The 57671-nt window shown below is 41.8% G+C and carries 54 protein-coding genes and 1 pseudogene (1 of these 55 running past the window's edge); 24 read left to right on the top strand and 31 right to left on the bottom strand.

The annotated features are described in order from the left end of the window. From V7K40_RS16185 to V7K40_RS16175, 3 genes are all read left to right on the top strand, one after another. A protein-coding gene (locus V7K40_RS16185; protein WP_334961291.1) for an ABC transporter ATP-binding protein crosses the window boundary here: on the top strand, nucleotides 1-104 show its 3' end. It extends 916 nt beyond the left edge of the window; only the last 104 of its 1020 coding nucleotides appear in the window; the start codon falls outside the window, past its left edge; the stop codon is at nucleotides 102-104. A gap of 240 nt (nucleotides 105-344) precedes the next feature. Further along, the gene (locus V7K40_RS16180) at nucleotides 345-1232 is read left to right on the top strand and encodes an ABC transporter permease (RefSeq protein WP_334961289.1); all 888 of its coding nucleotides are present in this window, start codon (nucleotides 345-347) and stop codon (nucleotides 1230-1232) included. A 33-nt stretch (nucleotides 1233-1265) separates the two neighbouring features. Then, a complete protein-coding gene (locus V7K40_RS16175) occupies nucleotides 1266-1664 on the top strand; it encodes a hypothetical protein (protein ID WP_334961287.1) in 399 nt (132 codons plus the stop codon). A gap of 78 nt (nucleotides 1665-1742) precedes the next feature. On the opposite strand, the gene V7K40_RS16170 is transcribed toward V7K40_RS16175, so the two are convergent. Next, nucleotides 1743-2180, bottom strand: coding sequence for a peroxiredoxin (locus V7K40_RS16170; protein WP_334961285.1), 438 nt, complete (start codon nucleotides 2178-2180; stop codon nucleotides 1743-1745). Between the two features lie 194 nt (nucleotides 2181-2374). Between V7K40_RS16170 and V7K40_RS16165 the strand changes: the two genes are divergently transcribed. From V7K40_RS16165 to V7K40_RS16140, 6 genes are all read left to right on the top strand, one after another. Then, nucleotides 2375-2779 carry an Npun_F0494 family protein gene (locus V7K40_RS16165; RefSeq protein ID WP_334961283.1) on the top strand — a complete coding sequence of 135 codons (405 nt, stop codon included), beginning with the start codon at nucleotides 2375-2377 and terminating at the stop codon, nucleotides 2777-2779. A 265-nt stretch (nucleotides 2780-3044) separates the two neighbouring features. After that, the gene (gene cobQ / locus V7K40_RS16160; RefSeq protein WP_334961281.1) at nucleotides 3045-4523 is read left to right on the top strand and encodes a cobyric acid synthase CobQ; all 1479 of its coding nucleotides are present in this window, start codon (nucleotides 3045-3047) and stop codon (nucleotides 4521-4523) included. A gap of 130 nt (nucleotides 4524-4653) precedes the next feature. Beyond that, the gene (locus tag V7K40_RS16155) at nucleotides 4654-4890 is read left to right on the top strand and encodes a 2Fe-2S iron-sulfur cluster-binding protein (RefSeq protein ID WP_094346338.1); all 237 of its coding nucleotides are present in this window, start codon (nucleotides 4654-4656) and stop codon (nucleotides 4888-4890) included. A 49-nt stretch (nucleotides 4891-4939) separates the two neighbouring features. Continuing rightward, nucleotides 4940-5158, top strand: a complete 219-nt coding sequence (locus tag V7K40_RS16150) for a type II toxin-antitoxin system HicB family antitoxin (protein WP_334961280.1) — start codon at nucleotides 4940-4942, stop codon at nucleotides 5156-5158. A gap of 194 nt (nucleotides 5159-5352) precedes the next feature. Continuing rightward, on the top strand, nucleotides 5353-5580 hold the full coding sequence (locus V7K40_RS16145) for a hypothetical protein (RefSeq protein WP_334961278.1): 228 nt from the start codon (nucleotides 5353-5355) through the stop codon (nucleotides 5578-5580). 19 nt (nucleotides 5581-5599) lie between these two features. Continuing rightward, nucleotides 5600-5812: a hypothetical protein gene (locus V7K40_RS16140; RefSeq protein ID WP_334961276.1), complete on the top strand. Its 213-nt coding sequence runs from the start codon at nucleotides 5600-5602 to the stop codon at nucleotides 5810-5812. A 133-nt stretch (nucleotides 5813-5945) separates the two neighbouring features. Here V7K40_RS16140 and V7K40_RS16135 read toward each other — a convergent pair whose 3' ends face one another. From V7K40_RS16135 to V7K40_RS16120, 4 genes are all read right to left on the bottom strand, one after another. Next, a complete protein-coding gene (locus V7K40_RS16135; RefSeq protein WP_334961274.1) occupies nucleotides 5946-6389 on the bottom strand; it encodes an SRPBCC family protein in 444 nt (147 codons plus the stop codon). A 33-nt stretch (nucleotides 6390-6422) separates the two neighbouring features. Next, complete coding sequence (gene zds / locus V7K40_RS16130) at nucleotides 6423-7859, bottom strand: 9,9'-di-cis-zeta-carotene desaturase (RefSeq protein ID WP_334961272.1); 1437 nt, start codon at nucleotides 7857-7859, stop codon at nucleotides 6423-6425. Between the two features lie 276 nt (nucleotides 7860-8135). Then, nucleotides 8136-8312 (bottom strand): CopG family transcriptional regulator, encoded by a 177-nt coding sequence (locus V7K40_RS16125; protein WP_334961422.1) that lies wholly within the window; start codon nucleotides 8310-8312, stop codon nucleotides 8136-8138. A 2168-nt stretch (nucleotides 8313-10480) separates the two neighbouring features. Continuing rightward, complete coding sequence (locus tag V7K40_RS16120) at nucleotides 10481-12127, bottom strand: hypothetical protein (protein WP_334961270.1); 1647 nt, start codon at nucleotides 12125-12127, stop codon at nucleotides 10481-10483. Nucleotides 12128-12454: 327 nt separating this feature from the next. Here V7K40_RS16120 and V7K40_RS16115 point away from each other — a divergent pair, with 327 nt between their 5' ends. The 3 genes from V7K40_RS16115 to V7K40_RS16105 all read left to right on the top strand — a co-directional run bounded on the left by V7K40_RS16115 (nucleotide 12455) and on the right by V7K40_RS16105 (nucleotide 13751). Then, nucleotides 12455-12811 carry an iron-sulfur cluster assembly accessory protein gene (locus V7K40_RS16115; RefSeq protein WP_334961268.1) on the top strand — a complete coding sequence of 119 codons (357 nt, stop codon included), beginning with the start codon at nucleotides 12455-12457 and terminating at the stop codon, nucleotides 12809-12811. 129 nt (nucleotides 12812-12940) lie between these two features. Beyond that, on the top strand, nucleotides 12941-13363 hold the full coding sequence (locus V7K40_RS16110; RefSeq protein WP_334961266.1) for a hypothetical protein: 423 nt from the start codon (nucleotides 12941-12943) through the stop codon (nucleotides 13361-13363). 142 nt (nucleotides 13364-13505) lie between these two features. Further along, on the top strand, nucleotides 13506-13751 hold the full coding sequence (locus V7K40_RS16105; protein WP_334961264.1) for a hypothetical protein: 246 nt from the start codon (nucleotides 13506-13508) through the stop codon (nucleotides 13749-13751). Between the two features lie 144 nt (nucleotides 13752-13895). On the opposite strand, the gene V7K40_RS16100 is transcribed toward V7K40_RS16105, so the two are convergent. Further along, nucleotides 13896-14816: a TIGR01777 family oxidoreductase gene (locus V7K40_RS16100; RefSeq protein ID WP_334961262.1), complete on the bottom strand. Its 921-nt coding sequence runs from the start codon at nucleotides 14814-14816 to the stop codon at nucleotides 13896-13898. 202 nt (nucleotides 14817-15018) lie between these two features. Between V7K40_RS16100 and V7K40_RS16095 the strand changes: the two genes are divergently transcribed. After that, nucleotides 15019-15366 (top strand): hypothetical protein, encoded by a 348-nt coding sequence (locus tag V7K40_RS16095; protein ID WP_334961261.1) that lies wholly within the window; start codon nucleotides 15019-15021, stop codon nucleotides 15364-15366. Nucleotides 15367-15684: 318 nt separating this feature from the next. Here the strand turns inward: V7K40_RS16095 and V7K40_RS16090 are convergent, their stop codons facing one another. The 5 genes from V7K40_RS16090 to V7K40_RS16070 all read right to left on the bottom strand — a co-directional run bounded on the left by V7K40_RS16090 (nucleotide 15685) and on the right by V7K40_RS16070 (nucleotide 22303). Continuing rightward, nucleotides 15685-16182, bottom strand: a complete 498-nt coding sequence (locus V7K40_RS16090; protein WP_334961420.1) for an FHA domain-containing protein — start codon at nucleotides 16180-16182, stop codon at nucleotides 15685-15687. 226 nt (nucleotides 16183-16408) lie between these two features. Further along, a complete protein-coding gene (locus V7K40_RS16085) occupies nucleotides 16409-18865 on the bottom strand; it encodes a heavy metal translocating P-type ATPase (protein WP_334961259.1) in 2457 nt (818 codons plus the stop codon). 135 nt (nucleotides 18866-19000) lie between these two features. Beyond that, nucleotides 19001-19180 carry a hypothetical protein gene (locus V7K40_RS16080; protein ID WP_334961257.1) on the bottom strand — a complete coding sequence of 60 codons (180 nt, stop codon included), beginning with the start codon at nucleotides 19178-19180 and terminating at the stop codon, nucleotides 19001-19003. A 647-nt stretch (nucleotides 19181-19827) separates the two neighbouring features. After that, a complete protein-coding gene (locus tag V7K40_RS16075) occupies nucleotides 19828-20103 on the bottom strand; it encodes an NINE protein (RefSeq protein WP_273768245.1) in 276 nt (91 codons plus the stop codon). 625 nt (nucleotides 20104-20728) lie between these two features. Continuing rightward, nucleotides 20729-22303 carry a type II CAAX endopeptidase family protein gene (locus V7K40_RS16070; protein ID WP_334961254.1) on the bottom strand — a complete coding sequence of 525 codons (1575 nt, stop codon included), beginning with the start codon at nucleotides 22301-22303 and terminating at the stop codon, nucleotides 20729-20731. Between the two features lie 113 nt (nucleotides 22304-22416). Here V7K40_RS16070 and V7K40_RS16065 point away from each other — a divergent pair, with 113 nt between their 5' ends. The 3 genes from V7K40_RS16065 to V7K40_RS16055 all read left to right on the top strand — a co-directional run bounded on the left by V7K40_RS16065 (nucleotide 22417) and on the right by V7K40_RS16055 (nucleotide 24308). Beyond that, nucleotides 22417-23115, top strand: coding sequence for a Uma2 family endonuclease (locus tag V7K40_RS16065; RefSeq protein WP_334961418.1), 699 nt, complete (start codon nucleotides 22417-22419; stop codon nucleotides 23113-23115). A gap of 116 nt (nucleotides 23116-23231) precedes the next feature. Further along, nucleotides 23232-23432, top strand: a complete 201-nt coding sequence (locus tag V7K40_RS16060; RefSeq protein WP_334961252.1) for a ParA family protein — start codon at nucleotides 23232-23234, stop codon at nucleotides 23430-23432. 96 nt (nucleotides 23433-23528) lie between these two features. Continuing rightward, a complete protein-coding gene (locus tag V7K40_RS16055; protein WP_334961250.1) occupies nucleotides 23529-24308 on the top strand; it encodes an AAA family ATPase in 780 nt (259 codons plus the stop codon). A 34-nt stretch (nucleotides 24309-24342) separates the two neighbouring features. Here the strand turns inward: V7K40_RS16055 and V7K40_RS16050 are convergent, their stop codons facing one another. From V7K40_RS16050 to sufB, 5 genes are all read right to left on the bottom strand, one after another. Beyond that, nucleotides 24343-24975 (bottom strand): Uma2 family endonuclease, encoded by a 633-nt coding sequence (locus V7K40_RS16050; RefSeq protein ID WP_334961248.1) that lies wholly within the window; start codon nucleotides 24973-24975, stop codon nucleotides 24343-24345. A 143-nt stretch (nucleotides 24976-25118) separates the two neighbouring features. Next, nucleotides 25119-26381 carry a cysteine desulfurase gene (locus V7K40_RS16045; RefSeq protein ID WP_334961246.1) on the bottom strand — a complete coding sequence of 421 codons (1263 nt, stop codon included), beginning with the start codon at nucleotides 26379-26381 and terminating at the stop codon, nucleotides 25119-25121. Nucleotides 26382-26513: 132 nt separating this feature from the next. Continuing rightward, the gene (gene sufD, locus V7K40_RS16040) at nucleotides 26514-27923 is read right to left on the bottom strand and encodes a Fe-S cluster assembly protein SufD (protein ID WP_334961244.1); all 1410 of its coding nucleotides are present in this window, start codon (nucleotides 27921-27923) and stop codon (nucleotides 26514-26516) included. After that, on the bottom strand, nucleotides 27923-28714 hold the full coding sequence (gene sufC / locus V7K40_RS16035) for a Fe-S cluster assembly ATPase SufC (protein ID WP_334961416.1): 792 nt from the start codon (nucleotides 28712-28714) through the stop codon (nucleotides 27923-27925). The genes sufD and sufC overlap by 1 nt, the downstream gene beginning before the upstream one ends. Before the next feature lie 107 nt (nucleotides 28715-28821). After that, complete coding sequence (gene sufB / locus V7K40_RS16030; RefSeq protein WP_334961242.1) at nucleotides 28822-30261, bottom strand: Fe-S cluster assembly protein SufB; 1440 nt, start codon at nucleotides 30259-30261, stop codon at nucleotides 28822-28824. Nucleotides 30262-30499: 238 nt separating this feature from the next. On the opposite strand from sufB, the gene sufR reads away from it, so the two are divergent. From sufR to V7K40_RS16015, 3 genes are all read left to right on the top strand, one after another. Further along, on the top strand, nucleotides 30500-31198 hold the full coding sequence (gene sufR, locus V7K40_RS16025; protein WP_334961240.1) for an iron-sulfur cluster biosynthesis transcriptional regulator SufR: 699 nt from the start codon (nucleotides 30500-30502) through the stop codon (nucleotides 31196-31198). 101 nt (nucleotides 31199-31299) lie between these two features. Further along, entirely contained in the window at nucleotides 31300-31560 is a 261-nt protein-coding gene (locus V7K40_RS16020; RefSeq protein WP_334961238.1) for a hypothetical protein, read from the top strand. A 577-nt stretch (nucleotides 31561-32137) separates the two neighbouring features. Then, a complete protein-coding gene (locus tag V7K40_RS16015) occupies nucleotides 32138-32236 on the top strand; it encodes a hypothetical protein (protein WP_334961236.1) in 99 nt (32 codons plus the stop codon). Between the two features lie 70 nt (nucleotides 32237-32306). Here the strand turns inward: V7K40_RS16015 and V7K40_RS16010 are convergent, their stop codons facing one another. Both V7K40_RS16010 and V7K40_RS16005 read right to left on the bottom strand, forming a co-directional pair. Beyond that, nucleotides 32307-32936: a hypothetical protein gene (locus tag V7K40_RS16010; protein WP_334961234.1), complete on the bottom strand. Its 630-nt coding sequence runs from the start codon at nucleotides 32934-32936 to the stop codon at nucleotides 32307-32309. A gap of 373 nt (nucleotides 32937-33309) precedes the next feature. Beyond that, the gene (locus tag V7K40_RS16005; RefSeq protein ID WP_109009512.1) at nucleotides 33310-33636 is read right to left on the bottom strand and encodes a YbjQ family protein; all 327 of its coding nucleotides are present in this window, start codon (nucleotides 33634-33636) and stop codon (nucleotides 33310-33312) included. A 688-nt stretch (nucleotides 33637-34324) separates the two neighbouring features. Here V7K40_RS16005 and V7K40_RS16000 point away from each other — a divergent pair. Beyond that, entirely contained in the window at nucleotides 34325-35005 is a 681-nt protein-coding gene (locus tag V7K40_RS16000) for a tetratricopeptide repeat protein (protein WP_334961232.1), read from the top strand. Between the two features lie 2 nt (nucleotides 35006-35007). On the opposite strand, the pseudogene V7K40_RS15995 reads toward V7K40_RS16000, so the two are convergent. The 5 genes and pseudogenes from V7K40_RS15995 to V7K40_RS15975 all read right to left on the bottom strand — a co-directional run. Beyond that, nucleotides 35008-35150 (bottom strand): annotated as a pseudogene (locus V7K40_RS15995) (ABC transporter ATP-binding protein); the annotation flags it as partial. 476 nt (nucleotides 35151-35626) lie between these two features. After that, nucleotides 35627-35863: a hypothetical protein gene (locus V7K40_RS15990; RefSeq protein WP_298910653.1), complete on the bottom strand. Its 237-nt coding sequence runs from the start codon at nucleotides 35861-35863 to the stop codon at nucleotides 35627-35629. 2 nt (nucleotides 35864-35865) lie between these two features. After that, the gene (locus V7K40_RS15985; RefSeq protein ID WP_334961229.1) at nucleotides 35866-36762 is read right to left on the bottom strand and encodes a hypothetical protein; all 897 of its coding nucleotides are present in this window, start codon (nucleotides 36760-36762) and stop codon (nucleotides 35866-35868) included. A gap of 166 nt (nucleotides 36763-36928) precedes the next feature. After that, nucleotides 36929-37705, bottom strand: coding sequence for an RNA polymerase sigma factor SigF (locus V7K40_RS15980; RefSeq protein WP_334961414.1), 777 nt, complete (start codon nucleotides 37703-37705; stop codon nucleotides 36929-36931). A 911-nt stretch (nucleotides 37706-38616) separates the two neighbouring features. Beyond that, a complete protein-coding gene (locus V7K40_RS15975; protein ID WP_334961227.1) occupies nucleotides 38617-39450 on the bottom strand; it encodes a photosystem II manganese-stabilizing polypeptide in 834 nt (277 codons plus the stop codon). A gap of 1189 nt (nucleotides 39451-40639) precedes the next feature. Between V7K40_RS15975 and V7K40_RS15970 the strand changes: the two genes are divergently transcribed. Continuing rightward, entirely contained in the window at nucleotides 40640-40987 is a 348-nt protein-coding gene (locus V7K40_RS15970; protein WP_334961225.1) for a hypothetical protein, read from the top strand. Between the two features lie 129 nt (nucleotides 40988-41116). On the opposite strand, the gene V7K40_RS15965 is transcribed toward V7K40_RS15970, so the two are convergent. Together V7K40_RS15965 and V7K40_RS15960 are read right to left on the bottom strand one after the other, a co-directional pair. Further along, complete coding sequence (locus V7K40_RS15965) at nucleotides 41117-46168, bottom strand: hypothetical protein (RefSeq protein ID WP_334961223.1); 5052 nt, start codon at nucleotides 46166-46168, stop codon at nucleotides 41117-41119. 133 nt (nucleotides 46169-46301) lie between these two features. Further along, the gene (locus tag V7K40_RS15960; protein ID WP_334961221.1) at nucleotides 46302-47633 is read right to left on the bottom strand and encodes a P-loop NTPase fold protein; all 1332 of its coding nucleotides are present in this window, start codon (nucleotides 47631-47633) and stop codon (nucleotides 46302-46304) included. A 701-nt stretch (nucleotides 47634-48334) separates the two neighbouring features. Here V7K40_RS15960 and V7K40_RS15955 point away from each other — a divergent pair. The 3 genes from V7K40_RS15955 (at nucleotide 48335) to ftsZ (ending at nucleotide 51578) form a co-directional block, all read left to right on the top strand. Then, a complete protein-coding gene (locus tag V7K40_RS15955; protein WP_334961219.1) occupies nucleotides 48335-49189 on the top strand; it encodes an FtsQ-type POTRA domain-containing protein in 855 nt (284 codons plus the stop codon). Nucleotides 49190-49919: 730 nt separating this feature from the next. Then, nucleotides 49920-50210 (top strand): hypothetical protein, encoded by a 291-nt coding sequence (locus V7K40_RS15950; RefSeq protein ID WP_334961217.1) that lies wholly within the window; start codon nucleotides 49920-49922, stop codon nucleotides 50208-50210. A 54-nt stretch (nucleotides 50211-50264) separates the two neighbouring features. Beyond that, nucleotides 50265-51578 (top strand): cell division protein FtsZ, encoded by a 1314-nt coding sequence (gene ftsZ, locus V7K40_RS15945; RefSeq protein ID WP_334961215.1) that lies wholly within the window; start codon nucleotides 50265-50267, stop codon nucleotides 51576-51578. Nucleotides 51579-52374: 796 nt separating this feature from the next. Here the strand turns inward: ftsZ and gshB are convergent. From gshB to V7K40_RS15915, 6 genes are all read right to left on the bottom strand, one after another. Next, the gene (gene gshB / locus V7K40_RS15940) at nucleotides 52375-53349 is read right to left on the bottom strand and encodes a glutathione synthase (RefSeq protein ID WP_334961213.1); all 975 of its coding nucleotides are present in this window, start codon (nucleotides 53347-53349) and stop codon (nucleotides 52375-52377) included. 243 nt (nucleotides 53350-53592) lie between these two features. Next, nucleotides 53593-53865 (bottom strand): glutaredoxin 3, encoded by a 273-nt coding sequence (gene grxC / locus V7K40_RS15935; protein WP_334961211.1) that lies wholly within the window; start codon nucleotides 53863-53865, stop codon nucleotides 53593-53595. 606 nt (nucleotides 53866-54471) lie between these two features. Continuing rightward, nucleotides 54472-56217 carry a GTPase HflX gene (gene hflX, locus V7K40_RS15930; RefSeq protein WP_334961412.1) on the bottom strand — a complete coding sequence of 582 codons (1746 nt, stop codon included), beginning with the start codon at nucleotides 56215-56217 and terminating at the stop codon, nucleotides 54472-54474. A 172-nt stretch (nucleotides 56218-56389) separates the two neighbouring features. Then, nucleotides 56390-56644: a UPF0175 family protein gene (locus V7K40_RS15925; protein WP_334961410.1), complete on the bottom strand. Its 255-nt coding sequence runs from the start codon at nucleotides 56642-56644 to the stop codon at nucleotides 56390-56392. Further along, nucleotides 56628-56948, bottom strand: coding sequence for a hypothetical protein (locus V7K40_RS15920; RefSeq protein ID WP_334961209.1), 321 nt, complete (start codon nucleotides 56946-56948; stop codon nucleotides 56628-56630). Before V7K40_RS15920 ends, V7K40_RS15925 begins: the two co-directional genes overlap by 17 nt. Before the next feature lie 109 nt (nucleotides 56949-57057). Continuing rightward, nucleotides 57058-57671: tetratricopeptide repeat protein (locus V7K40_RS15915; protein ID WP_334961207.1), on the bottom strand; the 614-nt coding region annotated here is incomplete at its 5' end.

Below are 57671 nucleotides of genomic sequence, written 5' to 3'. Positions count from 1 at the left end.
ATGACGTTTACCTCGCCGCTACAGGACGCACACTGATGGATGCAGAACTCGCAGCAGTTGCCACCCGCGATCCCAAGGCCGAGAAAAAGCAGAATATGAGATAGGGCATGGGGAATGGGGGAGCCACTGCGGTCTTCTCCCATTCGTGAGAGGCTAGCGCCTGCCGTAGGATGCCCGAAGGGCTGTAGGGGTCTTCCCAAATCGAGCAAGTAGCGTCATTGGGCATTGGACAAAACAGTTCCTCTTTTCCGAGTAAAGAAGTGAGATTCCCCACTCAGCACTGGGCGCTCAAAACTCCCCATTCTCTAAAATCCAAAATCCAAAATCCAAAATCCAAAATTGCTATGAGCGTTACTCCTAAATCTGATATAAATTGGCAGCCGCTAGCATCGCCGCAAGTTGACGCTAATGCTGCACCTAACTTTTTCGGTGAATTGGTACAAGAGACGTTGGCTTTAACTCGTCGCTTGTTTATTCAGTTGCAACGGCGTCCCTCCACATTGGTTGCCGGAATTATTCAGCCAGTAATGTGGTTAGTGCTATTTGGTGCTTTGTTCCAAAATGCTCCCAAGGGTATATATGGCAATACAACAAATTACGGTCAATTTTTAGCTGCCGGTATAATTGTGTTTACAGCCTTTGCTGGGGCGCTGAATGCTGGTTTGCCTGTAATGTTTGATCGCGAGTTCGGCTTTTTGAATCGTTTGCTGGTAGCACCATTAGCATCGCGGTTTTCCATTGTCTTTGCTTCGGCAATCTTTATCATTAGCCAAAGTTTGCTGCAAGCAGCGGTGATTGTAGCGGCAGCAGCGTTTTTGGGCGCTGGACTACCAGATATAACAGGTTTAAGTGCGATCGCTCTAATTGTCTTCCTCTTAGCTTTGGGCGTGACAGCCATTTCCCTCGGCTTGGCTTTCGCCCTACCCGGACACATTGAACTGATTGCAGTGATTTTTGTCACTAACCTACCATTATTGTTTGCTAGTACTGCTTTGGCTCCTCTATCCTTCATGCCTCAGTGGTTGCAGTTTGTGGCTACCCTGAATCCTCTCAGTTATGCGATCGAACCAATTCGCTATCTTTATCTCCACAGTAATTGGGGACTAGGTAGTATAGTGATGCAGGCTCCTTGGGGCGATGTTACCTTTGGGGGAGCGTTGCTGGTATTGTTTGGCTTTGCCCTTGTCGCCTTAGTGAGTATTCAACCCCAACTGCGGCGGACTCTTGCTTAAGATAAAATAGAGAAATTTTAGGGTCAAAATCCCATGAAAAAACCATTTTTACAAATTCCTAGACTCTTTGTGGCTACTGTGGCAGGAATTAGCTTTGCTTCCTTGCTGATAGCTCAACCAAGTTCGGCTCAAATCAGCAGCCCAACTGATGCTTTTCCCAGTACTACTACAACAGACCAAAATACTGATCCGTTCTCCCGTTCAAACTCAGACAATTTCAACATGTTTGACCTGATTCATCGGGCAAATTTCGGGACTCTCAACTGGAATTCTGATCAACAGAACGAGCAACTCAACTCAGCCGCAGCAACCTTTAAAGCAAGGCAACAAAGACTAATTCGAGGTCAACAACAACAAGCAACCCCCGGTTTGCCAGCGGTTACACAACCAGTGATTACACCACGATCAGTTACACCACCATCAGGTAACTGAATTCAAACAAAGAACCCCAAGCTTTTAAAGCTTGGGGCTGAGACTATTTAAAAAATCCTTAGTTATCAGGTAAAAAAACTACAGCCCAAGTGCAGCTAAAATATCGCTAGCATGGTTGGTGGTATTTACATTAGCGTCAACATGGGTAATTTTACCGCTGGGGTCAATTACGTAAGTGACGCGCTTGGCATAACCGCCGCCATCCACATCAAAAGCTTTGATAAGGGATTTGTCGGTGTCAGCCAGTAGGGGAAAATTCAAATTATATTTTTGGGTGAATGCCTGATGGGAGACTTCATCATCAGCACTGACTCCCAAGATTACAACATCTTTACCTTGATATTGAGACTGGGCATCCCGAAAACTACAGGCTTGTTTGGTGCAGCCGGGCGTGTCATCTTTGGGGTAAAAATACAAAACGACCGTCTTGCCGGCAAAATCAGCTAACGAAACTGTGTTGCCGTTTGTATCTGTGGCGGTAAATGCAGGTGCATCCGTACCAACTGCTAGAGGCATAATTAACCTTTCCTGTTTCAGATTGTTGATGCACTTGAAATTTTACATTAATTTATAATGATTAAATATAATTACTGAAAAATAGCATAACTATACTTGAGGTAACTGATTTTGGTTAAATCAGGTAGCTGATACAAGAAAAAATATATTCTGAAATTAATCTTTCTTAGAAGAAAAATTTCTCCCCATACACAATGCCTGCTGTTGATTCCCAAAACCCAAATATTTTTGTCTATCCTCGAAGCACAGTAGAAAGAGCCGAACGATCGCTAGTGTGTTCACCCTTTAATCTATCTTTATTTGAAGTGATGGGACACCAGAGCGTGTCAATAACTGCGATCGCTCTAGAAAATGGACTCAAGCAGGGTTATACTAAGCGCCCTTTGTCAGAATTAGCATGTGACAGCGCCTTGGGCTGGCTGATCCAAGTGGGTGTATTGCGGCGAGAAGTTGATGGTCAGGGGATTACAGATAGTTTTCGCCTCACTCCCTTGGGACGGCAGTTAGTAGAACAATATCAGGGAAAAAATTGGCGGACTCCTTCATGGGGCGATCGTTTATCCGATGCTGTGATTCGTTGGTTACGGATACCCTTTTAGAATAAAAAACTAAAGAGTTAGGATTAGGGAATCAAAGGGAACAATATATACGGAAACATCACACCGATTCATGAAGTCTTTACCATAATCATCTAATTGAAATTTGTGATCGGGCTGGTAGGGAGTAAAAAAGCGAGACAGGGAGAGGAAGAGACGCTCTGACGCCAAGAAATTATTAAATTCTCTCTCCGTGTCCGCGTTTCCTTGTGTCTTCTTCCCTCCTAAAATTTAACCCTGTATTTTTATAAACTAAGTGATAGCAATTATGAAATCAATTATGGTAGTGGGGACAACATCCCATGCAGGGAAATCACTTTTAACTACAGCTATTTGTCGCATTCTGTCGCGGCGTGGCTGGCGGGTGGCTCCGTTTAAAGGTCAAAATATGGCTTTAAATGCTTATGTCACTGCTAATGGCGGAGAAATTGGTTATGCCCAAGCAGTACAAGCTTGGGCAGCGGGAGTTGTGCCTTGGGTAGAAATGAACCCAATTTTACTCAAACCTCAAGGGGATATGACTTCCCAAGTAATTATCAAAGGTAGGTCTGTGGGTAAAGTGAGTGCCTCAGATTACTACGAGCAATATTTTGACCTGGGGTGGCGGACAATTGAAGAATCGCTACAGCATTTAGGAACAGAATTTGACTTAGTGGTTTGTGAAGGTGCCGGTAGCCCAGCAGAGATTAACCTTAAGCACCGAGACTTAACTAATATGCGGGTAGCAAAATATTTGAATGCGCCAACCATGTTAGTAGTTGATATTGATCGGGGTGGTGCTTTTGCCCATGTAGTAGGAACCCTAGAGTTATTGGAACCGGATGAACGCGCCTTAATTAAGGGTGTAGTAATTAACAAGTTTCGAGGACAGCGATCGCTTCTAGATCCGGGGATAAAATGGTTAGAAGAACGTACAGGTATCCCTGTTATCGGTGTTATACCCTACTTACAAGAAGTGTTTTCAGCAGAAGACTCTCTTGATTTGCTAGAACGTGAATCGCATAAAGCCCAAGCTGACCTCAACATTGCCGTCATCCGCTTACCAAGAATTGCTAACTTCACCGACTTTGACCCTCTGGAATCAGAAAGCACAGTTTCAGTAAAATACCTCAGTCCTAAGCAAGATTTAGGACATCCAGATGCCGTGATTCTCCCAGGTACAAAGACCACAATTGCTGATTTGCTACTGCTGCAAAAAAGCGGTATGGCAGAGGCTATTCAACACTATGCCGCCTCTGGGGGAACGGTTTTAGGTATCTGTGGCGGCTATCAAATGCTCGGTCAAATCATCGCTGATCCAGAAGGGATAGAGGGACAAGCTGGGAGATACCAGGGGTTAAATCTTTTACCAATCAGAACTGTAATTACAGGACAAAAAATCGCCCGCCAGCGCCAAGTTAGCTCGAATTATCCGCAACAGGGCTTGCCAGTCAATGGCTTTGAAATCCACCAAGGGCGATCGCGCATCGAACAGCAAGGAATAGACCCTCAATCCTACCATGCCCTATTTGACGATATTAATTTAGGGTTAGTGGATAGTTGTCAATCCGTGTGGGGAAGTTACCTCCACGGGCTTTTTGACAATGGCCCTTGGCGACGGGCTTGGTTAAATCGCCTTCGTCAACAGCGCGGTTTAAAATCTTTGCCCACCGGTGTTGCTAACTACCGGGAACAGAGAGAGCAGATTTTAGATTCCTTAGCCATTGAAGTTGAAAGCCATTTAGACTTAATTCCATTTTTGTCTTAAGCTAAAGTGCATAAAAATTGCACATTTTTTCGTTAAGCTTATTATTTGTCATTTGTCTTTACAAAAAATTAATGACCAATGACAAAGAACAACCCTTACGAGTCAATACTAAATAAAATGCGTAACATTGATGATTGTTCGTGTCCGCTTTTTACCAGATGATGTCACAGTAGATGCTGAAGTGGGAGAAGCCCTCTTAGATGTAGCAGATCGGGCTGGGGTATTTATTCCCACCGGTTGTCTCATGGGGTCTTGTCACGCTTGCACCGTCGAATTAGAGGATGGAGAGATCATCCGCGCTTGTATCACCGCAGTACCAGCACGCGAGGAATTGACGATTAATTTGTTTAGCGACCCAACTTGGTAGTTTTTTAACCCTCTAAGTTCAGATAAAGAAGTAGAGGAGAAGAAACAAGATGAGTAAGCTTAAATACCAAATGGTAATTCAGTGGTCTGAGGAAGATGATTGCTTCTTAGTAGGATTCCCTGATTTTCCAGGACAACGCTGGCGAACTCATAGGGATACTTACGAGTTGGCTGTGGCAAATGGAATTGAAGCTTTAGAGTCTCTAATTATTGCTTACGAAGCTGTAGGTGATCCACTTCCAGAACCAACAGAAAGTAGAGTGCGTTAACGCAATTTATTAGATAGGAACTAATATTGCACAATTTGCGCGATCACAGCTTTTTTGTCTAAATAGTATTTTTATGTATTATTACTGATTCTTTTCACTTAAATAGTTTGTATATTAACTTGTCAATGTGTGCCTTAACTATAAAATTGGGCGTTTGCATTTGATAATAGTCGCATTGGTAAAAGCGTATGAGTATGAGTGAATTAGCACGCGAAAAACTTCTTGAATTATGTGCACCTGCTGTTGGTGATAAGTTGGTATATTCTTGTGGAGAGGCTCCAAATTATGAAACTTATGATTTCAAAACAGAATCTATTAAACCAGTTCCACCTAAAGCTTGGTATGTTAACAAGACTGCAAATGAGTCAGAACAGTATTTTACAAGTGGAGAATTGTATGAATATTTGAGCCAATTAAAGTAGGTCACCAGGAATAAATCTTATGTCAAAATACATAACAGTCCAAAACGGCAACGACAAGATCAAGATTAATAAGGATAAATTTAGCGGTTTCATCGACACAAATTTAAATCAGAATATCATTTCTCTTGCTTATGAGGATGATAATGGTATTCCCAAGGTAGTTAAAATTTATAAAGATAAAGATCCTACTGCCTTTGCAGAAGCCTTGGATTTTTTACAAAGTCTAAAATAAGTAGAAACTGTTTTTAAAATGCTTTAACACAGGCATTTAACGGTTAATGTTACTCAATTGGCGCCAACAATTGTTCAGGCTAGTAAGAAACTTTTACAGTTTGTTTCCTACTGCCTGTTTTTGCTATCTATAATCAATTAGCTTTAACATTCAGCGCGTATGCTTTAAACCTTTCCAAATCAGCTTGAATTGTCGATTCAACTATCCGTCCCAAAAACAAGTTATCCATAATTTTGCCAATAAGGCCGGGGATGGCGTAGGAAATGGTCATTTTGACAATACTACTATTCTGGCGATCATAGAAGCGAATCGCTCCCTGATTCGGCAAACCATCAATCGATTCCCATTGGATAATTTGGTTAGGAATAACTTTGAGAATTCGGGATTTCCAAGTAAATTCTAAACTGCCCGTCTTTAATTTCCAAAGAGATATATCTGGATTATCTGGCGGAATTTTTACCGAATCAATCCACTTCATCCACCGGGGCATTTGCTCTAAATCAGACCAGAGGTTCCATACTAAATCTATAGGAACTTCTACTTCTACCTGTACAGTATGCTCTAACCAATCTGACATTTTGTCTTCTTCCTTTGCGTTCTTTGCGGTTAGTTATTTCTTCAAACTTTCCAAAATCACTTTTGCCGCCCGCCGTCCAGAAATAGTTGCTCCTTCCATGCTGTCGATGTAATCTTGCTGAGTATAACTCCCTGCAAGGAAGAAATTATCTACTGGTGTTTTTTGGTTAGGACGGTACGCGTCCATCCCTGGCGCTTCTCGGTAGAGAGACTGAGCAAGTTTTACCACACTGTACCAAGTCATATTTAGCTCCCGCGACGAGGGAAACAGTTCATGCACTTGCTTGAGGACATGTTGCGCGATCGCTTGATTACTTTGTGCAATAAACGGATCTCCCGGTGTCAGCACTAGCTGTAACAATGACCCCTGTCCTGGGCGATAATAATCAGCAGGGCTAGTCAACGCCAAATCAGCAAAACAAGAAAAATCAGCATCGGCTGTGTACAGTAAATTATCGATTCCAGCCGCATGATTTAGCTGTTTACGTTGCTCTCCATCGTTCAGTTCCGTCACCCAACCATCGAAGCGTAACTGCACTGTAGCTACTGGTACTGCATCCAGTTTGTAAATATTGTCAAATTCTGACCACTTACGCCACTCGTGGGGTAGGATGCGTTGAATTCCTGGAACATCACAGGCAAAAACGTAAGCATCAGCAGTGATAGTTTCTACTGTATCACCTTGGGCAACTACTATACCAGTGACGCGGGTTTGTTCGTCTGATGTAAACTGAATTTCCCGCACTTGCCGACGTGTGTAAACTTTGGTGCCTCTAACTTCCAGATATTCCAGAATGGGCTTGTGCAAATACTCATGAGGAGAACCTTCCAGCATTCGCAAAACTGAGGCTTCAGTTCTGGCTGCAAATAACTGGAATATCGTTAACATACAACGGGCAGACATATTTTCGCAATCAATAAATCCCAATGCATAAGCGATGGGGTTCCACATGCGTTTGATACTGCCATTACTCCCACCGTGACTACGGAACCAGTCGGCAAAGCTGATTTTATCTAATTTGCGGATGGTTTTCATCGCCCCGTTAAAGTCTACCAATCCGCGAACTATCGGACTAGTACCCAAAGCGATCGCATTTTGCAATTTATCCTGCAACGATAGCTGAGAAGTAGTGAAAAATGCCTTTAAGCCATTGAAAGGCGCACCTGTAAGGAAACGAAAATCCAAAGCACCAGTGCGCCCCCCTTTGTTAATAAAAGTGTGGGTATGTTCCTTGAGGCGTAAGTTTTCTAACACCCCCACTTTCTTCATCAAGTCAAATAGTTGGTAGTAGCAGCCGAAAAATACATGCAACCCCATTTCTAGATGGTTGCCTTCTCCATCAACCCAACTGCCAACTTTACCACCCACAAACGGACGAGACTCAAAAATCTCTACTTTACAACCAGCATCCGCTAGATATACTGCGGTTGCTAGCCCAGCCAGTCCCGCACCTACGATTGCAACGCGCATTCCGTCGTTCCTTTTCAGTTTCTTTACAGATTGTAACTGGGTTGGTGTCGGAATTTGCTACTTAATATCAACTCCACCAGTATATCAAGGCATGGCAACATCGATACTAAAACCTCTTTGATCACTCCTGTTTAATCCCCGTAAATGACCAGACGCGAGAAAAATCGCGTCTGTATCGGCTAGACAAACGTTGTCCATCATGGCAAACTCAAAAAAGTATCATAGCTATTTTTTTTGTGGTAAAGCAGTTATCTGGTAAGTCGTAAAAGCATCTTCTTACCTGTTTACATCTTTGCTATCGTCGGAGATCGGCAAACTTCTAATCAGTTCGCGAATCACATCCGTTGCAGGTCTACCTGTTTGTTGACAATATTTATCTAGTTTTTCGGCTTCCTGTGTTGCGAGATTGACTGTTATGCGTTTTACGGCCCATTTTTTATTTGTCATTATCATGCTGCTATCTGCTGTATCTTTTAGTATTTTCGGAAGAGTCCAAGAAATGAGGGAACCGATAAGGTTATCAGAGTTTGTCGCCGGAAACAAGTAATACCATTAATATTAAAAATGTTCGTTTTGTCAAAGTATTCATCATTTTCTAAAAAAATCAAAAAACTACACTTTCTTTGTTACTATTTTGACAAGATAAACAGCACATAGCTGCTTTTGAAGCTGATAATCCCACTAACAGCATAAGTAAAGCCTGACAAAGAAATTTTATAAATGAATTTGAGACATCTACTTTTGACTCAATCAAGATTTACAAAATTATTCTTCATCGAAAGCATTTGACCTTCTGTGTTAACCAAGTTTGCCAAACCTGCTTTGAGGGAACATCTGGTATGACACCAGAAAATAAAGCTGTAGAATCACGATCATGCTGAAATGCTGGCTTACAGGCGGGTTTTAATGGTCTACAGAGGTCGCAAATAATCACTTAAAAGTAGGCAGATAAGCGATCGCTTTAGAATAAACACCCATCTGCACCCATTAATGTAACCAAGAAGTTCAAAGCCACGTGAACGGTTATAAATTTTGGCTCCCCTCGATCAAGCTGATTGCTTTTCCGTGCCAATATAGTAGGCATAAAAAAGGGGACAAGACTCAGTTTTCTGGGTGTAAATAGCCAAATTCTGTGATAAAATTTAACAGTATTATCTGTAATTTTACACAGATGAATAACCTCAAAATAAATATGATGTTATTTGAGTGTTGCTGATAATAATATTTTAGTTTTATTTCATACTTTTACACTAACTCATCGTAGAGAAACGATGAAATTTTAGATGTGTTTTCTCCTGCATCAAGCTATATAGTTTATGTTAAATTAAGCAATATTTTTGCCATTCCTAATATTCATCTATCAGCAGGTTATACGAATCATTTTTTTCCGATTACTCTGCTAAAGATTCCATATTAAACAGCTTTTTCATATCTAAAACCAAGAAAAAACTCCTACCAAAAAAGTTTTAAATTACCATTAATTTTTAGTAATTATCCTTGTAAAAAAAATGGTCTATTTCAATATTTTTGGGTAGTCTATTTATTATAGCTATGATTTCTATGCTTTAAATAAACTTTATTTAGATACTAAATGAGATAAATTTTACACTTTATAAAAAAATTACAAAGAAAAATCTCTTACCTGAGCTTTTGCTTAATGATATTGATACATAACAAGATCCTAAGCTCAAAAACTTGTTAAAAAAAAGATTTTGATATTGAAGTGTATCGGCTAGGTTTGATTAAACTGGATTTGGTAAATAATTCTCTGGTAATTTGTACTGATTTATACTGGAAAATCTCAAATTAAATTACTGGAAAACTATGAGAATACAGATACTTCATGAAATTTAAGTAAAATTAACTTTTAATCATTGGTCACATAGTGGCGTTGACATATACATGAATGTGGATAGCAAAGTGCCGCGCTTTAAGAGGTACGCGGATAAATAAGGATGAAAAGTGCTGAGTTGTGAGTAAAGCTGGAGACCTTTCCGTTAGCTCCAGTTAAAACACTGCCGTGCAGAGCATGTACTAAAACACCAATTCAGTAATCCTGGAAGAAACTCTCCCCCAACCCCTCGATCTTGGCGTCAGCCTGCCGTTAGGCAAGCAAAGAGGGGAGTTTGGCTCCCCCAACCCTACAAGGGACTGGGGGGTTAGGTTTTTGATTACTAAATCTATCCTCTAGGTGCAACAGTACTAAGTACAGCCCACCATAAATGAGGTACGGAATTCGTTTTTTGAATTAAACGTGTCTAGTAGCATCACAGTTTTTATTTCTGACCCCTTTTTGCGGTGACGTGTACTAAGTATTCAGTTTACTGACGACACAGTAATGCCACTTGCTCCTCAGTACTGAGTTTGCTCATACCGAGTTGCATTCAAAGATGGTACCAGAGGGGCAAAGGGGCAGGGGAGCATACAACTCTTGGAGAGGCTGCGCCCTAAGCGTACCTATGCCGTAGGCTTTACGACTGCGCTCAGTAACCAGAGGAGCAAAGGAGAAGAAATCGTACTACGTCAAACCGCAACTTAGTATCAATATGCAAATGAAATGCACATCAACTTAATTTCTCATAGCCACAATTTGAGATTGAGGATTGCGGCAATTCGTGCAACTATTCAAATTTAAGTTGGGGCATGAGTTGGAGAGTGCCAATACCTAAATCTTTAGGTGAAAGCGATCGCGCTTCAAACAAAGCCATCATATCTCGTAATTGAGGATTGCCACGGGAAGCTCCTGTTAGTCCTTTGGCAATGATTAAGCCACAGTAGCCCAAAGTATTTTTACACCGCTGATTCCATTTTTTCCGGGCTTCTACATGAATAGGATCTTCATCTAAAAATTCACCAAATAGGAATAATTCGCCATTTTGAGTTTGCAATAAACCGAGGTCGTAGCGATCGCCATCGAAGGGGTCGGCACCTGGATTAAAGCAAATTGCTGTTAGTCCACCTGTTGCTTCAATCCTTTCAATTACAATTTTAGCCTTGGGCCGAGAAGTTTGAATTAAAATCACCGGTAAACCATCACCCACTTGTTTGATTTCACCAGCCTTATGGTAGCTGACCCCCTTTCGCAGGTACTCCAACATTTCCCAGGACACTACACCTAAGCTGAGGAAAGAATCTTCCGGTATCAAGTCATCTTGCAATGATTGGAAAGTCGGGGAACCTTGGTTCCCAATCTCCTGTTCTTCGACATCAAAGCCAGCCATTTCCTCTAATTCTGCTGCTAACTGCGGCATGGTAGAGACTGTAACAGCCACTGATTTAGTTGATTCTTCCGACTGCGGCAGAGAAATGCGATAGCGACGGCTGAGGATGGGGAAGGTTTCTCCATGAAGTTGGCGACGGTGATCGCGAATAAAGCGGCTTAGGCTTTCGATCGCAACGAAGATTACAAGTGCTTCTTCCTCATACAAAACAGACCGTAGTCCTTCTAAGGGGTGGATATTACCAAAAGTGGGGTCAATTTCTGATAATGGCAGATCCGCCAAATCAGCTTCTTCGTCTTCGTCTTCATCTTCATCAGTTTCGTCAGTACTCTCAAAGGTGAGAAACAGGCAATCTTGCTTGAGGAACGCTTCTTCTAGATGATCGGTTGATTCTTCATCTTTTAAAACTGCGGCGCGAAACTGTTTTAAAGATTCTTCTGAGCGATAAAACAAAATCCCATACTCCATTCTCAGCATTCCCATGACTGAGGCGTAGAGTGTACCAATATCCCACTTATTAATCTCAATTGATAAAATTTGTTGTTCTTCCAAAAATTCCCAAGGTGCTGCTTGCCAAATTGCAAATGCTTTCTCGCGCAAGATTTGGGCATACTGTGGGGGTAAGTCAGGGGTTTGACTATCGAGGATGTCGGCGAACCCGCGAAACAGTTCGTCAATTAAAGGCAGTTCTGGTGCGTAGTCAATGGCAATATCTAAATCTTGCAGCACCCCCCGCAGGTAAAATTGGATCTCGCGGTCTTTAACTACAATTCTTTGGGGTCTGGCAGGTCTTGCCGGACTGTGGGGATGCTCCATTGCTCGCATTAAGGTACGAACTATTGCTTCTGGTCCGATATCTGAAGCTACCACGTCCATTCCTCGAACCACACCTTGGGAGTAATCTACCCAAAGAATGCATTCTCCCTTTTCTTCTGAGTCTGAGTGCTGGTTTGGTGATGACAACGGACGGCGATCGCCCTCCCATACAGAAGGAATTTGAGTTAATTTCTTCAAGCGACGACTGGTAGAGCGATTAAAGCTGGTCATAGAATAAGTTAATCAAAAGAAGCAATTTGGAAGTAAACTTTGGGAGATAGCTAGCCTCGGATTAAATTTTTATGGCTGCACCTGAAAGATAGTTGCTTCTCAGGCTGCCGCAAAACTTGAACTTCAGAAATACCGAATGTATAAATACACTGAATCTCTCAATTCTAGAATAGAAATCTTTGGCTGCTTTTGACGGAGTGTTTACAATTTGGCATCTAACGACATCTAAGCCGCTAGAATGAAAACAAAAACACCAAGGGCAACCCACAGGCATTAACAAGCCGATACAGGGTAACGCTTAGATTAATTAAGGAGTTAAAAAAGCAGATGACACAAGCTATTCAGGCTCAACAACGCGGAATTCTGTTGAGCCAAGCCGCATTGCACCAGGTAAAATCCCTCCGGGACAAGCAAGGCACAGACTTATGCTTACGGGTAGGAGTCCGTCAGGGTGGCTGTTCTGGGATGTCTTACATGATGGACTTTGAGGACACTAGCAAGATCACCTCTCAGGATGAAGTCTTTGACTATGATGGCTTCAAAATTATCAGCGATCGCAAGAGTCTATTATATCTCTACGGTTTAATGCTCGATTACAGCGATGCCATGATTGGCGGTGGCTTCCAATTTACTAACCCCAATGCCAACCAAACTTGTGGTTGCGGCAAGTCATTTGGGGTTTAGTTAAGACCAAAGCCGGAGACTCCGAAAGCTCCGGTTAATAAGTCTATAGTCAAGAGTAGAGGTTTTTTAACTATTGACTATTAAGCCATGACTAATGACTATTAACTAATGACTATTGATTAATTTACTATGACTCAAACAGTTGAATCCCTGTTTGATACAGGTTTAGAGCGCTATAAAGCAGGAGAAGCAGTAGATTCTTTAATCCCTGTATTTAAAGAAGTGTGCGATCGCGCTCCTAAAACTAGTTCTGCTTGGATTTGTTTAGCGTGGTTATATCTACTCGATAACAAACCCAATTTGGCTTACAAAGCCGCACAGAAGGGAGTCAAGTTAAATCCACAAGACCCACAAGCTAGAGTAAATATCGCCTTAGCAATGTTGGAAACAGGTCAAAAAGGTTTACGAGAACACATTGATATAGCACAACAGCTAATTTTTGTCAACCCAGAATGGCGTGATGAAATAAAAAGCAGTATTGAAGACGGTTTAAGTAGAAAACCAGATTGGCAGAGTTTGACAAAAGTCAAAAATTGGCTGTTGGAGGAGTGAGAAGTTAAGAATTAGGAGAGACGCGATTAATCGCGTCTCTACAGGAGTTAGGAGTTAAATTCAAGTCGGTAATCCTCACTTCTAACTTACCCGTCACTTAGTTAGCAGTCGTAAAATTTGGGGCAATTAGACAAAAGGATAGATGAAAGATAAATTGTTGAATTGGCTAAACATGGTTTTAGTCGCAGATGTTTTTTTGGTTTTATTTGGCTTTGTCTGGTTAGCGATCGCAGCGATCGGTGATACTGTAGGAGTCAACCTGGGTTTGGATTTATGGCATAAACTGTGGCAACCCGTGTTTAACCCGGCGATTGGCATCCTTATGGGCGGTGCGATTCTCAGCGGTATTATCAGTTGGGTTTCAAGAAGATTTCTCTCTAGTCAATAGTTCAGGGATTGGGCATGGGGTATGGGGCATGGGGGATTGGGCATGGGGCATGGAGCATTGTTAGCTTTCTAACTCCCCTGCTTCTTTCCAGTCCCCAGTACCTAATATCTGATACCCAGTCTCTTTAAACTGTGACTTTTGACTCTATGTAAGAATTTGCGTTAAAGCTGATTGCAAATTTGGGTATTTGTACTCAAAGCCTGTTTCTACGGTACGTTTTGGGATGACTTGCTGACCTTCTAAAACTACTATAGCCCCGTCTCCTAAAAGAGCTTCGATCGCAAAAGCAGGAACAGGCAACCAAGAAGGGCGATTCATCACTCGTCCCAAAGTTTGGCTTAAATCTGCCATTCGGACTGGGTTAGGGGCAGTGGCATTATATACACCTTCTATTTCCGGTTTAGTTAAAGCTTGCAGAATCAGTTTAACTAAATCGTCTACGTGAATCCAAGAGAACCACTGCCGACCACTGCCAATGGGGCCACCAGCGAAGAGTTTGAAAGGCGGAATCATTTTACCTAAAGCACCACCATTGCCCAGCACAATCCCAAGACGCAGAATTACCAACCGTACACCAGCATCTTTTACCTTTCTCGCTTCTGTTTCCCAGGCTTGGCAGACTTGGGCAAGAAAATCGTTACCAGATAGACTTGTTTCATCAAAGGTTGCGCTTTCACTAGTGCCGTAGTAGCCAATAGCCGAAGCGTTAACTAATACTGTTGGTTTGGGGTTAGCGTTGGCTATTGCTTCAACTATTTTTTGTGTAACTAACTTCCGGCTATTGAGGATTTCTTGTTTGCGTTCTGGTGTCCAACGTCCTTCACCAATAGGTTCTCCTGCCAAATTAACTACGCCATCACAACTAGCAATGACATTTTGCCAAGAACCAGATGCATTTGGTGTATAGGCAACAATTTCTAGATTGGGGAAAGCCTCGGATGGAAAAACCTTTTGAGCAAAGGCGGTGTTCCGAGCTAATACTACTATTGTATCACCTTTTGCGTGGAGTCGTTGTACTAAACGACTACCAACAAATCCTGTTGCTCCAGTAATTGCGACTTTCATTTTCTACCTCAGCCAAAGCTTTATTGTAAAGTTTTTGATCAAACTTTCAGCTTACGGTACTTTCCTTCTCGATAGAAGAGATATGACTGTATATCTGGTAATGCCTAATCTTAAAACTCAAAAACTTTACTTTTTAATGACTTTCTGTTTAGATGCTTCGGTATTATAGGATGGACGGAGTGTTGCAAGGCGTGGGGCTATTATGGCTCGCTATACCTGTTCATTTATTGTTTCTGTTCCTAGTGACCATCTCCAGCCATTACTCGTAGAACTTCTACAGGACTGTCAGTTGGATATTCAATACCACACGGGCGATTACATTATCGCTCGTGAAGTTCCCGGCAATGTTCCTTTTCCTAAATTGGTCACAGTAGAAGTACTGATTGATAAATCAAAATCTACTGAAACAGAAACCCGGATGAGTATTGTGATTAAAAATGAAGAACTACCACTCCAACTAGATAATTACTGCCGACAAATGTTTGAATTCATCAAGCAGGCTATTGAAAGTAGCCGCCATTGGCATTTGATTGAAAGTCTTGCAGGATAGCTTTAGTGAGTGATTGAATTGCCTACGAATTTTAGATAAAAGATTTTAGATAAAAGATTTTTTGGTTCATGCCCCGCCCCGCACTTCTGACAGGGCGGGTAGCTTGCTTCTCCGTAGGAGTACGTGGGCGGAACAAATCCAAAATTCTCAATTTAAAATTCGGCTTGCCCCATACCTAATCTTGCTGGGGTCAGCACTGAGCGAACGCAAGAGCGTCTCTAAGAGTTGCCGAAGTGTCAATTCCACTATCCAAAATTGATTGACATTCCCACGACTTGAAGCCGTGAGAGTGTCAGACTGTGATTGGTAGTTTAGAATTCAATCTCCCACATCCTCTAAATCCTCGGCCATACCGGGGTTTATTAGTGTAATGTCGTACTCGCTCGAATCGGTTTGTCCCAAACGCTGAGTGTTTTTTAAAAGGTAATAAATGGCACGGACTTGAGGGCCAAAAACGATCTCGTCTTCATTTTTGAGATCGTGGGCTGGTATCTTACGTCCATTAATCATCAAACCGTTGGAGCTAGGCTTACCTTTGGCATCGCCATCTACAATTCGGTAATAGTAGCTATGACTATTATGCTCTCGTGGCAATCTCACTAATGTGGCATGGCGGCGGGAGACAAACTGCGACATCAAACGGATATTACATTCGCGGTCTCTACCGATAGAGTAGACGGGTTGCTCCAGAGAAAATTCTTTGCGACCTTGATCGTCTTCAATAATCAGTAGATGGTTTTCATTAGTTTCTGCTGCCATTGACAAATCGGTGGAACTGTGATTAATCAAGATTTGTTTAGTATCGTATCCTGCGATTTTCGCGCACCAGAAGTCTGTGGTGCTGATCTAAATAAGCTTTAAAATTGCATAATACCTTGAAAGAGTAGAACATGGCCGTTCTACTCCAGTAGCTATGATAGCTTTGGTAAGTGTCTCAAGAGGCTTTGTGGGCTGCGTAAAATCCTGACAGGGCGACTCAGTTTAACTTGAGATGGGAATAATCTAGATTTGTGCTGGGAAATTTTACGTGCAAAAGAGTATTCTACGGGTAATGAGCTAATCGCCGTAATAATATTGAGTTTGTGACGACACTAACAGAGCTAAAAGCCATTAAGGCAGCAGCACCAGATGGGTTAAGGACAAAACCCAAACTAGGGAACAAAACACCAGCTGCTAAAGGAATGCCAAGTGTATTATATGCAAAAGCCCAGAATAAATTTTGGCGGATTTTGTTGAAAGTGGCGCGACTAAGCTCAATAGATTCGACGACATCGTTTAAGCGATCGCGCATTAGGACAATTTCAGCAGTTTCCATGGCCACATCTGTCCCGGAGTGTAAAGCAATTCCTACATCTGCTTGGGATAAAGCTGGAGCATCGTTGATTCCATCTCCTACCATTGCGACTACTGAGTGCTGAGTTAGGAGTGAGGAGTTAGGAGTTGCTTTTGTCCCTGCTTGTTGTAGAGACTGGATTGCAGCTGCTTTTTTAGCTGGAGGGACACCCGCTATTACATCAGCACTAGCTAATCCTAGTTGTTTGGCTATGGCGCTAGCTGCTTCTTTGCGATCGCCACTGAGCAGCATTACCCGTAAGCCCATCTGACGCAACTTGTCTACGGTAGATTGGGCATCTGGTCTGAGAGTATCAGAAACAGCAATTAACCCGGCTAAAGTTCCCCCAACTGCTACGCAAACGACTGTTTTACCATCTGTTGCCAAATCCTGTGCTACCTGTTGTGCAGTTTCGCTAATCGCAATGCCGTGCCAACTCAACCAGTCCCAGTTACCCAATAGTACAACTGTGCCCTCTACCACAGCAGACACTCCTAATCCTGGTTCTGTGTGAAAGTTTACAGCCTCTGGAATAGATAACTGTTGCCGCTGTGCTTCTTGCTGAATCGCTTTTGCTAGGGGGTGGTGAGTACCGCTTTCTACGGCTGCTGCTATTTGGATCAGGGAGTAGGGATTCCCACTGCCCATTTCTGAAATTAACAGACAATCTGTGACGATGGGATTACCCGTGGTCAGAGTGCCAGTTTTATCAAAGACTACCGTGTTTAACTGGTGTACTCTTTCCAAAACATCGCCGCCTTTGATTAACAGACCCCGTTCTGCGCCCATAGCAGTCCCAACAAGAATGGCTGTTGGTGTGGCAAGTCCCAAAGCACAGGGACAGGCGACTACCATAACTGCGATCGCTAGTTTTAAGCTGATTAATAGGGGGGAGTGGGGAGTTGGTAGAGACGCGATTAATCGCGTCTGTACGGAGTGGTCAGCGTGGCTGATCATTTCCATACCACCAGACATACTGACATCAGTCCAGATATGAGTACCGAAAAAGTACCAAAAGACAAATGTTAATACAGATGCTGTCAGCACACCGTAGGTAAAATAACCAGCTACTGTATCTGCTAATTTCTGTACTGGAGCTTTCCGAGTTTGGGCGGTTTCTACTAAAGCGACAATTTGAGCTAGAGTTGTATCACTTGCAGTCCGGGTTGCCTGAATAGCGATCGCTCCTGACTGGTTTAGTGTCCCTCCGGTCACAGTATCTCCCGGTTGCTTGATCGCTGGCACAGCTTCCCCAGTCAGCATTGACTCATCGACCGTTGTTTGACCAACCACCACTTCACCATCGACAGGGATTTTATCACCTGGCAGCACTTGTAACCATTCACCAACACGCACCTGTTCAGCAGGAATCTCTACACTAGAAGATCCCACTCCGACTTTCTCTGGGTTGGCAATCAATCGCGCTAAGAGTGGCTGGAGTGCTAGCAATTTCCTAAATGCAGCAGCAGCGCGACCTCTAGCTTGTTGCTCTAATGTCCTTCCCAAAAGAATAAAGCCCAGCATCATTACTGGTTCGTCAAAGAAGCACTCCCAACCCATTTGGGGAAAGAGCAGCGCTACTAAACTAGCAATGTAGGCTGTCAGCGTTCCTAATCCCACCAGGGTGTTCATGTTAGGCGCATTTCGCCGCCAGCCCAGCCAGCCATCTACTAAAATAGAGCGGCCAGGAATTAATAGCGCCACTGTCGCCAGTCCACAATGAAACCAGATGTTATTTAGCAGTGGCAGCACTGAGCTACCAAGATTACCAAAATGTCCGCTTCCCGACAATAACAGCAATATCGCAGCGATCGCCAACTGCCTAACAGAAGAGCGCATTTCTCGGCGTTGTCGTTCTGCTGGGTCTGGTAAGGTAGATATCTCGCCTGCTACTGTGCCCCTAGCTTTTCGGGGTTGAGTGGGGAATCCAACGGCTGTTAATCGCTGTGCTATTGCATCTGCATCTACCGCACCAGTTTCTGACTCTACAACTGCTACCTCTGTGGCCAGGTTCACACAGGCACTCTTGACTCCTGGATGTTGGGTTAGCTGTCGCTCTACTGCATTCACACACCCAGCACACTTCATGCCCCCAACATCGAGAATAATTTTCTCTAGGACTGGGTCAAATTCTGGGACTAGCTTAGTTTTCGGGACAAGTTGCATGGCAAGTGTTTAGATTCGCTACAGAAATTCAACGCCTGACTAAAAGCGTCTCTAATTTGAGCGTAGGCGAAATATGGAACTACGACTGTATGTCAACCCTATTAAATTTATTAATTTATCGTATCTCGCTAAGGGTCAATGACGGCTCCAGCGGAGATAAGTCACATAGATAATAGCTACCACTTGCATTGGCATGAGGACAATCAGGCTTTTCCAAAAATTGTGAATTTCCAAATTAGACATGGCGCTGAAATAGCCAAAACCCAACAAAAAGAAGAGTATCCAGATCAGCTGTTTACGTTTGATAGTTAACATAGCAGTAGGATTCAGAATTTTTTAGCAAAAGTATCTATTTATACCTATAAGTCTGTACAGAATACACAATAACTTTAATTAATAGTTATTCAAGAAAGAAGCTTACCCAAGGGAGAGTTAATAAAATAAAGATACATTTCTCAAGTTTGTAATAGGTTATACAAACGGAAAATATAGTAGGTCATGATGTAATGTCCCACTAATTAGTTGTCATTGCATTGGCGCAGCCTGACCGTAGGGTACGAAGTGTTCGCGGTAGCGTCTCGTAGAGAAGCAATTTCCGAACCGCAAGTGAATTGCAACTCTACAAGACGCAATCGCGTTCGTTCTACTTCGTTGCACTCGCAATGACATATCCTAAGTGATTAGGTGGACATGATATGAATACCTAAGGCTCTTAACAAGATAGTGCAGATGCCACTTCTCAACCATAAATGATATCCATAATTTAAGTGTATTTATTGTTACTTGTATTTATGGATATCTCATAGTAATAAATTGTCAAATTTTAGCTAATCCAGAATATAAATAAGCACTTTAGCGTTACGGTAGACAGAATTGTAAATGTAAGAAATGACAAATTTTTTTCAAATATGCACTCAAGATGTATAACTTTACAGAGTAACCCAAATGTGAAATATAAGTTTTTAGAACCAGCCCTGCTTATTCACAAAGTAGGTATTTACAAATTCTTCAGGGGACTTATTCAAATAGATCATGCCTTCAATTAAACCTACAAGTAACATAATTAAAAAGGCAACACCGTAGCTGAAAGAACCCCCGACTACTGAAATCACCAACATGATAAAGCCTTGTGGAGCGTATCCTAGAATAAATTTATGAACCCCAAATGCTCCAAGAATAATGCCACAGTAACCAGCTAGAAGTTGTTTGGTAGGGTGACTGGGGTTGATATTTGCCATATGAGTGCTGCTCCTTGATAAGTGAGGTATAAAAATAAAGTCTTTATTGTAATGAAAGCAAGTAACTGTATTTGCTGAATAAATAAATTTTTAATTTTTTTAGTATCAGTAAGCCTCAAGACAAATAACCAAAATCAGCGTGCTTCTATTCCAGAGGAGACGCTAAAACCTCTTGCGGCATAGCCTGAAAATCTGGTGCTCCTTAATAACTTTTGATGGATTTGATGATCACAAACCCTGGTGCAGCAGTTTTGCAGATTTTCAGGTAAAACATTGATCTTGAGAATAATGAACCTCAAGAATCAGCAAAAACTGCTACACCACTTTTTACAAGTCCATCAGTATTATTTCCGGATTTTTTTTTGATCGCTTCCAGTGGGCGTGAAACGCCATCACACCAATCACTAGACCAGTTATTGACTAAAATCACCCGGATGATAATAAATTTAACTAGATAGTTTGTTGTTTATGTTAACAGCATTCTGTGATTTGCTTTTGCCATTATCTTAATTAGGTTTTCAGCTAGTATTTATGCTTATAAGCACCAATTATAACTAGTAAATTGTTCTTGCCTATGGAGATAAAAGCAGATATTTTTGTTTTAAACAACAGTAATAAAATAGTATTAATTACTACCTAAAATAAATAAACTTAATAATGTACCACTATTCCAGAGGCTGTGGAGGAGCATAGGAGCAAAGAGGTTGCGCGATCGCGTGTAGACTACCCCCAACACAATCCCCAATGCTGTCAATGGCAGAATTTCCGACAAGCTGAGATGAGCGATCGCAAACAACAAACTACTGATCAGAATCGATCCCCACACGGGTAAGTAACGAGTTAGAGAAGGTAACAAAAAGCCGCGAAATAGGATTTCTTCAAAAAATGGAGCTGCGATCGCTGCTGTGGAAAAAAATATACCAAGTGCTATACCATCTCGGCTTTCCAACGCCAGTTGCAACAGGGGATTACTACCACCCTGTCCTTGCCATAGCTGTTGATTGATTAAAGATACCACTACAACTATAGGTAAAGCCGCGCAATAGCCTCCCAGTCCCCACAAAAACCAGTTATCTTGAAAACGGAAGCGAAACCAAAATTCTGGTAGTGGAAAAAAGCGCTTGAGAGAAAAATACAGCACTAACAGCGCACCCGATGCTACTAGTAAGTAACTAATTAAAACAGAAAAAGCCTGAAGTCGCACATCAGTGATGGGACGCGGGATAGGGAGCAGCGATAGCACTAAAGGAACAAAAATTTGCCCCATGAAGAAAAAGCCGATGACAAAAACCTGCAAAACCGTTTCACCATCCCAAGGTGTTGACCAAAGGACATCAGCATTTTGAGCTAGTAACGAGGCTTTTCCTTTCAACAAGCGTTGAGCAAATAAGAAAATCAGCAGTATTAGACCAATTAAAGCTGCCAAGGTGGGAATAGTGCCAATAACCGCTAATTTCACCACTGCTTGAGCCGCAGATTCTTGTTGTGCAGCTTTAACTGCTGATAAAGCGTCTTGTCGTTGCTGGAGTTGATATAGCTGAACCAAAGCACTAGAGCGAAACCAACCTTCTAAATTCTTTTGAATTGGTTGTTCAGCATTTGGGAGTAGACGGGAAGGATTGCTCCACAGTCCACTCAATACAGCGGCGGTTTCCCCAAATTCTGGATTGATATTTGAGCGTTGTTCTAATTTGCTCCAAGTCTTAAGGGCTGTATCCGTCTGTCCTTGCTGTGCTTGTAAAATTCCTAGGCGCAGGTCTAATTCAGCCAGTAATTTTTGTAATTGCTTGAGGGACTGCTGTAACTGTTGCTGTCCCTGTTTAGAGGTTTTAGTAGTGGGAGGAACCTCAGGGATAGGTTTCGGAGGTATGGGAGTTATTTCAGGTTGAGAGCGTAATTGTGCAAGTTTGTTATTAACTTTGTCCAAATTAGCTTGAACTGATTGACGCGCCTCCTCATACTGGTTTGTGGCGCTTTCCAGGGGTTGCTCACCAAGTATCGCTTCCTGAATCGCCTGGAGATTGTCATGGTTGCTATCTTCTGCTCGCAAAGCTTGGGCTTGTAGAGCAATATTGGTTTGGTATAGTTCTAGGCGACTTTGGAACTGAGGTTCTTGCCAACTACCGAATAAAGCCGAAACTGCCAACAGAACTGCTATCGGCGTCAGCACAAAAATTAAAACCAACCGCTTGAGTGTCATTTATCCCCCTTTAACTAACCAGTGGAGAGCGCGTCCCCCTTGGGAATTATCGCAAGAAAAAGTCAGAGGTGGATAGATATCATCAATATTATGAATCTGCAATCGCACCCACCATGTTAAATTACAACCCATTGCACTGCTTACCCTCCGCCGAGGATCTGCCCGATTCTGACGATGAACCTGTGGATAATCAACTACAACATTTGATTCCTGGCTTGCTAGAAGCCATCTTAGCTTGGCTGTGGGCAACCCGCATGGATTGGTTTTTTGGGGTTGATATGGGAATATATTACGATCCTGAACTACCGCCGATTGTGCCCGATGGGTTTTTAAGTTTAGGAGTCGAGCGAGTTTTTGATGAGAACTTGCGCTTGAGTTATGTCTTGTGGGAAGAAAAGGTGATGCCAATTATGGCATTAGAAGTTGTTTCTCACAGACGACGTGGGGAATACACCAGCAAAAAGAAACTTTATGCTGAGATGGAGATTTTATATTATGTTGTCTACAATCCCCAACGCCGTAGAAAACCACCTTTAGAAGTTTATCGCTTTGTAAATGGTGAATATGTATTGCAGCCAGGAAATCTAGTTTGGTTATCAGAGATAGGTTTAGCAATTGGTTATGAACGGGGAACCTATCAGGGAATCACGCGGGATTGGTTGTATTGGTATGACAAACAAGGAGTCAGATATTTAACACCAGAAGAACGGGCTATTGCTGCGGAACAACGCGCTACCACTGCGGAACAACGCACTCAAAGGCTGGCACAAGAATTACGAAGGTTGGGGATAGATCCAGATTCTTTGAGTTGATTTTGTGGGGTGCGATCGCGTTTTAGTTGTGTTTTAGTGAAAGCGATGCGATCATCTGTACTATATGCTATTTTATACTTAGCTAATTTAACCATTTTTATTTGAGGAACTTACGTATGACCATTAGTATTTATGCCTTCTACAACAATAAAGGCGGTGTTGGGAAAACAACGCTTTGTTCTAACGCTGCAACACTTTATGCTGAAAAAAATCCAAAAACCCAAGTTTTAGTTATTGATATGTGTCCTCAAGCAAATATTTCTCAATTTTTACTTGGAGGAGGTAAAAAAGGATACCAAATCAATCAGAGGTTATAATCTTCAGCTACTAGAAAAAATATAGTTGGATTTATAGATTGGCTTTTAAAGGGAAACTCAAATTTCCGAAAACCTAATACTTCATATCAAGTTCCAGTGTACCGTTACAATCAAAATATCTCTGAAAATTTATATTTAATAGCTGGTGATTCTTTTTTAGAGTCTCTTTCATTAGCTTTAAACTATGCAGTCATTAATCCGGCAAATATAAAAGCATGGTCAGAATACATGACCGCTATAAAAAGGTTATGTGAATATGAGTATAATAGTGAAACTTATAAGGACATGGTTGTTTTTATAGATTGCAATCCCAGCTTTTCTATATATACACAAATGGCTCTAGTTTCTTCAGATAAAATTGTGGTTCCAATGATGGCAGATTTTAGCTCTCTTGAAGGGATAAAAAGTCTTTTCATGCTACTTTTTGGTAAATATCCTTCTGCCGCTTTAAAACAGTATGCTGATGGGATTATTACTTTTAATAATCAAGTAGAACACTTTCAACTTAAACTGCCAGTAATTTACGAGTTTGTTTTTAATAACTATACAATTAAGGATGGAGTTGCAACAGCATTTGATTCTATAAGAACAGAACTAATTGATTTTTGTTACGAGCAATTTAATAAATTTCCTTCATTATTTGCACCTTGTCAACACACCCCAACTTGTAGCAAAGAATGGGAAAACTATTATTTTTCAGGTATAAAAGATTTTCACACATCAGGTAAAGTATCATCCTCTCTTGGAATTCCTATGTCTATGCTTCCCAAACAATCTACATATAGAATGCCAGATGGCAGTGATATTAAACTTCCTACTAGTAACTATTCAAAAGCTTTAGAAGAGATAGAATTATTTGTGGGCAAGATACACTAAATTATTCATAAAAAAGGTTGTATTGACCACCCAATTATCCTAACTTATCCCGTACCCAAGCGCGAAATGATTTGAGCAAAGCAATTTCACCCATACTTTTACTCTGCTCAATAAATCTGCTTATCTTACTCACCGAAACTATAGGAAAGGCAATACTAAACTTACACTCAACATATTGCTCCTCTATCAAATGATAAAATTTCAAATTTTGCCCATCATATCTCCAAAGTTCAGTTACACCCAACGCTGAATAAATCCCCAATTTATTAACTGAACTGCTGGTAATGTCAATCTCAATTGCTAAGTCAGGCGGGGGATCTGTTTCTAAATTTAGCTTTACCTTACCTCTAACAGCGGGTTCGTTCTGGATATAATAACAAGTATCTGGTTCTATTCCTCGCTTTGCAATTCTTTGTTTCAATGTTGTTGAACCAGCACTTATAATTTCAATTCCTAATTCTTCAGCTAAGACTAGAATAAATCGGTCAAACTGAATTTTAGGATTTTCATGTTCAAAAAGGGGAGTCATGATTTCTAAAACACCGCAGTCATAAGCAAACCGAGAACCTCTATCTTCACCTGTATCTCTCAGCAAAGCTTCAAAGGTTTCCCAGCTAATGTTATATAGCACTGTTCTTTGTTCTGCCAGGGTTGATTTGACAAGCATATTACAATACTTATTCCGTAGTAAAGTCACTGTATAACACTTTAGTTGCTTCTGTAAAAAATCCAGATAATTAAATTGTGCCAACTATTAGCAAGATATGTTGCTGATATTTGGCACAATTAGTGTCTGAATATTTTGTAACTTTAAGCAAGGAAACCCGCAAAAAAGTCCAGAGTTTCTTTCAGTGCTTTGATGAAAACATCAATTTCCTCGCGGGTGTTGTAGAAAGATAGACTCGCTCGTGCGGTTGCAGCAAGACCTAAATAACGGTGTAATGGTTGAGTGCAATGATGTCCAGAACGGATGGCAACGCCTTCTTGATCTAATAATGTAGATAAGTCGTTAGCGTGGACTTCCCCAGCGATGAATGACGCAAGTGCAGCCCTACCTTCACCTTTAGCATTTGGTTTAGGGCCGTAAATTCTAATTTGGGGAATTTGCTCTAATTGTTGGAACAAATAAGCTGTTAATTCTGCTTCGTAGGCGTGGATTTTATCCATGCCGATACTGCTAAGATAATCTATCGCAGCCCCAAGTGCGATCGCTTCTCCAATTGCAGGTGTACCAGCTTCAAATTTATGTGGTAATTCTGCATAGGTGGAATGGTCTAAATATACCTCTGCAATCATCTCACCACCACCAAAAAATGGTGGCATTGATTCTAGCAATTCCAACCTGCCATACAAAAATCCTATCCCAGTTGGGGCGCACATTTTATGACCGGATGCTACCAACCAATCACAATCTATCTGCTGCACATCAACGGGGAAGTGAGGGACACTTTGGCAAGCATCAACTAAGAATTTAGCTCCGTATTTGTGAGCGATCGCACCAATTTCTTTCACTGGGTTAATACAACCCAAAGCATTGGAAATATGCACCACCGATACCAATTTGGTTTTATCGGAAATCAGCTTTTTAAACTGTTCCAAATCAAAAGTTTCTTCTGGTGTCAGTTCCACAAATTTCAGGACTGCACCCGTTTTTTGCGCCACCAATTGCCAAGGTACAATATTACTGTGGTGTTCCATCACCGAGAGAATAATCTCATCTCCCGGCTGCAAATTGTTCATTCCCCAGCTGTAGGCTACTAGGTTAATTGCCTCACTAGCGTTGCGGGTGTAGATGATTTCCTGACGCGATGCAGCATTGATGAATTTGGCAACTTTATCTCGCGCACCTTCATAAGCATCAGTAGCCTTAGCACTCAGGATATGAGCACCGCGATGTACGTTAGCATTATATTGCTCGTAATAATCCCGCAGGGTATCTAATACGAACAAAGGCTTTTGCGATGTCGCAGCATTATCGAGATAAACTAAAGGTTTTTCGTTGACTTCCTGATGCAAAATCGGGAAGTCAGCACGAACTTGATCAGCAAGGGTTTTGGTAGGAGTGAAAGTCATTGGTAGATTAGTCAAACAATTTGGGATTTGGGACTTCGCCTACGCTCAGTCGAACAATTTTAGATTTTAGATTAACTCCACAGAATTTTGGATTGAAAATTCAAAATCCAAAATTTAAAATCTCAAATTTTCTCAAGAGTCAGGCGATATGAACTTAAGATTATTAACTATGTTTAAAAGGATTTCTCGCAGAGAGGGAATCGGTATTTTATTGATGACTTCAGCAGCGAAGGCGTTAACTAACAACTTCCGAGCATCGTTTTCATCAATTCCCCGACTTTGCAGATAGAATATTTCATCATCTTCCAATTGGCTAACGGTAGCACCGTGAGCGCATTTGACATTATCAGCAGTAATTTCCAATTGGGGTTTGGTATCAACCCTGGCTTTCGATGATAGCAGCAAATTCCGATTCAACTGGGTTGCATTTGTCAACTGCGCTGGTTTGGGTACAAAAACTTTACCATTGAATACCGCATGAGCGCGATCGCCTACAATACATTTATGCAATTGCTCGCTTGTACCGTGAGGATAATTTAGGGCGATCGCACTGTGAGTATCAGACAACTGCTTACCAGAAATCATCGTTAACCCATTGAGAGTAGTTTCTGTCTGTTCACCAGTTTGCAAAATTTCTAAATTGTGCCGCGACAACTTCGCGCCTAAATTTATGGCATGACTTGTATATCGACTATTACGAGCTTGCGAGACAGATGTTTTACCAATATGAAAACCCTCTGCACTATCACCTTGGATTCGAGTATGGTTAACCTGGGCATTTTCCTCAATCCAGATTTCTGTAACTGCGTTAGTAAAGTGAACTACTTCCCCAAGTTCTATTTGATCTGGATCTTCTATGTCTGTTGGTTGATACAGATAATCTTCAATGAGCGTAACACTACTACCAGATTCAGCCACTACTAAAGAACGAGGTTGTGATAGTATCGGTGAATTACCAGGAATAGACAGGAATAGTAGATGAATTGGCGTTTCTACGACAACATTTTTTCCCACCCATACTACAGATGCATTTGTGAAAGCAGCAGTATTCAACGCAGTGAAGACTTCTTGCGTACCCTGTTCTTCGACTGAATAATAATTCTGTAGGCGAGAGCGATATTCTAAAGGAAATCCAGCTAAATCTTCCACCCATATACCTTCTGGCAAATCTGCAACAGATGACAGATCCGGCGAAAAAATTCCGTTGACAAACACCAACCTACTATCAACAGCTTCTGGTAAAGTCAGTCGTGTGATATCAAATTTTATAGACCAAAACTCTCGTGTCTCTACATTGAATTTTACTTGCCGTAGAGACGACAAATCAGTAAATCGCCATTCTTCCTCACGAGTAGTGGGGATAGTTGAGTGACGGACAAAATTAGCAGCGCGATCGCGCACTTGTTGTAACCAAGCAAATGTTTCCGGCTGAGGAACTTCCTCGAAAATCAATCCCTGAAATTGATTTAACAACTCACTCAGGTAAGGATCTCCATTTACCAAGGTGTTGGAAGCCTGATTTTGAGATACTTGAATACTCATTACACACCCACCTCAGCAGTTGCAAATTCTGCTAGCACCCAATCATAACCGCGAGACTCCAATTCCAGCGCTAGTTGCTTACCACCACTGGTGATAATCTGCCCCTGTGCCATCACATGCACAAAATCAGGCACTATATAATCAAGTAATCGCTGATAGTGAGTAATTAAAATTGTGGCATTTTCTGGACTAGCCAGTTGATTTACCCCATTCGCCACAATTCTGAGCGCGTCAATATCCAAACCCGAATCAGTCTCATCCAAAATTCCTAACTTTGGTTCCAGCAACGCCATTTGCAGAATTTCATTCCGCTTTTTCTCGCCACCAGAAAACCCTTCATTCAAACTCCGACTGAGAAAGCTGGGATTCATCTTCACCACATCCAGCTTTTCCTCAATCAAATCGTCAAAATCAAAAGCGTCTATTTCCTCTAAACCTTGCGCCTTGCGACGGGAATTGTACGCCACCCGCAAGAAATCCAAATTGCTCACACCTGGAATTTCTAATGGATACTGAAACGCCAAAAATACACCACTTCTGGCGCGTTCTTCCGGTTCCAATTCCAGTAGATTTTGCCCCTGAAAAATTACCTCACCGCCAGTCACCTCATAGGCTGGATGCCCAGCTAACACCTTAGAAAAGGTACTCTTTCCAGAACCATTCGGCCCCATAATCGCATGGATTTCACCCGATCGCACCTCAAGATTCACACCTTTAAGAATCGGTGTTCCATCAACATTAGCCGTCAGATTTCTTACTGACAGCACAACTTCACTATTTTCAATAATCATCTTCTCTCCCTTCTCTTTCTCTGCGCTCTCTGCGCCTCTGCGGTTCGTCATTTTTCCTAAAGATAAACACAGAACGCGGATGTATCTGTGTTTATCCTTGCTACCATTTATCCAACACTGCCTTCCAACTTCAAACTCAACAACTTATCAGCTTCCACCGCAAACTCCATCGGTAGCTGATTGAAAACATCCTTACAGAAGCCGCTAACCATCATTGAAATGGCATCTTCTGCTGAAATACCTCGTTGAGCAAAGTAGAACAGTTGATCTTCCCCAATCTTGGAAGTAGAAGCTTCATGCTCCACCTTCCCAGTATTATTTTGCACCTGAATATAAGGAAAAGTATTTGCATGGGCATTATCCCCAATCAGCATTGAGTCGCACTGAGAATAATTTCTCGCCCCTTTAGCCGTCGGGTTAACTTTCACCAAACCCCGGTAGCTATTACTAGAATTACCTGCGGAGATTCCTTTAGAAATAATTGTACTGCGAGTATTCTTACCTACGTGAATCATCTTTGTACCCGTATCGGCTTGCTGCATATTATTTGTCAGCGCCACTGAGTAGAATTCACCCACAGAGTTATCACCCACCAACACACAGCTGGGATATTTCCAAGTAATTGCCGAACCTGTTTCTACTTGAGTCCAGGAAATCTTGGAATTTACGCCCTGACACAAACCGCGCTTAGTGACGAAGTTGTAAATACCGCCTTTACCGTTGGCATCTCCAGCGTACCAGTTTTGCACGGTGGAGTATTTAATTTCGGCGTTATCGAGGGCAACAAGTTCTACAACAGCGGCGTGCAGCTGGTTGCTGTCATACATTGGTGCGGTGCAACCTTCAAGGTAAGAAACATAACTACCTTCTTCGGCGACAATCAAAGTCCGCTCAAATTGTCCCGTGTCACCAGAGTTGATGCGGAAGTAGGTAGACAGTTCCATTGGGCATTTCACGCCTTTAGGAATGTAGACAAAGGAACCATCGCTAAATACGGCAGCGTTCAAGGCGGCAAAGTAGTTGTCAGCTACAGGAACAACGCTACCCAGGTATTTTTTAATTAGTTCTGGGTGTTCTTGCAACGCTTCCGAAATCGAGCAGAAAATAACGCCGTCTTCCGCTAGCTTTTCTTTAAATGTAGTCGCAACAGAGACGCTATCGAAAATCGCATCGACAGCGACATTTGCCAGTCGTTTCTGTTCAGATAGGGAAATGCCTAATTTATCGAAGGTTTCTAAAAGGGTTGGATCAACTTCATCCAAGCTGTTTAGTTTTTCCTTCTTACGTTTTGGCGCTGAGTAGTAAATGATATCCTGATAATTGATTGGCGGATACTTGACATTTGGCCAAGTTGGTTCAGTCATTTTTTGCCACTGGCGATAAGCCTTGAGGCGAAAGTCCAGCATGAACTGCGGCTCGTTCTTTTTAGAGGAGATCAAGCGGATAACGTCCTCGTCTAGTCCACGCGGAATAGTGTCGGCCTCAATGTCTGTGACAAAGCCGTACTTGTAGGGTTGGTTGACTAAGGATTTGACAGTGGCACTCATCAGTAATAATCTCTCGTATTCAGAACTCTTTTAAGATGGGAGACGGGCTGTGGCTAACCAATTCCCATATTAGGTTACGGAATGGTTACACGGCTGCTAGAATATGGGTGGAGAGTAAAACAACATAGCTGTTGTTTAAGGTATCTTCATTTTACGCTAAATTAACAACAACAATGTTGTCAAAGTCAAATTTTCCAAGAAATTTTTGGGACGTTAGCTGAACGTCTGGCACCAGAAGATGGCGACTACCCACCAGTCCTCAACCAAGCAAGATATCCTAGAATATCTGCACAAACACTCACAAGCAACGGCTTTTGAGTTAGCTGAAGTTTTAGAAGTTACCCCTCAAGCGATTCGTCGTCATCTCAAAGATTTGGAGACGGAGGAGCTAGTTTTGTATTCGACATCAGTGCAGGCGGCGGGGATGGGGCGTCCGCAGCACCTTTATCAACTGAGTCGTCAGGGACGCGATCACTTGCATCGAACAATGAGCGATCACGTTGGTGATGGCCATGGTCATTTTGCGGTTTCGCTGCTAGACACCTTAGCCGAAACGATGGGAGACGACCAATTCAAATCGATTTTACAGAAACAGTGGGAGCGCAAAGCATTAGAATACCGCGATCGCGTCGGTAGCGGTTCACTGCGAGAACGTGTAGCTAACTTAGTAGAGTTGAGAAAAGCGGAAGGCTTCATGGCCGAGTATCACCCTGTTGATGTGAATGACTGCTTTGAAAGCGATCGCTTTATCTTAATGGAGCATAACTGCGCTATTTCCAACGTTGCCGAGTCTTTCCCCAGCATCTGTGGTCACGAATTAGAAATGTTTGCTGCCGTCTTACCTGATTGTACCGTAGAACGCACCCACTGGATTATCAACGGCGAACATCGTTGTGGCTATTTGGTGCAAGCTCGCCAGCAAAAGTCTCATGAATAAACTCGGTTTTACATCTATCTTCGGTAATGGATAATAGCTAAATAGCAACTACCCATTATCAATAATCTTATCAATAATCAATTAAGTTTGAGATAGCGTTTATGGACGTGTCACCACAGCAACCATCAGCACAATTTTTAACCCTGGAAGAGTCAGCAAAAGTAGACGCGGCTTTGTTGTCTTCTCCAGAAAAATTTTTAACAAGATTGACAATTTCATCACTTAAGCTTTTGAAGTATATTGCTCAAGAGTACGGCGTTGCTATTGAAGATTTGACAGCACAGCAACTAATTTCCTGGTTTGAAAAAGATGGCAAAATTCGACGTGAACAGGGAATTGAAGCTTCATATTTGAAATGGTGAACTGTAGTAGTAAAGTTTTCGTTTCATTGACTTTGAAAAAATAGCCATCCAGAATATCCCGTTAATAAAAAACATTTCTGTTGCTTAGAAGCGGAATATTAACAGATAAAATATATTGGTAGTTTTACTTATCTTAAGCTACTATTTACAAGTAATTTCATTATCTAAAAAATGATGAAATTCATGTATTATGTAGAAAAAATATATGAATTAAAGCCCGCAGTATTATAGATAGATATCCGATAAATTAGTAATATTTGGAAAAATGAACTAAAGATTTTTAAATATTTTTTGCGACTGCACTAAACTAATGCTGGTACAACAAAATAAATCCCCAACCTGGTGGGTGCTTGATGAGAAACGGAAGGCGAGTTTTTCTAGGTCATAGCATCGCTATATTTGGATTAGCGGAATTATCTCTAGTTAGTTGTAATTCTGTTGGGAATGACAATACCCTAATCATCACTAACAGTAGTGACCAATCTAAAAAAGAGGTGAAAACCTTGAAACTGGAAAGCAGTGCTTTTAACACTAACGCTACTTTTTTAAACTTTATGCCATAGATAAAAAGTTAGGCTTGGCAGCAGGTGCTAATAAAAGCCAAATTTTAGCAGCAATTGATAGTCATGTTTTAGCAACGGCAGAATTAATTGGACGCTACAAACGCTGGCCTTAAATAATAAGCAAAAAGCACCTTGAAAAAGGTGCTTTTAAAGTTGATAAAATTTTGTTTGTCAAACAATTCTTTAAGGATTGTAGTTAGTCCGGGGACTACGAGTTCCAGTTACAGCTCCAATCATTGAGGCTATTAAACCCAATAAAGAGCCAAATACAAACCACCACAATCCTGAACGTAAATTAGCTGCCGCTTCACGAGCTTGTTGGGCACTTATGTTTGCTTGTGGTATATTAACACCACCTTGCTGTTGTACCTGGTTTATGACTTCCCCAGCGTTGGAAGCAGCAACACCAAAAGCACCAGATACTCCACTTGCTAACAGCCATGAGCTAACTGCCAAAGTCGTTGCCCAAAGAATTGCGCCGTTAAGAAGAGCTGTATTGCGGTTCATCGGCCCACAAGCACGAGCTGTAACCCAACCACCAGTAAATAGGGAAATTAGTAAAGCGATAGTTGACCAAAGCCCCGCATTACCCGCAGCGTTAGAGGCAATTGATCTGGGTGCACCTGAACTTTCAACTGTGCCTGCCGCAACCGCACCAATTATAGCGCTCAAAATTAATTGGGTAGCTAAGGAAACCAACAGTCCAGAAATAATCGGCCCCCAGCGAACAAGATCATGATATTCACTTACTCGGCCTGCTACCATAGGCTCAGTAGGAATAGGGTCATTACCTGTTCGATTTACGTATGACATAGCTTATGTTCTCCAGTGCTGTTTCAGCAAAGTTGCTGCTCAGGTATATTCATGTTTGTACTTAAGATTAAATAGCTAAATCATCTTCTTTTATATCTATCAATAGAAATATTTAATAAGTCTGTCTTTAGTGAGAAAAAACAGACTTACTTGACAAATTTTAATAAAACTTAGGATTTATTTTTTATTATATATTAATTAATCGTTTTTTCAAGATTACCCATATAAAAGAAATAAAAACTTTAAATTACAATACAGTTATTAGCTGCTATAGTAACCTAGCTTTTATTTTATAGGAAATTCAACTTCATACAAAAGTTTGTAAACCTGATCAAAAGATACTAAAAAAACTAATTAGATAACCATTAAAATATTAACGCATCTTGACTGCGGTGCCTGTGGCAGTAATCAGTAATAGGACTCCTGACTGGTCAATATTGATTGTGCCAGTATCAATTTCAATCCCAATCACAGCATTTGCTCCTAAACGTTGTGCTCGTTGTTCTAATTCTTCTAATGCCTTGCGTTGACCCTGCTCAAATAAACGCTCATAGCTACCAGTGCGTCCACCAATAATATCTCGAATTCCAGCCAAAAAATCCCGCAAAAAATTGCTGCCGTAAACTACTTCTGCTGTCACAATGCCTAAATATGACTCAATAACGGCTCCTTGAATCACATCAGTGGTAGTTATTATCATAAATTAGCCTCCCAGATAGGATATAGGTTAATATTTTTTATTAAAATCCTCTAATCAGTGTAAATTTATTTACACTGATTAGCCTGTGTTGAGATAGGTTTGATAAACATACTCTCACACAATTTTAGACTGCGATCGCTTTCAGCAGGTACGAAGTGCCATTGCAACTGCGCTTTCACTTGTAGTATTGTCCTAAAAATGAATCAGGATTTGAATGAGCATTTTGCTTTTTGAATTTATCTTATCGTGTAATGACCAAAAAAGAATGTAGACAATCGATAGAGAACGACTATTCGCAAAGTGTGCAGTTTTGCTAAAGGTAGTATAAAGAAAGGAAAATTAGATACACAGTTAGCAAGTTGTTAAGTGAAATACTCAATAGGAATTAATATTCAATAATTTATCGGATTGGCGTATCACCTATTGGTTTTTGAAGATTTACACGTATAACTACTGATAAGAAAGAGTGTAATTTTGGTGTTGTCCTGAATTTATATGTAGGGTAACATCATTTCAGCATTTATACTTCGCATTTCATCTTTCAGTAAAAACTCTGTGATATAGCACTGATTATAGTGAATGAACTATGAATATCTTAATTCATACGAATAAATACAGTTTTCAAAAGTCCATATTTTTGTTTTAATGTACAAGAAAAAAAGTCCTCTAAAATTTCAGGAATTTTACTGTGTACAAGCCAACATCATTTGTGTTTAGTGTGGTGTTACTAGGATGTTTTGCCTTCAGCATACCTTCAGTAGCTCAGGCTCAGGTATTAGTGGCACAAGGCAAAAACCCACAATTAAAGCAACTACTAGAAGACGGACGGAGGTTAGTGGATGCCGGCGATTATGGTGGGGCGATCGCTGTTTATCAACAAGCAGCTAGCCTAGATCCCAAAAATGCTAAAATTCATTCAGGTATTGGCTACTTGTACGCTCAACAGGGAAATTACCAGGCGGCATTAACAGCTTATCGTCGGGCGATCGCCATCAACCCTAACAATAGTGATTTTTACTACGCTGTGGGTTACATCAAAGCGAATTTGGGCGACACGCGTGGGGCAAAGGAAGGCTACCGTCGTGCCATACAGCTGAACCGTAACAATGTTAACGCCTATTTAGGATTGGCTGTAACGCAATCTCGTATGGGAGACTATAGTGCCGCTACCTGGGCATACGAGCAAGCAATCGGCTTGGATAAGAACAATGCCCAGACTTATGAATTGATGGGTTCAATGTATAAACAGCGACGACAAGCTAAACAAGCGAACAGCTTGCTTCAGAAAGCCCGTGACTTGTACAAGCGGCGCAATGACTCAGAAGGTGTGAACAGGGTAGAAGCCATGCTACGACAGTTAGGAGGATGAGGTTAATCTAACTGGCGTCTTGTTAATTCCACAAAAATATCTTCCAGGTTAGAGGGACGCACGATCAATTCCGGTTTTATCGGGCTGTTCATTCAAGTAGACATTTGCTGCTTTCAGAGGATGGGAAAAACAAATATTCCCAGCGACAAGCGCCATCACTTCCCACTTCAGACACACCCAATTCCTTCATTACCAAACCTTCACTGTGAATTGATTAATCAGTAGTTGTCACTGCGGGTTGCTAATATGATGTAGCCTCCCGTGCAGTTCCATATTTTCAACTCAGATGATGTCGTTGTCAGTCTAATTCCTGACGAAATTAGAATTTTGCAGTGCGGATACTCAGGTATTTAGTTTTTAAGTTTTTAAGTATACAAGTTTTCAGCTAAATTCAATAATTTGATATTAACTGATACCGATTACCTGTGAGGTTGCTCCAAAACTTAGGGCTTAAGCCCCAAGTCTGACCAACGTTGATTTTATGCAGTTTTATAAAGAATTGGTATGAAGTCGTCATCTACAATAGACGTACTTAATTATTCGTGAACAACAAGATTCCCAACTTCTGTAAAAAATTGGGAATCTGAGGCTTCGATTTGAACGAAATCAAATAGGATTTATCTAGCGATTTTGATAGTAAGCCAAAATTTGGTTAACTCGTTGCCGACTTTCTAAACCAGAGTTTGCTGTCCACGAGATGGACAAGCCACCAATTTGACTTTGATTGTAATCAAACTGTTGGGATGACTGGGGAATTAAATCCACTTCTACCCCTTCGACTTGACGTAAATGAGCTGCTATCTCTCTATAGACAGCTAAAGGCAAACCAGGAAACTCAATTTTTTCCTTAATCTCCATCTTTATGAAGCTCCAACATTAAAAGAATTTAAGGGGGGCGTTGTCACTGAAATAGGATTGCCAGTAGCAGATGCAGCTGACGGTGTTGAATTGACAGCCCCTTCCCCTACCATTTTGGCAACTTCAATACCATATTGTTCCAGAATCACAATGGGGTTGTAGCCCTGATTCATTTCAATACGTTTAACCAGTACGCCATTTGCTAATCGCTGTCCCGCCTGTACATAGCGACTTGTCGGCTCATCCGGTACTTTGATAATTGCCTGCGGTTCCTTACTAATTAGAACTACACCAGTCACAAGAACTGCCCTTGCTAAGTCAGGTTGTGCTGGTGGTGGCAATACAGATACTAAAGTGGGGTTGGGGATAACTTGAGGCAAAACTTTAGGCAAGACTGAAATCAAGGTAGGATTGACTTTTTTAGCTATGCTGCGTGTTGGAAGTTTTCGTCGTGCTAGTGATGCAGTAGGTAGCTTAGGTGATACGGGAACAGGTCTGTTTAAAGCTATGGTGCGTGTTGGAAGTTTTCGTTTTGCTAGTGATGCAGTAGGTAGCTTAGGCAATACGGGAACAGGTCTTCCAGATGTTTTAGGCATTCCGGCAACCGCCTGCCCAAAAATTTGTGCAAACGGGTCACTTCGGTCTTTTGATAGCACAACTAGCCGTGCCCGCTCTGTAGGATTAGTGGATTGAATCAAGTTAACAGATGCAGGAGTAACTAGTGAAACCTGTTTGCCAGGTATCACTGGATTGTTGAAGGATTGAGCCGCTGGGGGCGACTTTGCTGCTATTTTGGGAATCGGCGCAGGATTGATGGCTTGTTGTGTATCTTCAGAAGCACATCCAGCGATCGCCAAAGTTAAAATAGCAACAATTGTAATTTTTGAATTTCTGCCCATGAGCTGTTCTCAAAAGCCATTGGAAAATTGAAAAGTGGAAATTAACATGCCTGAAATTTGGATCAAAGGCAAAGTCTGTTCTCTTTATAACCTAATTTTTTACATTTCAAGGGTTATTTTTAGCACTGCCTACTCAGCATAACTGCGGCTTGGTGTTGATTTGCAGTTAATCCTCTGCTACACCCATAAGCTCTTTCATCAAATCCAGACCTTTTTTGACTCTACGGGAAACCGTTACAACACTGATTCCCAGATGTTCTGCAACTTGTTTTTGTGTCAAATCTTTTAAAAACACACATTCCAAGACATCGCGGGTGCGTTGTTCGAGCTGAACCAATGCTTGTTGCAATCGAAGTTGGTCTTCTTGTGCCAATTGAAAGCTGCGATAGTGAGGATCTGGAACCAATTCTCCCAAACAGGTAGAGCCTTCTTCTCCATCTTGAATTGGCACATCAAGACTCAAGGGAGCACGATTTACCCATGCTAATTTAATTTCTTGCCATTCGTTTAGAGAAATTTCCAGTGCAGTTGCTAGTTCGGAGTCTGTTGGTTGGCGATTATGCTTTTCACGCCAAGAACGTGACACTCCTATTGCTTGCTGTTGTAGTGCTAACCACTTCCGAGGAATTCGCACCGTGACACCTTTATCTCGGAGATAGTGTTGAATTTCACCCCGAATATAGGGAAGAGCGTAGGAACTAAAGGCATGTCCTTTGGAAAGTTCAAATTTTTCAATAGCTCTGATTAAACCCAAACACCCAACCTGAAGCAAATCATCGTAGGTTTCATGACATTGATTCGTCCAGTAGTGAGCTTCTTTTCTCACAAGTCCAAAGTTGAGTTTTACCAGCTGATTGCGAACATTTTCTGACCGAGATTGCTGATATTCTCGCAACAACTGCCAAATTTCATGTTTTAGTTCATTGGTGGCTGTGGTAGGCATAGCACCGTGTTGATTGAGTAAATTAATAACCAATTACTAACTTTTAAACTTAGCTGCGATCGTACGATATCAAAGAGAATATCGGACTATATGTCATCGCAAAATTCTATGGAAAATAACAAAGTTTTCCTAGAAAAAATTCCATATAGTTGCTTGACAATCGAGCAAAATTTAACTGGGCGAAATCGTTATTTATCTTTGGTATGCTCTGTAGCTGTTTTTAGAACTACATAGAAATAAAATATAAAATTAATTACTAGATATCAAACCGAGATTTTACTTAACTTTAATTAATTAATGCTCAAGCTAAGTTTATATAAAAAAAACAACATTAGTCACGATGTTTGTGGATAAGCAAAAATTTTCTTTACAGTATAATTACGTGTCTTTTCAACCGAAACTCATCCAATAATTTAAAATTACTAATAATATTTAGAAAGTCGTATGTATATTTACGTAAGGCAATAAAAAAAGGGCAAGATGCCCTTTTTTGTACTTAAGTCCATAATCTTTTAATGAAAGGGAAAAGGTTAAAGAGTACAGGATAAAGGGATGAATCAAGTCGCCTATAAGAACGAGGTATGAACCTTTCCCCAATTGCAATGATTATTTCATCCACAATTTTGCTCGGCTTTAACCTTTCCCCCTGTTTGTAAAAAACCTATTTACCCCCTTCAAAAAAGGCAGGGCTGTTTGATTCTTTCAAAACCTCCTGAAAAGCTGGGGACAAGGGAAGGAAGAATTTTTCTCTTGTCTCCCCTTGAAACTTTGTCTCTTTTCGTTTCTGTAAGGCTTCTATAGGAATAAAACAGCCCTGAAAATAGGGTCAAAGAAGTTAACTTTGGTGATGAAACCTGATGCTTACAGAATTGTAGTTCTGAATGCTACTCAGTTACCTAACTTTAGAGAATTTAGCCACGAGTTGGTTCAACCCGCGCAAAAAATAGACCGCGTATCTTGACTTCTTTCGGTTCGCCAGCACCTAAATCTGTATCAGATGGCTGTTCGCTCTCGAAAGTACCAGCAATTTCACCACTAGAGCTATCTATTTTAGCGATTTGCAGAGAAATCTTGCCATTAAGATTTTCAGCACGCTTAACGTTAGTCCGGGTAAGTTCTTCATCATCGGCTTGGGCGGGGAGAGCCACGGCATTATCGTAGCCACTGACGACACCGCGACCCTTGGGATCTAGGAAGGCAGCACCACGATAGGAAGGAACTTTGAAGCTGCCTTCAAAGTCCGTGGAGGTGTTAATAGTAGTCAAACCGGATTGGGTTTGAGCAACCAAGTTTTTGATGGTGAAGAGGAAAGGTACTCGCTCACCACCAGGAAGTTGCACAGTGATGGCTTGGAAGTCAAGACCATCAGTTTCCACAAAGGTCAGGCTCTTATCTGAGTTAATTTTTAGGTTGCCTTGCACCTGGTCAATGGTGGAAGTGTATCTGGTCAACAATTTGCCAGCAACAAATTCTGCTTCTTGCCGTTTATTAGCAGGTTCTTCTTTGATGAAAAAGCTTGTTGGTTCTAAGCAAAGTTCTTTGATGGCATAGGACTGGCTAGAATCAATGGGAATGGAGCCACGCCTTGTTTCTGCTAGTTGGGGGCATTTGTTCGCCAAGCCAGTGCCACGAATTTGATCGTAAGTGAGTACATCTCTACTACTAGTAGCAGGAGCATCACTACAAGCAGTTATTAACCCCAGGCACAAAGCCAAGAATGCAACAATTAAAGCGCGATACCTCATGGTTAACCTCAATCTCAAAAATTAATATCTAAGTTGTAAAACTGCATCGAAGCTTTGATCTCTGACGAGAAGCCATCCTCGTTCGGACACTGCGTTGCTCTGATTGCAGGAGTTGAAACAAGTGTCCGGGCGTATTAGGTTGGAAGTCGCCGCTCAAACTTTTCTCTGCTAAACGTACTTAAACGTTTCGCTCTCTTGAGCTTGGGGTGTAAGAAGCCCCAGACTAAGTAGCACACTGCATCCTTTTTGGATGTGCGTAACTAGGGGAGCAAAAAACCAGCAGTTTGACTGTTGGTGGCATTTGTTAGGGTTGGGCGCGTGGATGAGTAAGCCCTACACAGAGTGGCATAAGTGCTTGCCTCAAAGAGCACGAAGAGAGGAGTCTACTTCATACTTTGCTCTTGCCTGTGGCAAAAGCGGCGTCGCCCAAGTCTTTTTGTATTATGTATGTGACGCCACTACATACAGCCCATTGTTTGATGGGGAAATCAGCCAGATCATACGATTTTTTTTAACTCAAAATCAAAGTACTCAAAATCCAAGAAAGTCTCGTCCTGATCACATCTAGCTGCCGTGCAGGCTATGTTAAACTTTACCGTTCCCTTTTAGGAGCGATCGCAATTGTCTTTAATAAAGATACAAATTTAGTTATACTCACCGCTCGGAGAAATCTGCACAAAGCTACCTAAAAGTACCCATTGCCGAGACTTCCACGTTGATAATTTTAGTCCAAATGCCTAAAACTACGAGGATAAACCGCAATCCATGCAGTCGCCTTAACTCTTGGAACCCCCGCGCAGCGCTGGCTCCCCTATTCCCTTAAAAATATTGGGAATTACTTCTTAACACTTCGGCTTACCTCGGCTTTGCTACTTTGACGCCGCTCAGTACAAGTCCGCACAAGTCGCTCAGTAATTCAACTTGTGGAAGTTGTCTTGGCTAGCAAATAGATTAAGTACTGCTTACCGTCCGATTTGACGGCGGCTTTAATCTCTAAAAATTTTAGCAGAATATTAAGATTATTTTCTTTTTCTGATTCTGAGGCTATTATAGCTACTCAAAATAGGTAGTAATGGGCTAGCCGCAGAGTTTCTAGTGTAGAGTAACAGCTAATCAACAGTGGCAAACTAGGGAAAATTAAAAATCTCCGGTAAATTTGAGTTGACCTCATTTATACGGAAAGGGTGGAATGAACGATCAGAAAAATCTTGAATCAGGGGAGTTGTCCTGTAAACTGCAAGCGATCGCAACTGTGGTGTATGATGCAGTTCAGGGTTGTGAAGACAATACTGTAGCTCTTTTGGCAATGCTTAGGCAATTGGAGCAGTTACATCGAGAGATCCGGGATGGGGTTTTTCAAGAGAGTTTGCCTGTTAACCGTCAGCAACTCTACTCACTGCTGAAAGATATTGAGTCTGAAGGAGGTTGGCCTTATATTGAGCGCATGAGACTACAAGCCTTTTTGGCAAATTTGCCCCAAGAAGCTCCCGCAGAAAATAGTCATGAAGTTTTGGAGGGCGATCGCTCCTTTAGCTGATCATCTCGAAAATTATTTTCTAGCTTTGAATTAACAACTCTGATCGCCTCATCAACCGCTAAACCAAGAGCGGTTGCTGATTGAGGCTTCAACTTAATTCATAATTATAAATTAATAATTATTCATAAATTAAAAAGGGTTTGTACTGGTTATGCCATCACAAAGAAGGCGATCGCGTTCTTCAAGATTGCGGTTGTGCTTGAGGTAATCACCCACCCAATCGCAACCACGAACAAGCAGATCATCAAGATGTAAATTCCACAGAATTATCGTGTTGTCATCACTAGCTGATGCTAGTGTTTGACCATCTGGGCTAAAACTGACACTTAACACTGGGGCGCGATGCCCATTGAGACTTTTAATTAATTTGCCTTCCCGACTCCACAGCTTCACTGTACTGTCCCAACTGGCGGCGGCGAGGAATTCACCATTGGGACTGAAAGTTACAGCATTGACGCTATCGCTGTACCCTTTTAATAAGGTTTTTAACAACGTACCATCCCGTCGCCATAGTTTCACGGTGTTATCCCAACTGGCAGAAGCCAGCAACTCGTCAGTGGGACTAAAGCTGACACTTAACACCCAGCTATCATGGGGCGAGAAAGTTTTGAGCAAAGTACCATCTCGCCCCCAGAGTTTCACAGTTTGGTCATCACTGGCAGAGGCTAGAACCTGACTATCAGGACTAAAATTCACGCTATTTACCCAACCCTGATGCCCCACTAAGGTTTTGAGCAACTTGCCCTCACGGTTCCAAAGTTTCACCGTTTTATCTTTGCTAGCTGATGCCAAAAACTGACCATCAGGGCTGAAATTCACGCTCATCACACTATCGCTATGCCCGTGGAGAGTCATAATTAAAGTACCGTCAAGCCGCCAAAGTTTCACAGTTTTGTCATAACTTCCTGAAGCCAGCATTTCACCTTTGGGGTCAAAACTGACACTAGGAACTTTATCTGTGTGCCCCACCAAAGTTTTGTAAAGTCGGGTTTTGACCTCGCCACTACTGGTGTTTCGTCGCCAAAGTTTGACAGTGCGATCACTACTACCAGAAGCTAGCATCTGACCGTCGGGACTCCAAGCAACGCTCAAAACTCGCTTCTGATGCCCTTGAAGAATAGACGGTGTTGGGGCATCTAAACTCCATAGTTTTACGCTTTTGTCATAACTTCCTGAAGCCAGTAATTTGTTATTTGGACTGAAAGCTAAACTGACAACAGCATCACTGTGTCCTTTGAAGGTTTTGAGTAAGGTACCAGTGATACTCCAGAGGTTTATGGTATTGTCTTCACCCGCAGAAGCTAACTTTTTACTATCGGAACTAAAGCTTAAACTCCACACTGTACTGCTATGCTGCCGTAAAGTTTTGTAAGGAAGAAAGTCAAAACCGTCTTTAGTGCTGTTACTCTTTTGCTGCCAAAGTTTCACTGTCTTATCTCGACCTGTTGACGCCAACAGTTTGCCGTCGGGGCTGAAAACAGCTACAGTCACACCCTGCTGATGTCCCTGTAAAGTTGTGACAAGGCTACCGTCCCGTTGCCAGATTTTCACTGTCTTGTCGTCGCTGGCTGAGGCGATGAATTGACCATCAGGACTGAAGTTTACCCAGTTAACCCACCCTCGATGTCCTCTCAGTATTTTTACTAAGCTACCGTCTTTGCGCCAAAGTTTTACGGTTGTATCCTTACTGCCAGTAGCTAATAACTCACCATCAGGACTGAAATTAACGCTGTAAACCCAATCTTTATGTCCTTTCAGGGTTTTATATGGCTTGGGGTCAAATTCACCCGTAATCGGGTTTTTGTGCCAAATTTGCACTGTTTTGTCGAGGCTGGCGGAGGCTAGGGTTTGACCATCTGGGCTGAAACTTACACAGGTGACAGCATCAGTGTGGCCTTTGAGGGTTTGGAGTAAGGTACCGTCAGGACGCCAAATTTTCACCGTCTGATCTCGGCTGCCTGACGCTAGGGTTTGACCATCCGGGCTAAAAGTTACTCCCCAGACAATATCAGTATGCCCATCCAGGCGGTTAGCTTCTGTTACCCCATAAACTGCCTGTTGCAGGGCTGTCACCACCCGCATTCGGGTATCTGGCTGCACTCCATCTGCCTGTTTAAGTCCTCTCCAAGCCCGCAAACTTTCTAATAAAGCATCAAACTCTTTATTAGAGGCAAAAAGAGCTTCGCTAGCAGCAGTGATTCCACTAATCCTCAAGTTGGTTTCACTGCGTTCAGCTCGTACAGTTTGGCGGATTGCTACTCTTTTTTGCAAGTCGGCTTGCCACCATAATGCTGCTATTGTTCCCCCCATGATTGCCAGCACTGCGCCTGCTATCCGTGCTTCCCGCAGTCGCCGTTGCAATACCAAATTGAGTTGCTTTTGACTAAGTTTTTGGGCCGCTTCAGCTCTAGTTTTTTCTAGTTTGACTTTTTCTAATTCGGCAACTATGCCATAGTTATTTTTTTGGCGAATTGGTTCAACTAAATAATCGTGAACTAACTGGTAGCGATCGCCTAATTCATCTCTGATTAGCAACACCAACCCCGAACCCACCAATATTTCTAAAATCAGTTCCCCAACTGTGTCAAAGCTTGATATTGTATCTATATCCTGATTATTAACTAATGCAGCCGCTAAATCAGCTTTAGTTTTTAACGGTCGCGTCCCCTTTTCATCAGTTAATTCAAATAATAATTTCCAGCTTAATTCTTCGTTCTCCTGACCGCAGTCTTTGATAACTTCCCCAAGCCAGCGTTCCACCAATTTTGCCGAGCCACCGCAAAGCTTGTATTGTCCGAGTGTGGTAATGTTTTCTATTTGTAATTGAGCACCTACTATTTGTAATTCAATTGGATGTACTTCGTCTAGTTCTCCTGTCAAATCCTGGACTAATCGGTTAATTAATTCATCACTCAGTTCATAATGGGAACGTTGAGTAAGACTGTGAATTATGGCTTTAGCATCTTGGCTAGAGAATTTCCCTAAATAGTAGCGAATGTCCTTATCGAGAATATTTTTATTAATTACGCCTAAATCATATAGTCCAATACTATTTTTTTGGCTCAACCGTTCAAATTCTAATAAATGATGTAAATAATCTTCTCTTAAAGAAAGAATAATTTTTACAAATGAGATATTTAAACATTCACTAAAAAATTTGTAAAATTCTCTTATTTGTGTGCGATGATTACTAACAAAGAAAAATTCTTCAAACTGGTCTAATACGAGAATTATTGTATAATTACGCTCAGTTGCTAACCGAATTTTTTCGAGCAGTATAGTAGGTGTAGAGTTCAGATTAACCGATATTTCTGTGTGTGACAAAGCTTGGTTTATACTGCTTGCCAAGACTGTAATCCAATCAGTGTAAACAGACAAAACAATAGGTATAGGAATGCGTTCACCAATAACTTTTCCTTTCAAAGCTGGTACTAAACCAGCTTTAAGAATTGAACTTTTACCTACACCCGATGGTCCATAAATTACTGTGAGTTTGTAGTCAGCACGAGTAATTCTTTCAATTAAACGATTGACATCTTGCTGTCGTCCAGAAGCAGATATTTCTTGGGCAACTCCCTCAGGAATAAACGGTATTTTTTGAGGATCTAATGCTGGGTTAATTTTAGAGCGTTGCGGCTGCAACTGACTTGCTCCAATGAAGGCACAAAAGCCATACTGATGTTCTATTTGAATTTTTTCTTGCTTCAGTTTAAAGGCTTCTGCATAGTCATGACGCTCAAAAAAGTAAAGCGATCGCAATTCCTCTAAAATCTCTAGATAAAGTGATGGTTGATGTTGTAGCTCACAAACTACCCTCGCCCATTCTAAATTATTGATAGCTTCCTCCGACTCACCTAAATGCCGCTGTGTACGTGCTAGTAAGAGAAGATACCAACTTTCTTGTCCTCGTGTTTGCAAAACATCTTGCAGAGAAACTTCTGTTGCTTCTTCGGAGATAGAAAGTGCTGTATTCGCTAATTCATGAGCCAGTACCCAATTCGACTCAGAAGCTGCCACATTTGCCAAAAAACCATAATTTTGAGCAACTTGTGCAGGACTTCCATAAGTTTTATGTAGATACAATGACTTTTGAGCTAATTTTTTTAAGTCATCCCAAGCTTGTAAACGTTGCAGCATTTCACAAGCAGGCAAAATAAATTTAGCCACTAAGTCTTCTCTTTGTACTTCCTCCAATACTTCCAAGCATTGTTTAAACCACAAGAGAGCATGTTCGCAATAGCTACTATTATTATTCTGGTGTAAGTCTGCCATTCGGTGATAACACAGCCCCAGATGGAATAATACTATTGCTTGCTTGAGTAAAGATGAGGGGGGTATAGGATGAGGATATGAGGTGGGTAAAGAAGAATTACTCTCCCACTCTGCTATTATCCTGATTTCCTGCTGCCATAATGCTAGGCTTCTTTGATAATTGGCTAAAGCACCATTAATTTGATCGTTGGCGTATTTATCTCGCCCCAATACAAATTCTAAACTAGCTTCTAATCCTGGTGTTAATTGAAAGCCATAGAGGCGCAGCAAATCATTACGAGCTGATTCTATTTCGTGGCGGTGTTGGGACTTAGGATCTAAATTTAGGGAGGCATTAGATAAAAATGTTTCAGCACCTGCTTCTAAAACTTTGGCAAATAGAGATTCTTCCTCTTGGTGGATCAAATCAATTAAATCTGCTTTTGCCATTTCAAATTTAATAGTGGTTGCAGCCCAACTTTTGAAATCAGGCGCTAATCTGGATAGTAATGATGCCACTTCATCTTGTAGCCACAATACCACTGGAAATGGAAAAGTTGCGGCATAGATATCTCGTGCTTGGTTGATACCTGTAAGTAAGTTTTCCACGTCAATGGCTGACTCAATACCGAAAACCATAACAGCAGATGGCAAAGAGTCTGTAACGACGGCAGGATTATCTAGAAATAGTTCTGAGACTATTGTACTGTGTAAGGAAGTAGTTGGTGGATTGAGAACGATTTCTCTGATATTGATGTCTTTAGTGATGGAGCGAATATTTTCTAACATTTGCTCACGTAATTGCTCATAGTTACACCGAACTAAAATCAGGGCAAATTGACCTTCGGAAAGCGCGATCGCTCTAATCAGTCTTTGCAAAGTATACTGATTTTCTTTGGTGTAAACGTGTAGCTGCTTATCATTAATCATTGGTTATTAGACATTGGGCACTTGTACTAAGCGAAGTCGAAGTATTGGTTATTGGGTATTGGGCATTAGTTATTAGTTATTAGTCCAATGGCAAACGACAAAGGACTAATGACAATTGACTTACCTAACACTGTTATTTATTTTGTTGCCAAGCAAGGACTTTTTCTGTTTCTGCTAAGGCTGGACTGATGCCAAACCAGCGCCCCAGAGGATCACGATATTCAAACAGATACATGCTTCGTAGTAAGCTCTGGTAGTCAGACTCACCTTTAACTCTCTGCTGCTGCACTACTTCAAACAATAATTCCCACTGGGATTCATCAATAGCTAATAGCAGATCGTCGCGGTAGTCCTTAATCACGGCTTCTAAGCAGTCCCTAGAAAAAGGTGGATCTTGTCGTTGCAGGCAGCTATAAAGTAAACCCAATAAATTACGAATATGGCCACCGCTAACGCGACATAGACGATCTAAGGTTTGAGAGTGATCGAATAATTCTGTAATTAATAAAAGCCTTGCATTCAAAGGAACTTCTGGAAAAGCTCTTGCTAAGACTAACTGGCGCACTAGTGACATCCCTGGTTCGTAATCACTGCCATCTCTTTGTCGCACTAATACCATCGGCAGTACTTTTGGCGCAATCCCTCCCCCTAGGCGATTTTTTAGTGTCTCGTACTCATTGGAGAAAATTAACGTCAGGGGAATGGTGTAAACTAGGTGGCATTTGAGTCGGCGTAACTGTTCACCTCGGTCGATGAAGAGATATTCGGGTTGTGATCGCCCCGATGCTAAAGGACGCATATCCACTCGATCCAAATTATCCACAATCACTACCAGTCCTTTTTGACCCCGTAGCTTTAGCTGTTCAATAGCCTTTTCTAAAATTTCTTCGTTAATCGCTTGCAAAATACTACTGGTACGTGGTTCCAGATATTGCCTCAGTTGATTCCGCATTTGGGTGCTGTCTTTGGTTTTAGCGGTAATTTTGGCAATACCCAAGGACAATTCTGCTTGTCCAGAAAGCTCTATGGGGCTTTGCAAAAAATCGCCTACTTCTTTAAACAAATTGCTAAAATAACCAGGTTTGAGTTTGATGTTAATCCCTTCTAAACTGGCACTGACTTGACGGGCTACACTCAGCAAAATATCGCTAACATCAATATCTGCCATATCTAAGTCTTGACTGGACTCAAAATAAACCACATGAAATCCCCCCAATTCTAGTTCTGTCTTCAGGCGCTGCAATTCCGTTGACTTACCGCAGCCAATGTGACCCGTAAATAACTGGCAGGTTGGCTCATCAGGAGAAATCCGGCAGATAGTCCGTTGCAATTCTTCGACAATTTTGCAACCACGGACATCAGCAAAATCTATGTAATACTGCCGATCTAGCACGTTACTTATATTGAGCGTGTAGCTTGGGTTACATGCTTTATAAAAACGTGACAAATTTAATGTCGTTTTCATGTATGTAGATGTGTATGTAGATGTGTGTGTAGATGCAGTTTAATTCGTATTTTTTATACAAAAAATCTCTAGCCGGGATGTAGGCACAGGATTAACTCGCAAGTTGATAGTGTCTTGCAAGGGACAGTACTTGGTGCAGGATCACTGTCAGTAGCTGTCAGTAGTATGGTAGAGATTTAATTGACCCTAATAACCTTAAACATATCTGTCCTTTTTACACCTGCTATTGAGGTTTTGACAATCTCTAGCTTTTGTTTGACCTGGCACAAACCTTTATGGTTGAGTAAATCAGTAAAAAAGCTACTAGACTAGATGGTTCTCAGTTTGTATAGCTGATCAGGGAGAACTGGTATTAATTATAGCAAGCTATACAGAGATTATGAAATACTTATTTATCATTTCAGATTCTATTTGTCAAGAAAACAAAATTATAAATATCTAAATTAATATTTTGTAATCTTTAGAGAAAAAATATTTGATAATCACTTGTCAAAAAGACAACAGTCGGTTAAGACTAGACACCGGAAACTTTAATCGGAATGATGACTAGCGCCACGATCTTTGTATTGTTACTGTAAAGTGTTACTAAAAATAAAAAAAGTCTCGAGGAGAGTGGCTAATAGATGCCAACAGTGTTTACTGAAATTAATAATGATACAAGCGCATGAAGGAATTTGGACTGCAACCAGAAAGGGGTTTGAATGGCTGGCATAATATCAGTTTCCCGCACGGATCTGGCCCAGCGTCGTCAGAAATTACGTCGGCAGCGGCAGATGAGAATTATTCAGGCTATTTGGCGAACCTTTGCCATTACCGGTTTGGCAGGTGGATTGCTGTGGGTAGCAGTCCAACCAGTGTGGGTGCTAAAAACTCCCAAACAAATAGTGATGAAATCAGGCAATCAATTATTGTCGGATGAGACAACTAAGTCACTGTTGGTGCTATCTTACCCCCAGTCTTTGTGGCGGATTGAACCGGGAGCGATCACTAACTCTTTGAAAAAACAACCAACTATTGCCCAAGCGATCGTTAGACGCCGCCTCTTTCCTCCTGGATTAATCATCGAAATCCAAGAACGAGTCCCTGTAGCGGTGACTCAAACACCAAATGTGCAAAATCAGGGTACTAGCAACAAAAAAGTCATAATCGGCTTACTAGATGCAAGTGGGGTCTGGATGCCTTTAGAAAAATACACATCACTGAATCCCACAAGGAAATTACCCAATCTCAGAGTAATTGGATTACCAAAACAATACTGTCTCTACTGGACTCAGCTTCATCAAGCTGTCAGCCAAAGTCCTGTGAAAGTGATGGAAATTGATTGCCAAAATCCAACGAATTTAATTTTGAAAACAGAACTAGGAAATGTGCATCTCGGCGTTCCAGGCCCCCAGTTGTCTGAACAAATTAAGGTACTCGCCCAAATGCGCCATTTAACAGCAAAACTCAATTCTGACCAAATAGAGTATATTGATCTGAAAAATCCGGAATTTCCATTAGTACAGATGAACCAAAAAGACCAAAAATTAACTCCTAAAATCCCTAAAAACATTTAGCATGTTTAATGTATTGAGCGCTCCTAGTAAATTAAGAAGCTTTATGCTGATAAATATATTTATTATTTTCAGTTTTCCAGCAAACCGCACGAAAATCGGTATTAACTTCTAATTAAAATGAGAAGATCAATCATAAAGTCTCCATTGCGAGTAAAACACTCTCAATTGTGACCCTAACATCTAATGGTGGGGTGCTAGATGTCGGACAATCTGATCATGGTCTATGGCGTGCAAAATGCCTTCTGCCCATACATTCTTTGACTAAACCCAGTGCGGAAAAGAGAAAAATGCTTGAGTTTTTCATTAAGATCAGACTCGCTTTTCAGAGGGTACTGATGAGAACGGTTTATGCCGCCATCCAAGTGCAGAGCCAAAAACGCTCTAGCTTTGGTCTGTTGAGGACACTTCCAAACACAGTTTACCGAAGTTTCAATCTGTAACGGAAAATGCCACCCAAAGTTGCGTAAGCATTGCTTCTGAGCAATCAGTTTAGACTATTCTCTACTGTAATTCTTATTGGGTTACCAAACCTCTAGGAAAATCTTGATTTGTTGACCACACTACTGGGGATTCTCGTAAGATAGACTCTGGTTCCAACAAAGTGTCCATTAAGACCCCCCAAACAACAAATTAATCAGGTATAGTCTGACAAGTAAATTTTTACTTACTTCAACCTTAAAGATAAGTAAGTATAAGGTAAATTCTGTGTTTAAAGTTGCAATCATTCCCAATGGTGAAACCTATTAACAATATTATTGAGGTAGATAAGATGCGTTGTGGCGTATCTTTACAAGCTATTTCCTCTGTTGAGAAGAATGAAGAGATTAATGTCTGGTTGAAGTTATACAGAACACTTTTAGATAAATGTCAGTATACTTCTCTAGAATTGGCTGTGCGATCGGCTGCCTTAAAAGCTTATCCCATAGCAAATTTTCGCACAGCCAATTCTGTTAGGCTTGGCAGTAGTGAAAACAATAAAGAACAGTGCCATAGTATTGTGGCAGTGTCAAACTATAGTTGACTCTTAAGTGAATAACACCTGAAAAAGTCGTTTATCTACCCTTTCACAAATCCAATGACACTTGATAATAACCAAGGACTTACCTATAAAAATTCCCAATCTACGGGACAGCCGGGGTTCTCTCTGGCAGTTAACTCGACCAATCCCTTTAATAACTCTGGGGTGAACTTTGGACCAAATCACGAAAATAAGAAGATTTTTGCGGAAAATAGCCGAATTGGCGAGATTGTTCCTGGTCGGGTTGCTAACATCAAAGTAATTGGTGTAGGTGGTGGCGGTGGTAATGCCGTTAACCGCATGATCGAATCTGATGTCTCTGGGGTAGAGTTTTGGTCAATAAATACTGATGCCCAAGCATTAACTCTGGCAGGCGCTCCCAGTAGATTGCAAATTGGACAGAAGCTAACGCGGGGTTTAGGAGCGGGTGGTAATCCTGCGATTGGTCAAAAGGCAGCTGAGGAATCACGAGACGAAATTGCTACAGCTTTAGAGGGGGCAGACCTAGTATTTATCACCGCTGGTATGGGGGGTGGCACTGGGACAGGTGCAGCCCCGATTGTGGCAGAAGTAGCAAAAGAAATGGGCGCTCTCACTGTTGGTGTAGTCACACGTCCATTTGTGTTTGAGGGACGCCGCCGCACCAGCCAAGCGGAACAAGGTATCGAAGGACTAAAAAGTAGAGTAGATACACTGATCATTATCCCCAACAACAAACTGCTGGAAGTGATCCCCGAACAAACGCCTGTACAAGAAGCTTTTCGCTATGCAGATGATGTGCTGCGTCAAGGGGTGCAAGGTATTTCTGATATCATCACGATCCCTGGCTTGGTAAACGTTGACTTTGCTGATGTCCGAGCTGTAATGGCAGATGCGGGATCGGCATTGATGGGAATTGGTGTTAGCTCTGGTAAATCTAGAGCCAGAGAAGCTGCGATCGCAGCTATTTCTTCGCCGTTACTAGAATGTTCTATTGAAGGTGCTAGAGGTGTTGTCTTTAATATTACAGGCGGTACTGACCTGACTTTGCATGAAGTAAATGCAGCCGCAGAAGCAATCTACGAAGTAGTTGATCCCAACGCCAATATTATTTTTGGGGCCGTAATTGATGACAGACTTCAAGGTGAGGTAAGAATTACTGTAATTGCTACTGGATTTACAGGTGAAGTGCAAGCTGTACCACAACAAAGCGTGGCTAACGTTCGAGTAGCACCTAATACCTCGAAGCGACCAACAACAACACAGCAACCCCCAGTTAATCCCCCAACCTCAACTCCAACTCCAACCCCAACTCCAACTCCAGAACCAAAAGAAAAACCTGGATTGGATATACCTGACTTCTTGAGAAACCGACGAACACCACGGAATTAAAAGATTTTGGATTTGAGATTTTAGATTAAATTAACAGTCTCAGGTTAGGCTGAGTGCTGTATAAAATCTGCTAGTTTCAGGGTTTTACCAAAAGCAGGGGTAAGCAATTCGTTGCCATACCCAATTTTGTTAATTGGTAAAGAAACTCGTTAACGCTACTTATAGAATGAACTTGGGCAGGAGTCTGCTGGCTCACATGTCCAGATGTGCTTTTGGAATAAAACAGCAGCAAGGCATGTCCGACTACAGATACGACGCTAAACACCCCGTGTAGACATCGCTACATCTACCCCCGCGATCCATTAAACTCATATTTGGTACAAGTAAATATATTTACTTAAAGAAAGTTGGGTGGGAAACTTGCTTATGCAAGCGTCCCAAAGAAGTCTGTTTCCTGGAGAATAACGTGAGTTCGATGAACCTCTCCCAGACTTAAACTAAAGTTCAAGTCTGTCCCTCTAGGAGTCAGAGAGGGACGGTTTTGCGTAGTAAAACCTCTTTAAGGATGTTTTAAAAGTAGCAAAGTATACTATAAACTCCGCTACCATTCCCTCCCCCAGAGGGAGAGAGGCTTTGAAATCCCCATTCCCGCACTTGATGCCGAAACTCTTAGAGACACTCTTGCGTTCGCCAACGCTAACATCGGGAGGGGGGTTAGGTTTGGCAGGTATTGCTGTTACCAACAATACTTTTCAAACATCCTCTTAGAGGTTTTTTGATTCGGTTCATTAGGCGAACATCACATCAGCCGTCGAACTCACGTAGAATAAGACACGAAGCAAAAAATAATTTACATTTATTTTTTGCTTTTTAGTGTCTGTTCAATCCATTGAATAACCTGATGACCAAGGTGAGTACCATCTAGGCGATCAATCTCACGAATTCCGGTAGGACTAGTGACGTTAACTTCAGTTAGGTAACCACCAATAACGTCAATACCCACAAAAATTAAGCCATCTTGGCGTAAGCGTTCAGCTACTTGGGTACAAATTTCATCCTCTCTTGGGGTAATTTCGGTTTGAGCCACTGTACCACCAGTTGCCATATTATTGCGAAAATCAGTTCCGCTAGAGAGGCGATTGAGCGCACCAATTGGTTCGCCATTCAGCAGGATAATTCGCTTATCTCCTTCTTTTGCCTCCGGTAGATAGGTCTGCACCATTACTGGCACTCGACCTTGGAGGGTACTGAGTTCGACAATGGAGTTAAAATTGCGATCGCCTGATTGCAAAAATAAAATTCCTTCTCCAGCTTTATTACCCAGTGGTTTGAGAACCGCAGCTCCCTTTGCTTCGACAAATTGCCGGATAAACTGCTTATCAGCACTGACAATCGTTTCTGGAATCGCTTTGGTAAACTGGAGGGCGTACATTTTTTCATTTGCCCCTCGGATGCCACCGGGACTGTTAATCACCAGGGTTTTATTTTGGTCAATGTAATCCAGAATGTAGGTGGCATAGAGGTAGGAATCATTGACTGGTGGATCTGCCCGTATAAATACGGTGTCCATTGTCTCTAAAGAAGTAAAGGAGGAATCGCTCAACTTATACCAAGGATTTGCCGCTATCCAGCGTCCCTCTACCAACTGCACTGGTATAACTTCAACTCGCTGTAGTACAGCCCAAGCTTTGCTATCCACCACACTCAGCAGGTTTCCCTGAGTTACCCAGACTTCGTGTCCCAAGATTTGCGCTGCTTCAATCAGGGCAACACTGGTATCATGACATGGGTCAAGCTGATGGATGGGATCAATGATAAAAGCCAGTTTCACCCTTTATACCTCAATCACCAAGAAATTAAATGGTTATTCAATTATTATCTCTTGATGCTCTCACCAATTGACGTACATGTGTACTGCTGAGTAGAGCCTGGAGGGTAAAGTCTTGTGGACAGATATGACTTTTGTGATAAAAAAGTCTGTAAACAAGGCAGCGTTGCTCTCCCTTCTAGAGTTGTTGCGACTGCCGTGTAATTTGCAGCGGCTTATCGCTAGCGATCGCAAAACCTTCTGAATCTACACGCTATTGCTAGAAGTTAGTAGCTCATCGAGCTTGCCTTGACGGTCTAAAGCGTGGATATCATCACAACCACCAATATGTTTATCATTGATGAAAATTTGCGGTAGAGAACGGCGTCCATTGGCTCTTTGAGCCATTTTATTTCTGGCTACCTCATCTCCGTCAATGTTGTATTCGATAAATTCAACCCCCTTATTGTTCAGCAAACTTTTAGCACGGATGCAAAAAGGGCAAGTCCTCCAAGTGTAAATTTCTACATTTGCAGCCATAATGTCCTCAACTTGATTTAATACTTCTTAATTTTAGAACTTTGGCACTTGCTCTAGCGGCTCTATCTCGCTTTGACTTTATCCTCAGAAGTGGCTAACTAAATTTGCCACATTAAGTTACTAGTACAGATGAATCCCTTAGATACATGCTACGCCAAGCTTGCTTCTTTGCAGGAGTACGCAAAGTTCAAAAATCTAAATTGCTAAAAAACTAGCTTGTTTTATAGGCTTTTTAGCGATTGTATCGCAAGCTTTAAGAGCTTGTCATTACCAACATTAAATAAATTTTGGGCTTCGTTGTCATCCCGCTTGGGAATAAATTTCGAGGCTAATAGCTTGTATTCTTCTTAAGAGGACTAAATACAAGTTTATTAAGGCATGTAGATGCCTATGCTGTTAAAAGGGAAAATTTTGCACATAGAAGGAGTCTATAAAGATATACAGTTTTGATCACAATCGCTCAAACTATCACGGCAAAGCTTTTTCAGTATATTTAGTTTATTTGAGCTTAGGGGAGTAGAAATATTCTTTATCTTTAATAGCAAATGCCGTAGTCAATAAAACTACGGCATTTTTAACTGAAATACAAAACTTTAATTTCAGTATTTACCCACAGTCAACGGCATATTCAATTAGCTGGGCAAGGCGGTGACGTAGGGTTTCTAATCCCAAGCGCTGACTCGCAGAAATAAACACCGCTAAGGGAAATTCTTCCCTAGCTAGAGCGAGTGTCTCACTATCGGCTTGATCAATCTTATTAAAAACAACCAGTGCCGGCCCAGGAGTTATTGGCATTTGCGCCAAGATTTCCCTAACTGAGCGAATATGACGCAACCAAGCGGGGTGAGACAAATCCACCAAATGTAGTAGAGCATCGGCTTCTGTGACTTCCTCCAAGGTGGCGCGGAAGGCATCCATTAACGATACAGGCAGTTCGTGTATAAACCCTACTGTATCTGTAATCAGAATTTCCTGATGTTCATCAGCTTCGCCATGAGGAATTACTAGGCGGCGCGTGGTGGGATCGAGAGTGGCAAATAGCTGGTCGGCTGTATAAACTTCTGCATTCGTGAGAGCATTCAGTAAAGTGGACTTGCCAGCGTTGGTATATCCAACCAAAGCCACTGAGGGAACTTCCTGATGCTGCCGTCGCTGCCGTAACCGCGAACGATGGGCTTGCAACTGATCTACTTCTTTTTGCAGTCGGGAAATACGCTGCCCAATGGCACGGCGTTCAGTTTCCAGTTTTGTTTCACCAGGGCCACGAGTCCCAATACCACCACCTAATCGGGACATGGTGCGACCTCTACCAGCCAGTCGCGGCTGCATGTATTCTAGCTGTGCTAGTTCTACTTGCAACTTACCAGCACGGGACTGAGCGCGTTGAGCAAAGATATCCAAAATCACTTCGGTGCGGTCAACCACCCGAATACCAATTTGCATTTCTAAGTTGCGGACTTGGGAGGGTGAGAGGTCGCGGTCGAAGACGACGAGATTAACTCCTAGTGTTTGGGCAGTTAGGGCAATTTCTTGCACCTTACCTTCGCCAACTACTGTCTGGGGATGAATGCGCGATCGCTTTTGTTGTATTGTCTGTAATACATCTCCCCCAGCAGTATCAACTAAACGTGCCAATTCCAATAGGTTGTCTTGGAATTGTAGGGGAGTCATCTCACTGGTCATCAGCCCCACAATCAGCACGCGATCGTGGTCAGCATCTACTTCCTGGGCGACAAATTCCCGCTGGAATTCCGCTTCCAGATTTTCTACCAAATTTACTAAATCCTGGTCTGCCAGATCATCCAAGCCCAGAGGTGGCGATATATTCCAACTTGGAGATTGGATTTGGCTTTCCCCTACCTTGGGGGCAGCAGGACTAGTAATCAGGGTGCGAGATTCTTGGGGTGTCAGATGAGCTAGATAAGCTTCTTTGACGTACCCAGTCGAACCGCCTCCCCGCCGTGTAAATCCCGTTCCGCTAATGTTTAGGACAACTAGGGCATCTAAGCGTTGCAGTGCCATCGCCGTGAGTGCCGCCTCATTTGGCGGTTCTGGCTTGAGATGTGTGGCAATACAACGAATACCGCTGAGTCGTTCTGCACCGTAACGGGGCAATTCCAGCGGTGGTATTTGCGTTTGACGCGGTGTGCCTACCCCGACACGAATCACTTGTCCGCGACGGTTGATGTAGGCGCACACAGGCTGATTGACTTCTGTGCTAATTGCTGCCAGACGCTGGGAAAACTCAGGCGTGGTGATGCGATCGCCTGGTATGCGCTGGTGATACAGCCGCTGTAGTTGTTTCAGCTGGCTGGACTTCAGACCTTGGAGATTTCCAAAAATAGTCTCTATAGGCGTTTATGACCAGTTAAATGGCCCCCCCAATCCTTACTTATGTCTATTTTACAACAGGGTTTCGGCTCCTATCTCTCTCCTTTGAGGGATGCATTGTGAATTAGTTCATGGGGGGTATTGATTTGAAGCAATTTTGGTGGTAGTAACTCACAAATCGAGTATATTACTTTCAAGCATTTGCTAAATCAGATATAAGTTCTTTTTCTGTTAAATCAATCATCCCTACACCATAACGGTGTAAATTCAGTAAAAAAGTTACCCTATTTATACCTGCTAATTGTGCAGCTAAACCAGAAGAAATGCGTTTCATTTCAAATAGTTTAACTGCCATTGCCATTTTCGCTTCTTGTTCAAACTGTTCTCGCGTTTGTTGTAAGGCATCTGGTAAAGTTTCTGGATAGTCAATTTTAAGTTGTGACATGATTTTCTCGGGATGATCGCTTTGAAGTGAAGTCGTCATAAAGTCCTTCGTCTTCTGGTGCGTAGCCGTTCAAAAAAGCATCATGGTTGCGGGTACTTTCGGGTTCTTCCACATGAATTATGTTGTCATTCTCAGTTTCCCAATCTTCACTATATAAAACTGAGAATTCTGTTAATTCAGGGTCGTTAAAAAAATCTTTGGCTGTGGCGGCGATCAAAGGTTCTAGTATTTTGTGACGTTCTGCCAAAGATAGGCTAGCGATTTCTTTAAGAGATAGCTGTTTTTGCTCTTGGACGTTTTCTGACATTCGATTTATGTTCCTGAAGATGGGTTAACTTTATATTTAGTAATGTATCGGCATCGCTTTTAATTTAAGTTGTTCTAAGTGAGGTATTAAGGCGATCGCCACTCTTAAATCAACGCCTAAAACTAATCAGTTGCAGAAATCCTGTCACAGCCTGAGTTAATTTTTGCCATTTCAATTTTATGACGGCAATTCTCCTATTGTTCCAAGCTTGGTGGTCATCTGGTTTAAATTTCAGTGCTTGGTCAAAAGATGCGATCGCTTCTTCAGTGCGTCCTAAATTTCTTAGCGCATTCCCCCGCTTGTACCAAACATCGTCTTTATCAGGTTTAATTTTCACTGCTTGGTCAAAAGATGCGATCGCTTCTTCAGTGCGGCCTAAATCATCTAGCGCAATCCCGCGATTGTACCAAGCTTGGTGGTCATCAGGTTTAATTTTCAGTACTTGGTCGTAGGATGCAATTGCTTCCTCATTGCGTCCTAAAATATTTAACAAAATGCCCCGTAAGCACCAAACTAGATAAGTATCAGGTTTAATTTTCAGTGCTTGGTCAAAAGATGCGATCGCTTCTTCAGTGCGTCCTAAATTTCTTAGCGCAATCCCCCTGTTGTTCCAAGCTTCGTGGTCATTAGGTTTAATTTTCAGTGCTTGGTCAAAAGATGCGATCGCTTCTTCAGTGCGTCCTAAATTTCTTAGCGCAATCCCCCTGTTGTTCCAAGCTTCGT

Origin of the sequence: Nostoc sp. (assembly GCF_036917195.1) — a bacterium.
In the GTDB taxonomy this organism is placed as follows: Bacteria; Cyanobacteriota; Cyanobacteriia; order Cyanobacteriales; family Nostocaceae; genus Nostoc.
This window is presented reverse-complemented; position numbering and strand designations above follow the sequence as displayed.

Bases quoted from the DNA above. Each gene is read 5' to 3' on its own strand.
- V7K40_RS15990 (WP_298910653.1), bottom strand. From the start codon at position 35,863: ATGGAGATTAAGGAAAAAATTGAGTTTCCTGGTTTGCCTTTAGCTGTC.
- V7K40_RS15920 (WP_334961209.1), bottom strand. From the start codon at position 56,948: ATGTCAGAAAACGTCCAAGAGCAAAAACAGCTATCTCTTAAAGAAATC.
- V7K40_RS15955 (WP_334961219.1), top strand. From the start codon at position 48,335: ATGGCTGGCATAATATCAGTTTCCCGCACGGATCTGGCCCAGCGTCGT.
- V7K40_RS16080 (WP_334961257.1), bottom strand. From the start codon at position 19,180: ATGTTAACTATCAAACGTAAACAGCTGATCTGGATACTCTTCTTTTTG.
- sufD (WP_334961244.1), bottom strand. From the start codon at position 27,923: ATGAGTATTCAAGTATCTCAAAATCAGGCTTCCAACACCTTGGTAAAT.
- V7K40_RS16120 (WP_334961270.1), bottom strand. From the start codon at position 12,127: ATGACCAGCTTTAATCGCTCTACCAGTCGTCGCTTGAAGAAATTAACT.
- grxC (WP_334961211.1), bottom strand. From the start codon at position 53,865: ATGGCTGCAAATGTAGAAATTTACACTTGGAGGACTTGCCCTTTTTGC.
- V7K40_RS16135 (WP_334961274.1), bottom strand. From the start codon at position 6,389: ATGTCAGATTGGTTAGAGCATACTGTACAGGTAGAAGTAGAAGTTCCT.
- ftsZ (WP_334961215.1), top strand. From the start codon at position 50,265: ATGACACTTGATAATAACCAAGGACTTACCTATAAAAATTCCCAATCT.
- V7K40_RS16155 (WP_094346338.1), top strand. From the start codon at position 4,654: ATGATTGTTCGTGTCCGCTTTTTACCAGATGATGTCACAGTAGATGCT.
- sufR (WP_334961240.1), top strand. From the start codon at position 30,500: ATGGCGACTACCCACCAGTCCTCAACCAAGCAAGATATCCTAGAATAT.
- V7K40_RS15950 (WP_334961217.1), top strand. From the start codon at position 49,920: ATGGTGAAACCTATTAACAATATTATTGAGGTAGATAAGATGCGTTGT.
- V7K40_RS16060 (WP_334961252.1), top strand. From the start codon at position 23,232: ATGACCATTAGTATTTATGCCTTCTACAACAATAAAGGCGGTGTTGGG.
- V7K40_RS16125 (WP_334961422.1), bottom strand. From the start codon at position 8,312: ATGATAATGACAAATAAAAAATGGGCCGTAAAACGCATAACAGTCAAT.
- cobQ (WP_334961281.1), top strand. From the start codon at position 3,045: ATGAAATCAATTATGGTAGTGGGGACAACATCCCATGCAGGGAAATCA.
- V7K40_RS16180 (WP_334961289.1), top strand. From the start codon at position 345: ATGAGCGTTACTCCTAAATCTGATATAAATTGGCAGCCGCTAGCATCG.
- V7K40_RS16010 (WP_334961234.1), bottom strand. From the start codon at position 32,936: ATGTCATACGTAAATCGAACAGGTAATGACCCTATTCCTACTGAGCCT.
- V7K40_RS15975 (WP_334961227.1), bottom strand. From the start codon at position 39,450: ATGAGGTATCGCGCTTTAATTGTTGCATTCTTGGCTTTGTGCCTGGGG.
- V7K40_RS16095 (WP_334961261.1), top strand. From the start codon at position 15,019: ATGGCTCGCTATACCTGTTCATTTATTGTTTCTGTTCCTAGTGACCAT.
- V7K40_RS16045 (WP_334961246.1), bottom strand. From the start codon at position 26,381: ATGACTTTCACTCCTACCAAAACCCTTGCTGATCAAGTTCGTGCTGAC.
- V7K40_RS16115 (WP_334961268.1), top strand. From the start codon at position 12,455: ATGACACAAGCTATTCAGGCTCAACAACGCGGAATTCTGTTGAGCCAA.
- V7K40_RS15985 (WP_334961229.1), bottom strand. From the start codon at position 36,762: ATGGGCAGAAATTCAAAAATTACAATTGTTGCTATTTTAACTTTGGCG.
- V7K40_RS16105 (WP_334961264.1), top strand. From the start codon at position 13,506: ATGAAAGATAAATTGTTGAATTGGCTAAACATGGTTTTAGTCGCAGAT.
- sufC (WP_334961416.1), bottom strand. From the start codon at position 28,714: ATGATTATTGAAAATAGTGAAGTTGTGCTGTCAGTAAGAAATCTGACG.
- V7K40_RS16165 (WP_334961283.1), top strand. From the start codon at position 2,375: ATGCCTGCTGTTGATTCCCAAAACCCAAATATTTTTGTCTATCCTCGA.
- zds (WP_334961272.1), bottom strand. From the start codon at position 7,859: ATGCGCGTTGCAATCGTAGGTGCGGGACTGGCTGGGCTAGCAACCGCA.
- V7K40_RS16170 (WP_334961285.1), bottom strand. From the start codon at position 2,180: ATGCCTCTAGCAGTTGGTACGGATGCACCTGCATTTACCGCCACAGAT.
- V7K40_RS16085 (WP_334961259.1), bottom strand. From the start codon at position 18,865: ATGCAACTTGTCCCGAAAACTAAGCTAGTCCCAGAATTTGACCCAGTC.
- V7K40_RS16020 (WP_334961238.1), top strand. From the start codon at position 31,300: ATGGACGTGTCACCACAGCAACCATCAGCACAATTTTTAACCCTGGAA.
- V7K40_RS16175 (WP_334961287.1), top strand. From the start codon at position 1,266: ATGAAAAAACCATTTTTACAAATTCCTAGACTCTTTGTGGCTACTGTG.
- V7K40_RS15980 (WP_334961414.1), bottom strand. From the start codon at position 37,705: ATGCCTACCACAGCCACCAATGAACTAAAACATGAAATTTGGCAGTTG.
- V7K40_RS16100 (WP_334961262.1), bottom strand. From the start codon at position 14,816: ATGAAAGTCGCAATTACTGGAGCAACAGGATTTGTTGGTAGTCGTTTA.
- V7K40_RS16070 (WP_334961254.1), bottom strand. From the start codon at position 22,303: ATGACACTCAAGCGGTTGGTTTTAATTTTTGTGCTGACGCCGATAGCA.
- V7K40_RS16150 (WP_334961280.1), top strand. From the start codon at position 4,940: ATGAGTAAGCTTAAATACCAAATGGTAATTCAGTGGTCTGAGGAAGAT.
- V7K40_RS16050 (WP_334961248.1), bottom strand. From the start codon at position 24,975: ATGCTTGTCAAATCAACCCTGGCAGAACAAAGAACAGTGCTATATAAC.
- V7K40_RS16075 (WP_273768245.1), bottom strand. From the start codon at position 20,103: ATGGCAAATATCAACCCCAGTCACCCTACCAAACAACTTCTAGCTGGT.
- V7K40_RS16065 (WP_334961418.1), top strand. From the start codon at position 22,417: ATGTTAAATTACAACCCATTGCACTGCTTACCCTCCGCCGAGGATCTG.
- V7K40_RS16005 (WP_109009512.1), bottom strand. From the start codon at position 33,636: ATGATAATAACTACCACTGATGTGATTCAAGGAGCCGTTATTGAGTCA.
- V7K40_RS15960 (WP_334961221.1), bottom strand. From the start codon at position 47,633: ATGAAAACGACATTAAATTTGTCACGTTTTTATAAAGCATGTAACCCA.
- V7K40_RS16140 (WP_334961276.1), top strand. From the start codon at position 5,600: ATGTCAAAATACATAACAGTCCAAAACGGCAACGACAAGATCAAGATT.
- V7K40_RS16110 (WP_334961266.1), top strand. From the start codon at position 12,941: ATGACTCAAACAGTTGAATCCCTGTTTGATACAGGTTTAGAGCGCTAT.
- V7K40_RS16145 (WP_334961278.1), top strand. From the start codon at position 5,353: ATGAGTGAATTAGCACGCGAAAAACTTCTTGAATTATGTGCACCTGCT.
- V7K40_RS15970 (WP_334961225.1), top strand. From the start codon at position 40,640: ATGAACGATCAGAAAAATCTTGAATCAGGGGAGTTGTCCTGTAAACTG.
- sufB (WP_334961242.1), bottom strand. From the start codon at position 30,261: ATGAGTGCCACTGTCAAATCCTTAGTCAACCAACCCTACAAGTACGGC.
- V7K40_RS15965 (WP_334961223.1), bottom strand. From the start codon at position 46,168: ATGATTAATGATAAGCAGCTACACGTTTACACCAAAGAAAATCAGTAT.